General features: G+C 72.5%; 48 protein-coding genes (2 of these 48 cut by a window edge). 17 read left to right on the top strand and 31 right to left on the bottom strand.

Translation table 11 applies throughout. The annotated features are described in order from the left end of the window. The 10 genes from J2S58_RS16945 to iolC form a co-directional block, all read right to left on the bottom strand. Positions 1–443 carry the 5' portion of an ABC transporter permease gene (locus J2S58_RS16945; RefSeq protein WP_205257420.1) on the bottom strand. The gene continues 634 nt to the left of window position 1, outside the view, so 443 of the gene's 1,077 nt are visible here — the first part of the coding sequence; the start codon lies at positions 441–443; its stop codon lies off the left edge, out of view. Positions 444–515: 72 nt separating this feature from the next. Then, on the bottom strand, positions 516–1,526 hold the full coding sequence (locus tag J2S58_RS16940; protein WP_205257419.1) for a substrate-binding domain-containing protein: 1,011 nt from the start codon (positions 1,524–1,526) through the stop codon (positions 516–518). A gap of 570 nt (positions 1,527–2,096) precedes the next feature. After that, on the bottom strand, positions 2,097–2,975 hold the full coding sequence (locus tag J2S58_RS16935; RefSeq protein WP_205257418.1) for a sugar phosphate isomerase/epimerase family protein: 879 nt from the start codon (positions 2,973–2,975) through the stop codon (positions 2,097–2,099). 4 nt (positions 2,976–2,979) lie between these two features. Further along, a complete protein-coding gene (locus tag J2S58_RS16930; protein ID WP_205257417.1) occupies positions 2,980–3,993 on the bottom strand; it encodes a Gfo/Idh/MocA family protein in 1,014 nt (337 codons plus the stop codon). Continuing rightward, positions 3,986–4,969 carry a sugar phosphate isomerase/epimerase family protein gene (locus J2S58_RS16925; RefSeq protein WP_344469942.1) on the bottom strand — a complete coding sequence of 328 codons (984 nt, stop codon included), beginning with the start codon at positions 4,967–4,969 and terminating at the stop codon, positions 3,986–3,988. The genes J2S58_RS16930 and J2S58_RS16925 overlap by 8 nt, the downstream gene beginning before the upstream one ends. 58 nt (positions 4,970–5,027) lie before the next feature. Continuing rightward, positions 5,028–6,581, bottom strand: coding sequence for a CoA-acylating methylmalonate-semialdehyde dehydrogenase (locus tag J2S58_RS16920; RefSeq protein ID WP_205257415.1), 1,554 nt, complete (start codon positions 6,579–6,581; stop codon positions 5,028–5,030). Between the two features lie 127 nt (positions 6,582–6,708). Continuing rightward, entirely contained in the window at positions 6,709–8,610 is a 1,902-nt protein-coding gene (iolD, locus tag J2S58_RS16915; protein WP_205257414.1) for a 3D-(3,5/4)-trihydroxycyclohexane-1,2-dione acylhydrolase (decyclizing), read from the bottom strand. 45 nt (positions 8,611–8,655) lie between these two features. Next, positions 8,656–9,573, bottom strand: coding sequence for a 5-deoxy-glucuronate isomerase (gene iolB / locus J2S58_RS16910; RefSeq protein WP_205257413.1), 918 nt, complete (start codon positions 9,571–9,573; stop codon positions 8,656–8,658). Then, positions 9,570–10,457, bottom strand: coding sequence for a Cgl0159 family (beta/alpha)8-fold protein (locus J2S58_RS16905; protein ID WP_205257412.1), 888 nt, complete (start codon positions 10,455–10,457; stop codon positions 9,570–9,572). Before J2S58_RS16905 ends, iolB begins: the two co-directional genes overlap by 4 nt. Next, complete coding sequence (iolC, locus tag J2S58_RS16900) at positions 10,450–11,403, bottom strand: 5-dehydro-2-deoxygluconokinase (protein ID WP_205257411.1); 954 nt, start codon at positions 11,401–11,403, stop codon at positions 10,450–10,452. The genes J2S58_RS16905 and iolC overlap by 8 nt, the downstream gene beginning before the upstream one ends. Before the next feature lie 255 nt (positions 11,404–11,658). Between iolC and J2S58_RS16895 the strand changes: the two genes are divergently transcribed. The 3 genes from J2S58_RS16895 to pth all read left to right on the top strand — a co-directional run bounded on the left by J2S58_RS16895 (position 11,659) and on the right by pth (position 14,084). Next, the gene (locus J2S58_RS16895; RefSeq protein WP_205257410.1) at positions 11,659–12,396 is read left to right on the top strand and encodes a GntR family transcriptional regulator; all 738 of its coding nucleotides are present in this window, start codon (positions 11,659–11,661) and stop codon (positions 12,394–12,396) included. A 234-nt stretch (positions 12,397–12,630) separates the two neighbouring features. Then, positions 12,631–13,308 carry a 50S ribosomal protein L25/general stress protein Ctc gene (locus J2S58_RS16890; RefSeq protein ID WP_205257409.1) on the top strand — a complete coding sequence of 226 codons (678 nt, stop codon included), beginning with the start codon at positions 12,631–12,633 and terminating at the stop codon, positions 13,306–13,308. 209 nt (positions 13,309–13,517) lie between these two features. Continuing rightward, on the top strand, positions 13,518–14,084 hold the full coding sequence (gene pth, locus J2S58_RS16885) for an aminoacyl-tRNA hydrolase (RefSeq protein WP_205257408.1): 567 nt from the start codon (positions 13,518–13,520) through the stop codon (positions 14,082–14,084). A 33-nt stretch (positions 14,085–14,117) separates the two neighbouring features. Here pth and J2S58_RS16880 read toward each other — a convergent pair whose 3' ends face one another. Next, complete coding sequence (locus J2S58_RS16880; RefSeq protein WP_205257407.1) at positions 14,118–15,779, bottom strand: fatty acyl-AMP ligase; 1,662 nt, start codon at positions 15,777–15,779, stop codon at positions 14,118–14,120. An 89-nt stretch (positions 15,780–15,868) separates the two neighbouring features. Between J2S58_RS16880 and J2S58_RS16875 the strand changes: the two genes are divergently transcribed. After that, positions 15,869–16,765 (top strand): PfkB family carbohydrate kinase, encoded by an 897-nt coding sequence (locus tag J2S58_RS16875; protein ID WP_205257636.1) that lies wholly within the window; start codon positions 15,869–15,871, stop codon positions 16,763–16,765. Positions 16,766–16,890: 125 nt separating this feature from the next. Beyond that, complete coding sequence (locus tag J2S58_RS16870; RefSeq protein WP_205257406.1) at positions 16,891–17,628, top strand: alpha/beta fold hydrolase; 738 nt, start codon at positions 16,891–16,893, stop codon at positions 17,626–17,628. Between the two features lie 44 nt (positions 17,629–17,672). Here the strand turns inward: J2S58_RS16870 and J2S58_RS16865 are convergent, their stop codons facing one another. The 7 genes from J2S58_RS16865 to metG all read right to left on the bottom strand — a co-directional run bounded on the left by J2S58_RS16865 (position 17,673) and on the right by metG (position 27,557). Then, complete coding sequence (locus tag J2S58_RS16865) at positions 17,673–19,544, bottom strand: ABC-F family ATP-binding cassette domain-containing protein (protein ID WP_240189112.1); 1,872 nt, start codon at positions 19,542–19,544, stop codon at positions 17,673–17,675. A gap of 44 nt (positions 19,545–19,588) precedes the next feature. Then, a complete protein-coding gene (locus J2S58_RS16860) occupies positions 19,589–20,500 on the bottom strand; it encodes a 4-(cytidine 5'-diphospho)-2-C-methyl-D-erythritol kinase (RefSeq protein WP_205257634.1) in 912 nt (303 codons plus the stop codon). A gap of 8 nt (positions 20,501–20,508) precedes the next feature. Then, positions 20,509–21,369: a 16S rRNA (adenine(1518)-N(6)/adenine(1519)-N(6))-dimethyltransferase RsmA gene (gene rsmA, locus J2S58_RS16855; protein ID WP_240189135.1), complete on the bottom strand. Its 861-nt coding sequence runs from the start codon at positions 21,367–21,369 to the stop codon at positions 20,509–20,511. Between the two features lie 121 nt (positions 21,370–21,490). After that, a complete protein-coding gene (locus J2S58_RS16850; protein WP_205257404.1) occupies positions 21,491–22,714 on the bottom strand; it encodes a resuscitation-promoting factor in 1,224 nt (407 codons plus the stop codon). 415 nt (positions 22,715–23,129) lie between these two features. Continuing rightward, positions 23,130–24,578, bottom strand: a complete 1,449-nt coding sequence (locus tag J2S58_RS16845) for a resuscitation-promoting factor (RefSeq protein ID WP_205257403.1) — start codon at positions 24,576–24,578, stop codon at positions 23,130–23,132. A gap of 283 nt (positions 24,579–24,861) precedes the next feature. Then, positions 24,862–25,689, bottom strand: coding sequence for a TatD family hydrolase (locus J2S58_RS16840; RefSeq protein WP_205257402.1), 828 nt, complete (start codon positions 25,687–25,689; stop codon positions 24,862–24,864). Between the two features lie 32 nt (positions 25,690–25,721). Beyond that, positions 25,722–27,557 carry a methionine--tRNA ligase gene (gene metG, locus J2S58_RS16835; RefSeq protein ID WP_205257401.1) on the bottom strand — a complete coding sequence of 612 codons (1,836 nt, stop codon included), beginning with the start codon at positions 27,555–27,557 and terminating at the stop codon, positions 25,722–25,724. Between the two features lie 68 nt (positions 27,558–27,625). On the opposite strand from metG, the gene J2S58_RS16830 reads away from it, so the two are divergent. After that, positions 27,626–28,837, top strand: coding sequence for a saccharopine dehydrogenase family protein (locus tag J2S58_RS16830; RefSeq protein WP_205257400.1), 1,212 nt, complete (start codon positions 27,626–27,628; stop codon positions 28,835–28,837). On the opposite strand, the gene J2S58_RS16825 is transcribed toward J2S58_RS16830, so the two are convergent. From J2S58_RS16825 to rsmI, 6 genes are all read right to left on the bottom strand, one after another. Next, positions 28,809–29,726: a CPBP family intramembrane glutamic endopeptidase gene (locus J2S58_RS16825; RefSeq protein WP_205257399.1), complete on the bottom strand. Its 918-nt coding sequence runs from the start codon at positions 29,724–29,726 to the stop codon at positions 28,809–28,811. The two genes, J2S58_RS16830 and J2S58_RS16825, sit on opposite strands and share 29 nt — an antisense overlap. Next, positions 29,723–30,451 (bottom strand): DUF998 domain-containing protein, encoded by a 729-nt coding sequence (locus J2S58_RS16820; protein WP_205257398.1) that lies wholly within the window; start codon positions 30,449–30,451, stop codon positions 29,723–29,725. Before J2S58_RS16820 ends, J2S58_RS16825 begins: the two co-directional genes overlap by 4 nt. A gap of 229 nt (positions 30,452–30,680) precedes the next feature. Next, positions 30,681–31,817, bottom strand: coding sequence for a NosD domain-containing protein (locus J2S58_RS16815; protein ID WP_205257397.1), 1,137 nt, complete (start codon positions 31,815–31,817; stop codon positions 30,681–30,683). A 362-nt stretch (positions 31,818–32,179) separates the two neighbouring features. Beyond that, positions 32,180–33,667 (bottom strand): NADP-dependent phosphogluconate dehydrogenase, encoded by a 1,488-nt coding sequence (gndA, locus tag J2S58_RS16810; RefSeq protein ID WP_306828995.1) that lies wholly within the window; start codon positions 33,665–33,667, stop codon positions 32,180–32,182. Between the two features lie 135 nt (positions 33,668–33,802). Continuing rightward, positions 33,803–34,282, bottom strand: a complete 480-nt coding sequence (locus J2S58_RS16805; RefSeq protein WP_205257395.1) for a GatB/YqeY domain-containing protein — start codon at positions 34,280–34,282, stop codon at positions 33,803–33,805. After that, positions 34,279–35,175 (bottom strand): 16S rRNA (cytidine(1402)-2'-O)-methyltransferase, encoded by an 897-nt coding sequence (gene rsmI, locus J2S58_RS16800; RefSeq protein ID WP_306828993.1) that lies wholly within the window; start codon positions 35,173–35,175, stop codon positions 34,279–34,281. The genes J2S58_RS16805 and rsmI overlap by 4 nt, the downstream gene beginning before the upstream one ends. Before the next feature lie 15 nt (positions 35,176–35,190). Between rsmI and J2S58_RS16795 the strand changes: the two genes are divergently transcribed. Continuing rightward, positions 35,191–36,939, top strand: coding sequence for a dolichyl-phosphate-mannose--protein mannosyltransferase (locus tag J2S58_RS16795; protein ID WP_240189110.1), 1,749 nt, complete (start codon positions 35,191–35,193; stop codon positions 36,937–36,939). A gap of 149 nt (positions 36,940–37,088) precedes the next feature. Continuing rightward, positions 37,089–37,712: a superoxide dismutase gene (locus tag J2S58_RS16790; RefSeq protein ID WP_205257393.1), complete on the top strand. Its 624-nt coding sequence runs from the start codon at positions 37,089–37,091 to the stop codon at positions 37,710–37,712. 60 nt (positions 37,713–37,772) lie between these two features. Here J2S58_RS16790 and J2S58_RS16785 read toward each other — a convergent pair whose 3' ends face one another. The 3 genes from J2S58_RS16785 to J2S58_RS16775 all read right to left on the bottom strand — a co-directional run bounded on the left by J2S58_RS16785 (position 37,773) and on the right by J2S58_RS16775 (position 40,451). After that, positions 37,773–38,624, bottom strand: a complete 852-nt coding sequence (locus tag J2S58_RS16785; RefSeq protein ID WP_205257392.1) for a DUF72 domain-containing protein — start codon at positions 38,622–38,624, stop codon at positions 37,773–37,775. Positions 38,625–38,638: 14 nt separating this feature from the next. Beyond that, entirely contained in the window at positions 38,639–39,358 is a 720-nt protein-coding gene (locus J2S58_RS16780) for a ChaB family protein (RefSeq protein WP_205257391.1), read from the bottom strand. Positions 39,359–39,488: 130 nt separating this feature from the next. Beyond that, positions 39,489–40,451 carry a cation diffusion facilitator family transporter gene (locus J2S58_RS16775; RefSeq protein WP_205257390.1) on the bottom strand — a complete coding sequence of 321 codons (963 nt, stop codon included), beginning with the start codon at positions 40,449–40,451 and terminating at the stop codon, positions 39,489–39,491. A 167-nt stretch (positions 40,452–40,618) separates the two neighbouring features. On the opposite strand from J2S58_RS16775, the gene J2S58_RS16770 reads away from it, so the two are divergent. The 4 genes from J2S58_RS16770 (at position 40,619) to J2S58_RS16755 (ending at position 46,076) form a co-directional block, all read left to right on the top strand. Then, positions 40,619–42,235 (top strand): circularly permuted type 2 ATP-grasp protein, encoded by a 1,617-nt coding sequence (locus J2S58_RS16770; RefSeq protein ID WP_205257389.1) that lies wholly within the window; start codon positions 40,619–40,621, stop codon positions 42,233–42,235. Continuing rightward, positions 42,229–43,197: an alpha-E domain-containing protein gene (locus tag J2S58_RS16765; RefSeq protein ID WP_205257388.1), complete on the top strand. Its 969-nt coding sequence runs from the start codon at positions 42,229–42,231 to the stop codon at positions 43,195–43,197. Before J2S58_RS16770 ends, J2S58_RS16765 begins: the two co-directional genes overlap by 7 nt. Beyond that, positions 43,194–44,084, top strand: coding sequence for a transglutaminase family protein (locus J2S58_RS16760; RefSeq protein WP_205257387.1), 891 nt, complete (start codon positions 43,194–43,196; stop codon positions 44,082–44,084). Before J2S58_RS16765 ends, J2S58_RS16760 begins: the two co-directional genes overlap by 4 nt. Before the next feature lie 192 nt (positions 44,085–44,276). Further along, a complete protein-coding gene (locus J2S58_RS16755; protein WP_205257386.1) occupies positions 44,277–46,076 on the top strand; it encodes an AMP-dependent synthetase/ligase in 1,800 nt (599 codons plus the stop codon). Between the two features lie 116 nt (positions 46,077–46,192). Here J2S58_RS16755 and J2S58_RS16750 read toward each other — a convergent pair whose 3' ends face one another. Then, complete coding sequence (locus J2S58_RS16750) at positions 46,193–47,461, bottom strand: L,D-transpeptidase (RefSeq protein WP_306828984.1); 1,269 nt, start codon at positions 47,459–47,461, stop codon at positions 46,193–46,195. A 413-nt stretch (positions 47,462–47,874) separates the two neighbouring features. Here J2S58_RS16750 and J2S58_RS16745 point away from each other — a divergent pair, with 413 nt between their 5' ends. Continuing rightward, positions 47,875–48,678, top strand: coding sequence for a DUF998 domain-containing protein (locus J2S58_RS16745; protein WP_205257384.1), 804 nt, complete (start codon positions 47,875–47,877; stop codon positions 48,676–48,678). Here J2S58_RS16745 and mmuM read toward each other — a convergent pair. Beyond that, the gene (mmuM, locus tag J2S58_RS16740) at positions 48,675–49,610 is read right to left on the bottom strand and encodes a homocysteine S-methyltransferase (protein WP_205257383.1); all 936 of its coding nucleotides are present in this window, start codon (positions 49,608–49,610) and stop codon (positions 48,675–48,677) included. The two genes, J2S58_RS16745 and mmuM, sit on opposite strands and share 4 nt — an antisense overlap. Before the next feature lie 123 nt (positions 49,611–49,733). Here mmuM and J2S58_RS16735 point away from each other — a divergent pair, with 123 nt between their 5' ends. From J2S58_RS16735 to J2S58_RS16725, 3 genes are all read left to right on the top strand, one after another. Next, positions 49,734–50,564 carry a serine hydrolase domain-containing protein gene (locus J2S58_RS16735; protein WP_205257382.1) on the top strand — a complete coding sequence of 277 codons (831 nt, stop codon included), beginning with the start codon at positions 49,734–49,736 and terminating at the stop codon, positions 50,562–50,564. After that, on the top strand, positions 50,561–51,928 hold the full coding sequence (locus tag J2S58_RS16730) for an MFS transporter (protein WP_205257381.1): 1,368 nt from the start codon (positions 50,561–50,563) through the stop codon (positions 51,926–51,928). Before J2S58_RS16735 ends, J2S58_RS16730 begins: the two co-directional genes overlap by 4 nt. 70 nt (positions 51,929–51,998) lie before the next feature. Further along, positions 51,999–53,441: a glucose-6-phosphate dehydrogenase gene (locus J2S58_RS16725; protein ID WP_205257380.1), complete on the top strand. Its 1,443-nt coding sequence runs from the start codon at positions 51,999–52,001 to the stop codon at positions 53,439–53,441. A gap of 118 nt (positions 53,442–53,559) precedes the next feature. Here the strand turns inward: J2S58_RS16725 and J2S58_RS16720 are convergent, their stop codons facing one another. Then, the gene (locus tag J2S58_RS16720; RefSeq protein WP_205257379.1) at positions 53,560–54,495 is read right to left on the bottom strand and encodes an NADP-dependent oxidoreductase; all 936 of its coding nucleotides are present in this window, start codon (positions 54,493–54,495) and stop codon (positions 53,560–53,562) included. A gap of 190 nt (positions 54,496–54,685) precedes the next feature. Here J2S58_RS16720 and J2S58_RS16715 point away from each other — a divergent pair, with 190 nt between their 5' ends. Further along, complete coding sequence (locus J2S58_RS16715; RefSeq protein WP_205257378.1) at positions 54,686–56,320, top strand: ATP-dependent DNA ligase; 1,635 nt, start codon at positions 54,686–54,688, stop codon at positions 56,318–56,320. Between the two features lie 151 nt (positions 56,321–56,471). Here J2S58_RS16715 and guaD read toward each other — a convergent pair whose 3' ends face one another. Then, positions 56,472–57,671: the 3' portion of a guanine deaminase gene (guaD, locus tag J2S58_RS16710; protein WP_205257377.1), read on the bottom strand. 198 nt of this gene lie beyond the right edge of the window; the window shows 1,200 of its 1,398 coding nt (coding positions 199–1,398); its start codon lies beyond the right edge, outside the window — the gene reads right to left on this strand; its stop codon occupies positions 56,472–56,474.

Here is a 57,671-nt window from a genome sequence, read left to right as displayed (position 1 = left end):
ATGAGGAAGCTGGGTATGCCCGTCTTCACCACCAGATAGCCGTTGACGAATCCGATGCCCAGGGCCAGCACGAGGGCGACCGCCGACCCGAGCCACATGTTGACGCTGAACTGGTAGCTGAAGATGGACGCGGTCAACGCGGCGGTGATGAAGGCGACGCCCGCGGACAGATCGAACTCCCCGCCGATCATCAGCAGACCGACGGCCACGGCGACGATCCCGACCTGCGAGCTGGCGTACAGGATGGTGGCGAACGCGTCGATCGACCGGAACGGCGGGGCGACGATGAAGAAGAAGGCGTAGATGGCGACGGCCGCGATGAGCGCACCAATCTCCGGCCGGGCCATCAGCCTGGCCCCCAGCGACAACGACGCCTTCGGCGACGCAGAGGTCACGGTGGCGGAGGTCGACGACGGCGGCGGAGTCTTGAGGGACGAACTCATGACACTCTCCGAACGAGGGATGGGTGCCCGGGGGACATCACGGGGATGTCCCCCGGGCCTGATTCGCTGGGGTCAGCGGGTGTTGTTCGCCGCGAAGCCGGCGATCGCGGCGATGTTCGTGCTGTCGACGAAGGACGGTCCGGTGAGAACCGCCTTGCCGCCACCGATGTCGTTGCCGTTCGTCTTGTACAGCCACAGCGAGTCGACGGCCAGGTAACCCTGGAGGTACGGCTGCTGGTCGACCGAGAACTCGATCGTGCCGTCCTGGATGGCCTTGGCGACGTCGGCGTTCAGGTCGAAGGTGACGACCTTGGCCTGGCTGCTCGCCTCGGACTTGGACTGCAGGGCGGCCAAGGCGATCGGGGCGCCGAGGGTCACCACGGCGTCGATGGTCGGGTCCTGCTGCAGCTTGGCGGTGATCGTCGAGGTGACCGAGGAGATGTCCGCCCCGTTGACCTGGAGGTTCTCCGTGCCCGGCGCGCTTTTCTTGACACCGGCGCAGCGGGCTTCCAGGGCGACCGACCCCTCGGCCTGGATGACGCACAGCGGGTGCTTCACGCCGGCGGCGGCGAGCCGCTCGCCGGCCGAGGTGCCGGCCAGGTTCTCGTCGGAACCGAAGTACATCAGGGCGCCCAGATCGGCGTACTGGTCGATACCGGAGTTGAAGCCGACCAGCGGGATCCCGGCGGCCTTGGCCGCGGCGACCGGGCCGGCCAGGGCGTCCGGGGTGACCAGCGTGGTCGCGATGGCGTCGACCTTGGAGTCGATCGCGTTCTGGATCAGCGTGGCCTGACCGGCGGCGGTCGGATCGTTGGAGTACTTCAGATCGACGTTGTCCTTGGCCGCGGCGGCCTCGGCTCCGGCGCGGATCTTGTCCCAGAAGGTGTCGCCCGGGGTCTCGTGGGTGATCATCGCGATGGTCAGCCGCGGAGTGGAAGCGGTCTGCCCACCGGACCCGGCGGCGGCGCTCGCCGCGGTGGTCTCGGTGGCCTGGGCGCCACCGGAGCTGCTGCACGCGCTCAGCGTGAGCGCCGCGGTCAGGGCGAGGGCGGTGGCCGCGAGGGCCTTGCTGCGAATCCTCATCGATTCGTTCCTTTCGACCGGGATCGGGATCCCGGGCTCGTCGAGGCTACTGCGGGAGGGGTGTGCGGGCAGCGCGGGATGCGGCAATCGTGCGAACGGAGATCGGGCGGGCGGCGAGGGCGGTGCGGGTGCCTGACGCGCGCCGGCGGTGACCGGCGCGGCGAACCGGCGCGGCGGTGAGGGTGATCTCCGCCGTGCGGGACAGGACACGGGACCGGTGTGCTCGTCCAGCGGACCGGACGGCGGACGGGAGGCGAGCTGTGTCGGACATCCGCGACCCCCTGGTGTGTCGTCCGCCACCGGCGCCGGACTGGAGACAGCGTGGCGCAGCTCCACGATCGTGTCAAGAGTTTGTCCTTACATCTTGACGTGATCGAGCTAGTGATCGAGCCAGTGATGGGGCCGGTGGCGACCCGGAGGATAGGTTCGCCCGGGAACCGGGCGCCCGACTCGGGACGATCGCGCCCCGGAGGCACGACAGGAGCGGCCCCGCCGGGGCCGCTCCTGTCGGGCGTCCGCCCTGGACGCTGGTGCTGGTGCTGGTGCTGGTGCTGGTGCTGGTGCTGGTGCCTACCGGCCCGTACCGGCGACGAGCGCGCGGATGTCGGCCAGCTGCCGGGGCGAGACGTCCATCGTCGTCTCGTCCTCGGCGAAGACGTTGGACACCAGGATGGCGTCCGCACGGTCCAGGAACCCCGATTCGCGCAGGGCCGAGAACAACGCGCCGAAGTCGACGTCGCCGTCCCCGATCGCCAGGTGCTGGTGCACCCGGGCGGCGTTGCCGGGCGGGTTGCTGATGTAGCGCAGCCCGTGCGACCGGCGGTGGTCGAAGGTGTCGGCCAGGTACACCGCACCCAGTCGGTCTCCCAGCTCGGCGATCAGACTGTCCACCCGGTCTCCGTAATGGAAGGTGTGCGACGCGACGTAGACGAACCCGACGGCCGATGAGTTCAGGCCGCGGATGATGCGCCACGCCTCCAACCCGTCCTCGACGAAGTCGTCGGGGTGCGGGTCGATGTTCATCCGGATGCCCGTGCGTTCCAGGATCGGCAGGAGGGTCTCCATGGACCGGTAGAAGCCGGCCTCGGAGTCCTCGCTGCGTTCCGGCCGGCCGCTGAACTCCGTGTTGATCACCGGGACGTCCAGATCGGCGGCCAGCTCGATCACCCGCCGCAGGTTGCGGACCGCCGCCTCCCGCTGGGGCTCCTCGGGCCAGGAGATCCGCTGCACCGGCAGGATCGCCGGGATGGTGATGCCCGCATCGGCGACCCGCTTGCGCAGGGCGGCGACCAGCGCGTCGTCGGCCTTGGGGTACCGGAAGAACGGCGCGAAGTCCGGGTGCGGGGTGAGGTGCAGGTGCTCGAACCCGAGCCGGGCCACCACGTCCGGGAAGTCCAGCAGGGCGTGGTCGTGGTGCAGCGGGGTGGGATCGAAGGCGATCGTCACCATCGCGTCAGGACCGCTTCGCCATGGCGACCTCGACCCGCTGCCCCGTGCGGACCGCCTCCGCGCCGGCCTCGCACACGGCGACCGCGGCGTAGCCGTCCCAGGCTCCCGGGCCGTCGACGGTGCCTCGACGGGCCGCGTCCGCCCAACGCTGGAGTTCGGTGTGGTACGCGCCGTCGAACCGCTGCACGAAGCCCGGCGAGATCTGCCCGCCCCAGCGGCCGTCGGTCCCGGTGCGGATCAGGTTCTGGTCGAGACCGATGGTGGCGGTGCCCTTCTCGCCCACGACCTCGGTGCGGACCTCGTAGGCCACCCCGGTCCGCACGAAGATCTCGTCGGTCGCGATGCGACCGGACTCGGTCTCCAGGATCACGATCATCGGATCGTGGAAGCCGGCCGGGGCCGAGCTCGTGGGCGTCGGCTTGAGCACGCTGACCGCGGTGATCTCCTCGTCCAGGAGGAAGCGGACCGCGTCCACCTCGTGCACCACGGAGTCGCGGATCATCATCTCGGAGTCGAAGTGCGGCGGCACGTCCGGGTTGCGGTGGGTGCAGTGCACGATCAGCGGGTTGCCCAGCCCGCCCGAGGCGATGAGCTCACGCAGCTGCACGTACTCGGCGTCGAACCGACGCATGAAGCCGACCTGGATGAGCGTGCGGCCGGTGGCCAGCTCGTCCTGGACCAGCTGGTACGCCGACGCGATGTCGGTGGTGAGCGGCTTCTCGCAGAGCACCGGGATGCCCCGCTGCAGACAGGCCCGGACCTGGTCCTCGTGGGCCTTGCCGGGGGTGGCGATGACGACCGCGTCCACGTCCTCGGCGTTGATCGCCTCGATCGGGTCGGTGACCACCCGCGCCCCGGGGATGGCGGCGGCGACCTCCTGGGCCTTGGGCTCGAAGAAGTCGTTGATCACCGTGACGGTGACCCCCTTGACCCGGGTGGCCAGCGCCTGTGCGTGGTACGAGCCCATGAGGCCCACCCCGAGGACGGCGACGCGGAGATCGGCGAGCGGCTCAGACATCGATGGTTCCCTTGCTGTTCTCGGTGGTCTCGGCGGTGTCGGTGCTCAGGGGGTGCTGGGTGCCGATCTCCAGCCAGGACGGATCACCGCACGAGGACAGGAAGGTGTGCGTGCGTCGGGCGATCGGGAAGGGCATGTCGACCGGGCAGGGGTACAGGTCCTGCTCGACGATCCCGTAGAGGTCGCGGTCCAGGGCACGGGCCGCGGTGAGCACCTCGTCCAGGTTCGGCTCACCGGCCGGCGGCTCGATCATGATGCCGCGCTTCACGGCCTCGGAGAACGAGATGTCGTTCGCCAGCACCTCCGCGCGCAGCACCGGGTCGACCGCCTTGAGATGCAGGTAGCCGATGCGCTCGGGGTACTTCTGGATGAGACCCACGCTGTCGCCGCCGTAGTAGGCCACGTGGCCGGTGTCCAGGCAGAGGTTCACGTAGTCGGGGTTCGTGGACTCCACGAACCGCTCGATGTCCTTCTGGTACCCGACGTGGGAATCGGCGTGCGAGTGGAACTGCACGTGCAGCCCGTACTCGTCCAGGATGCGGCGGCCGAGCTCGTCGTGGCCGGTGGTGATCCGGGTCCACTGCTCCTCGCTGAACTCGCGGGACTCGATGGCCAGCCCGGTCTTGTCGTCCCGCCACATGAACGGGATGACCACGATGTGCTGCCCGCCGACGGCCTGGGTCAGCGCGGCCACGTCGGTGACCTGCTTCCACACCTCGTCCCAGGAGTTCTCGTGGTGCAGGCGCGAGAACACGGTTCCGGCCGAGACCTTCAGATGGTGGGCGTCGAGCTGGTCCTGCAGCTGCGCCGGGTCGGTGGGCAGGTACCCGTAGGGGCCCAGCTCGATCCACTCGTAGCCGGAGGCACTCACCTCGGCCAGGAAGCGGTCGGCCGGCACCTGCACCGGATCGGACGGGAACCACACTCCCCAGGAGTCGGGGGCGGACCCGATCCTGATCCTGCTGTTGCTCACGATGTCTCCTGCGTCGGGATGTACTGCGCGGCGTGGTGGGTGGGACGGGAGCCGGGCGGGCTCAGACGTTCTGCGGGAAGCCCAGGTTCAGGCCACCGTGGCTCGGGTCCAGCCAGCGGCTGGTGATGACCTTGCCGCGGGTGAAGAAGTGGAAGCCCTCGGTGCCGTGCGCGTGGGTGTCGCCGAACAGCGAGGCCTTCCAGCCGCCGAAGGAGAAGTAGCCCACCGGGACGGGGACCGGCACGTTGATGCCGATCATGCCGACCTCGACCTCGTTCTGGAAGCGCCGGGCGGCGCCGCCGTCGTTGGTGAAGATGGCCGTGCCGTTGCCGTACTGGTTGGCGTTGATCAGCTCCAGGCCCTCGTCGTAGCCGCTGACCCGGACGATCGACAGCACCGGGCCGAAGATCTCGTCGGTGTAGATGCTCATGTCGGTGGTGACCCGGTCGAACAGGGTCGGACCGAGCCAGAAGCCGTCCTTCGCGCCGTCGAACTCCTGATCGCGGCCGTCGACCACGAGCTCGGCACCCGCGTCCACGCCGGCCTGCACGTACCCGGAGACCTTGTCCCGGTGCGCCCCGGTGACCAGCGGGCCCATGTCGCAGCCCCGGCGGCCGTCACCGGTCCGCAGGGTGGCCATCCGCTCGGTGATCTTCGTGATGAGCTGATCGGCGACGGAGTCCACGGCGAGCAGGGCGCTGATGGCCATGCACCGCTCCCCCGCCGAGCCGAAGCCGGCGTTGACGGCCGCGTCGGCGGCCAGGTCGAGATCGGCGTCGGGCAGTACCAGCATGTGGTTCTTCGCCCCGCCCAGGGCCTGCACGCGCTTGCCGTTCTTCGTGCCGGTCTCGTAGACGTAGCGGGCGATCGGGGTGGAGCCGACGAACGAGATCGACCGGACCGACGGGCTCTCCAGCAACGCGTCGACGGCGACCTTGTCGCCGTGCAGCACGTTGAACACGCCGTCGGGCAGACCGGCCTCCTTCCACAGCGCGGCCAGCCAGTTCGCGGTGGACGGGTCCTTCTCGCTGGGCTTGAGCACGACGGTGTTGCCGGCGGCGATGGCGATCGGGAAGAACCACATCGGGACCATGGCCGGGAAGTTGAACGGCGAGATGATGCCGACCACGCCGAGCGGCTGGCGCAGCGAGGAGACGTCGACCTTGGTGGAGGCGTTCTCGGTCATGCTGCCCTTGAGCAGATGGGCCAGCCCGCAGGCGAACTCGACCACTTCCTGGCCGCGGGTGATCTCACCGAGGGCGTCGGAGAGCACCTTGCCGTGCTCGGAGGTGATGAGCTCGGCCGCTTCGCCCTTGCGCTCGTTGAGCAACTCGCGGAAGCGGAACAGGATGCTGGTGCGGCGGGCCAGCGACATGTCCCGCCACTTCGGGAAGGCGGCGGCGGCCGCGGCGATCACCGCGTCGGCGTCCTCCCGGGAGGCCAGCGCGACCTTCTTGGTGACCTGCCCGGTCGCCGGGTCGTACACGTCGGCGCTGCGGTCGCTCTCGCCGGGGAACTCGGCGCCGGCGGACCAGTGCGGCAGCACGCCGAGCGCGCCCGCGGACCCGGAATCGGCGGCGGTGGGATTGGCTTCGGGATCGGTGATGGTCGTCATGACGAACTCCTCGCGGATGGCGGGTGTGTGATCGGTCGGTGGGCATCGGTGGAGCGTGACGTGCTCGGTGGCAGCGGGTCGCGCACCGCTGCGCCGCCCCGCGCCGGGGCGCGGGGTCGACCGGGGACTACAGGTACGGACGCTGGTCGGCCTTGTGCTGCTCGTAGGTGAGCCGCGCCTGTCGGGTGGACTCCAGGGTCGACACCTCGGCCACCGGGACGTCCCACCAGCCGTCGCCCGCGGGCGACTGGAACTCCAGGTCGGTGTCCACGTGGACCAGGCTGACGGTCGGGTGCGCCTTGGCCTTGGCCAGCGCCTCCTGCAGCTCGGGCAGGGTGGACGCGCGGAACACCGTGACGCCCAGACTCTCCGCGTTGGCGGCCAGATCGACCGGCAGCACGCCACCGTCCAGGCGGCCGGACTTCTCGTCGCGGTACCGGTACTTCGTGCCGAACCGCTGCACCCCCAGGGACTCGGCGAGGGAACCGATGGAGGCGTAGCCATGGTTCTGCAGCAGCACCACGATGATCTTGATGCCCTCCTGCACCGCGGTGACCAGTTCGGTCGGCATCATCAGGTACGAGCCGTCCCCGACCGTGACGAAGACGTCCCGGTCCGGGGCGGCCATCCGGACGCCGATGCCGCCGGGGATCTCGTAGCCCATGCAGGAGAAGCCGTACTCGACGTGGTACCCCTTGCGGTCCCGGGTGCGCCACATGCCGTGCAGGTCGCCGGGCAGCGAACCGGCCGCACACACGACCACGTCCCGGGCGTCCATCACCTCGTCCACCGCGCCGAGGACCTCGGCCTGGGCGAGGATCCCGTGCTCGGCGCCGTACCCGCTGTGGAAGGAGTCGACGACCTCGGCGTCCCACCGCACGGCGAGGGTGGTGGCCTCGGTGCGGTAGTCCGTCGAGGTGCCGTACCCGGCGAGTTCGGTGGTCAGCGCCTCCAGGGCGCGGCGGGCATCGGCGACCACCGGCAGCCCGGCGTGCTTCACCGCGTCCAGCGACGCCACGTTGATGTTGACGAACTGCACGTCCGGGTTCTGCCAGATGGTCTTGGACGCGGTGGTGAAGTCCGAGTAGCGGGTGCCGATGCCGATGACGACGTCGGCCCGACGCGAGAACAGGTTGGCCGCCGGGTTTCCGGTGGCGCCGACGGCACCCAGGTTCAGCGGGTGGTCGAACGGCAGCGAGCCCTTGCCGGCCTGGGTCTCGGTACTGGGGATGCCGGTGGCCTCGACGAAGGCCCGCAGGGCGTCGTTGGCCTCGGCGTAGGTGACGCCGCCGCCGGCCACGATCACCGGGGCCTTCGCCCCGCGGATGAGCTCGGCCGCGGCCGCGATCACCTCGGGCTCGGGCACCGGGCGGCCGATCCGCCAGGTCCGCTCGCGGAACAGCTCGACCGGGAAGTCGAACGCCTCGGCCTGCACGTCCTCGGGCAGCGCGATGGTCACCGCCCCGGTCTCGGCCGGGTCGGTGAGCACCCGCATGGCGCCGAGCAGCGCCGCGGCCAGCTGCTCCGGCCGCCACACGCGGTCGAAGAACTTCGACAGCGGTCGGAAGGCGTCGTTGACCGAGACGTCGTACCCGTAGGGCTGTTCCAGCTCCTGCAGCACCGGGGAGGCGATGCGGGTGGCGAAGATGTCGCTGGGCAGCAGCAGCACCGGCAGCCGGTTGATGGTGGCCAGCGCGGCGCCGGTCAGCATGTTGCTGGCGCCCGGCCCGACCGACGCGGTGACGGCGAAGGCCTGCAGCCGATCCTGCTGGCGGGCGTAGCCGACCGCGATGTGCACCATCGCCTGCTCGTTGCGGCCCTGGTGGTAGGGCAGCAGGTCGGGGGTTTCCAGCTCGGCCTGCAGCAGGGCCTGGCCGAGGCCGGCCACGTTGCCGTGCCCGAAGATGCCGAAGCAACCGGCGAAGAACTTGCGCCGCACGCCGTCCCGCTCGGTGTACTGGTTGCCCAGGAACTTCACGACGGCCTGGGCGACGGTCAGCCGTTCGGTGGCGGGGGTGGGGGTGGTCATCGATGATCTCCTTCGAGCACGTTCTTCGGCGGTGGACGGCCGGGGTCAGGACGACGGTGCGACCGTCGGGAACGGGAGCCGGGGGTCGAACGCCTGCTCGGCCCAGGTCTGCCGCACCCAGCCGTGGTGCGGGTCGTCGCTGATGCCCCACGCCCGGCCCGCGCCCGGCCCGGCCATCACGTTCAGGTAGTACATGTGGTGGCTCGGCGAGGCGATGGACGGGCCGTGCCAGCCGTGCGGGATGAGGACGGTGTCCCCGTCACCGACCTCGGCGAGCACCTCGATTTCTCGCTCGTCGGTGCCGTAGACCCGCTGGTACCCCACGCCTCTCGGCGCGGCCCCGCTCGCGTCGACCACGGCGTCGGGGCCGGCGAAGGAGAAGGCGTAGTAGTAGATCTCCTCCAGCTCGGTCTCCTCCCCCACGGCCTCGTCGTGCTTGTGCGGAGGGTAGGACGACCAGTTGGCGGCCGGGGTGATGACCTCGCAGGCCAGCAGCTTGTCGGTCTCGAAGGTCGCGGCCATGGCGAAGTTGTTGACCTGCCGGCTGGCCTGGCCCGAGCCGCGCAGCTCGACCGCGACCCCGTCGGCCGGCCCGTACCGGAAGGGCAGGGCGCGGGTGGCCCGGGCGCCGGGGAGCGCGAAGGTCCCCCCGAGAACGCTGTCCAGTCGGACGTCGGACCCGATGGGCAGGTATGCGAAATCGGTGACCGCGCCGAACAGGTCGGCCCGGCCCGCCACGGCGATGGTCTCGCCGGCCACGGTGACGTCCACGCCGCCGCGCAGCGGCAGCAGGATCATCTCGTCGCCGCCGGTGGCGAACTCGGCGCTGCCGCCGGCGGGCAGGGTGATCACCCGCAGGCTGGAGTAGCCCCAGCCGGCGTCCTCCGGGGTGATGACCAGGTCGAACGGCGCCGTGGCCGTGGTGCCGGCCGGGACCAGACCGGTGAGCCGGGGCGCCGTCATCGGACCAGCGCCGCGGCGGTGTCCACGGCCGTCGCGACGTCGTCGTCACCGGGGTAGAGCAGGGTGCGCCCGACGACGAGTCCGCGGACGGACGGCAGCGCCAGCGCGTGCTGCCAACTCGCGTACGTCTCCTCCGGAGTGGTCTCCGGGTCCCCGCCGAGCAGCAGGGTCGGGAGCACGGTCGAGTCCATCACCCGGTCCATGTCCGGCACGACCGGCAGCTTGAGCCAGGTGTAGGCCGAGGTCCGACCCAGCGCACTGCACACGCCGACGGACTTGATCACCGCGTCGGCGGACAGGTCGTTGACGACCTTGCCACCGGTGCGGGACGACCAGAACGGCTCGACCATGGCGGTCAGTCCCCGGTCGGACAGGTCGTTGATCGCCTCCGCGGTGGCGGTGAGCGTGTTCAGCGTGCCCGGATCGTCGAGCGCGACGCGGGTGAGCGTCTTGCCGCCGTTGAGCCGCATCTCCTCGATGCCGCGGGCGTCGTACCCGGTCATCCGGTCGTCCAGCTCGAAGGTGGCGCCCTGCAGGCCGCCGCGGTTCATCGATCCGAAGACGACCTTGCCCTCGAGCGCACCGAGCAGCAGCAGGTCCTCGATGATGTCGGCGCTGCCGAGCAGCCCGTCGACGCCGGGGCGGGCCAGCGCGGTCTGCAGCCGGTCGAGCAGGTCGACCCGGTTGCCCATGGCCAACGGACGGCCGCCGACGCCGTTGGCGCCCCGGGCCGGGTGGTCGCAGGCGATGATCATCAGCCGACCGTCGGCCGGCACCAGCGGAGCGGTGGTCCGCGCGGCGGCGGCCTCCCGGACGGCGGCGGGGTTGCGCACCCGGGTCTCGGTGATGTCGGCGTACCGCCGGGCGAGCGTGGTGTCAGACATTCGAGACCTCCTGCAGGAGTGCCTGCACCTCGGCGGTGGTGGGCATGGCGGTGGAGCACTCGCGGCGGGTGGCCACGATGGCGCCGGCCGCATTGGCGAAGCGCAGCACGGTTTCCAGGTCCCAGCCCTGCAGCAGGCCGTGGCACACCGCGCCGCCAAAGCCGTCGCCGGCACCCAGGCCGTTGATCACCTGAACGGGCGTCGGGGGGACCTCGACCACGCCGTCGGCCGTCATCCCCAGGACGCCCTTGGGGCCCTGCTTGACGATGGCGATCTCCACCCCGGCGGCCAGCAGCGCCTCGGCGGCGGCACGGGGCTCGGTCTCGCCGACCGCGACCTCGCACTCCTCCTTGTTGCCGATGGCCACGGTGACGTGCGGGAGCGCGGCGCGGACCTGCTCGGTGGCGTCCTGCTTGGCCTTCCAGAACACCGGGCGGTAGTCCAGGTCGAGGATGGTCAGCGGCCGACGGGCGCGGGCCTCCCACGCGGCGTGGTGGGCGGCGCGGGACGGCTCGGCGGACAGCCCGGTCACGGTGGCCCAGAAGACCCCGGCGTCGGCGATCGCGGCCAGGTCGAGCTCCTCGGCCCGGATCATCAGGTCCGGCGCGGTGGGCAGCCGGTAGAACTGCAGTGGGAAGTGGTCCGGCGGGTAGTTCTCGCAGAACGCCAGCGGGGTGAGCAGATCCTCGACCGGGGTGATGAAGCTGTCGTCGACACCCAGCCGCCGCAGCTCCTGGTGGACGAAGCGACCGAAGGCGTCCGGCCCGGTCCGGGTGATGACCGCGCTGCGCAGGCCGTGCTTGGCGGCGGCGATGGCCACGTTGGTGGCGCTGCCCCCGATGGACTTCGAGAACGTCTCCACGTCCTCCAGGCCCACGTTGTCCTGCAGGGGGTAGAGGTCGACCCCGACCCGACCCATGGTCACCACGTCGAAGTGCCGGCTCATGTGCGTCCTTCCCTGGCGGCGCCGGAGAAGGACTCTCGGCTTCCTCGCCTGTTGTGCACCAGACTGGCCCGAGCACCGGGCGCTGTCAAGACTTTGTCCTGACATAGTGTCATGCAGACGTCGGGACGTCGTCACGCCAGGGCGAGTCGATGCCGTGATCTCCGCCCCGGTCGGCATCATGGACCTCGACACCCGGCCCGGACCACCACCGGCCCGCCCCGGCAGGTGGCCCGCACGCGAGGGAGAGGTGACGGCATGGCCCCACTCGTGGTCGACCTCGACCGCTCCAGCCCCGTGCCCCTCTACTTCCAGGTGGCCCAGCAGATCGAACAGGCGATCGCCAGCGGAGCCCTGGTCCCCGGCGACCGCCTGGACAACGAGATCAGCCTGGCCGACCAGTTCGGGCTGTCCCGACCGACCATGCGCCGGGCCATCCAGCAGCTCGTCGCCAAGGGCCTGCTGGTCCGCAAGCGGGGCGTGGGCACCCAGGTCGTGCACGGGCAGGTCACCCGCCCGGTCGAGCTCACCAGCCTGTTCGACGACCTGAACCGCAGCCACCAGGAACCCCGCACGACCGTGCTGGCCAACGAGCTGGTACCCGCCCCGGCCGAGGTCGCCGTCAAGCTCGACGTCGCCCCCGGCACCACCGTGCTGCACCTGCGGAGGCTGCGGTTCGCCGGCGGCGAGCCCCTGGCCATCATGGCCAACTGGCTGCCCGAGGAGCTGGCCGAGGTCGGCCATGCCGATCTGTCCGTGCGCGGCATGTACCAGGTGATGCGGGCGCGGGGGGTGCACATGCGGGTGGCCCGGCAGAAGATCGGGGCCCGGACGGCCACCGCCGAGGAGAGCCGTCTGCTCACCGAGGCACGGCACAGTCCCGTGCTGACCATGGAACGCATCACCCACGACGACTCCGGCAAGGCCGTCGAGTGGGGGCGCCACGCCTACCGCGCCAGCCTGTACTCCTTCGAGGTCACGCTCGTCGATCCCTGACCGGTCCCCGACCGGCTCGGGCCGGGCCACGGCGGTCGGGAGCAGCACCCGGTACCGGGTAGACTTCTCGGGTTGCCTCGGCGAGGGGCCATCGGATCCGCCCCTGCGGTGGTCCGGCGGCCCGTGATCGACGCGGTGGGCGTTGCCCCCGTATGCGTTCGCGTCGTGGTGAGCACCCCACCGCAGTCAGCACCGGCCCGTACCGAACCGCTATCCGCACCAGGAGCTCCTCTCGTGTCCTCTTCCCCGTCCGCCGCTTCCAGCGACTCCTCGCACCTCGTCGCCGAGTTCCGCACCGAGTTCGGCAAGGGCTTCGCCCGCCGCGCCCGCAAGGCCGGCAAGATCCCGGCGGTGCTCTACGGGCACGGCACCGATCCCCGTCACCTGGCCCTGAACGCGCGTGAGTTCGCCCGCGCCATCAAGGCCGGAGCCAACACCGTGCTGCACCTGACCCTCCCGGACGGCGAGGCCCTCGCGCTGCCGAAGTCCGTGGTCAAGCACCCGCTGCGCGACTACGTCGAGCACATCGACCTCATCCTGGTCCGTCGTGGCGAGCGCGTCACCGTCGACGTCCCCGTCATCGTCACCGGCGAGGCCGCTCCGGGTTCCCTGGTCCTCACCGACCTGAACACCCTGTCGCTCGAGGCCGACGCCCTGGAGATCCCCGACTCGGTCGAGGTCTCCGTCGAGGGTCTGGCCGTCGGCACCCAGGTGCTGGCCGGCGCGGTCGTCCTCACCGGCGGCACCACCCTGGTCACCGACCCCGAGGCCCTGGTCGTCGCCGTCCAGGCCGCGCCCACCGCCGACGAGCTGTCCGCCGAGACCGAGGCCGTCGAGGCCGAGCTCGGTGTCGAGCGCGACCTGCCCGAGGACGAGCAGGCTGCCGCCGACGCGGAGAAGTCCGACTCCTGATCTCCCGGTGGCCATGCGGCCACCCGGCTTCAGGACAGCACCACCCTGCAGTGGCTCGACCTCGACGAGGTGCCGGGCCCGGCAGGACGGAACCACGCGGGCCATCGGGTCCGCCCACCAGGAGCCGGCCGGGTCACCCGGCCGGCTCCTGTCGTTCCACCCCCGCCCGGTCATGATCGGGCGGACCCGACGACGAAGGACGGCCGACGATGAGCGACCCCTGGATCGTGGTCGGCCTGGGCAACCCCGGCCCGGCCTACGCCACCCACCGGCACAACGTCGGCGCCATGGTCGCCGGAGTGCTGGCCGACCGGATCGGGTCCCGACTGGGCTCGTCGAAGACGGGTTGTGACGTCGCCGAGGGTCGGCTCGGCGGGCAGCGGCTGGTGGTCGCCGTACCCCGATCGTTCATGAACGTCTCCGGTCCCCCGGTCGCCAAGCTGGTCCGCTTCTACTCGGTCACCCCCGACCGGCTCATCGTCGTGCACGACGAACTGGATCTGGCCGCGGAGACGATCCGGGTCAAGCAGGGCGGCGGCGAGGGCGGCCACAACGGCCTGCGGTCCATCTCGGCCTCGCTGGGCACCAAGGACTACCTGCGGGTGCGCTTCGGCATCGGTCGGCCCCCGGGGCGGATGGACCCGGCCGACTTCGTCCTCCGCGGGTTCGCCTCCACCGAGAAGGCTTCCCTGGCCGTGGATCTCGAGCGCGCGGCCGACGCGGTGGAGATGCTGACCGAACACGGTCTGCTGGAGACGCAGAACCGCCTGCACTGACCCGGCGGTCCGGGGCACCCGGGAAAGGCCGACTCAGGCCGGGGTGATCAGCTCCCGCGCGGCGGCACGGCGCAACTTCCCGGACGGGGTCTTGGGCAGGCTTCCCACCGGGAGCACCGTGACGGTGGCCGGCCGGGCCCCGATGGCGGTGGTGACCGCGGACCGGATGCCGGCGGAGATCCGCTCGACCTCGGCCGGATCGCCGGCCGCACGCGACTCGACCGCCACCGCGAACGACTCACGCCCGCCGGACGCGGTCCACCGCACGGCGACCGCGTTCCCGGCACGCACCCCGTCGACCTGACCGGCGACACGTTCGATGTCGGTCGGATGGATGTTGCGGCCGCCCATGATGATCACGTCCTTGACCCGGCCGCACACCACCACCCGACCGTCGACCAGATACCCGAGATCGCCGGTGTCCAGCCATCCCCGGGCGTCCCGGGTGGCCACCGGTCCGTCGACGGTCAGGTACTCCTCGGTCACCGACTCGCCGCGCAGGTGCAGGGTGCCGACCTCCCGGTCGCCCAGCACCCGGCCCCCCTCCCCGAGCACGGCGACCTCGATGCCGCGCAGCGGCGGGCCGAGCAGGGGGAACGCCCGGGTGGCCGCGTCCTCCGACCGGTCACCGGCCTCGACGGGGACGGCCACCCGGCGCTCCTCCAGATCGGCGGCCAGCACGGTGTCGACGGCCAACGGGGTCCCCCACGGATGGAACGAGACCCCCAGCGTCGCCTCGGCCATGCCGTACGCGCACACCACGGCGGTGGACGGCAGCCCGAACCGCTCCCCCGCGGCCAGGAACGCGCGCACCGCGGTGGCGTCGATCGGCTCCGCCCCGTTCAGCGCGAACCGCAACGAGGACAGGTCGAGACCCTCGGCCCGGGCCAACACCCGCGCGGCCAGCGCGTAGGCGAAGTTCGGTGCGGCGGTGAGGGTCCCGCGGTACCTGTCGATCAGCTCGAGCCACAGCAGCGGCGAGGACAGGAAATCCTGCGGGGTCACCAGGACGACCTCGATCCCGCGGCACTGCGGCAGGGTCAGGAACCCGATCATCCCCATGTCGTGGAACAGCGGCAGCCAGGACACCATCACCTGACCCGGGACGATGGCCGCGCTCTCGCACATCGCATCGATGTTGGCCCAGACGTTGCGGTGGGTGATGCGCACGGCCTTGGGTGTCGCGGTCGACCCCGAGGTGAGCTGCAGCAGGGCCGGCAGCTCCTCGCCGATTCCCCCCGGGCGGTCCGCCGGCAACGGCTCCTCCGGGGCCGGCCCGGAGAGCAGGTCGTCGACGGTGACCGCGTCGATGCCGGCCTCCAGGAGCATCGGCAGCAGGTGGGTGAACGGCGCACCGAGCAGCACCACCCGCGCCCGGACGACCCGCAGGACCGAGGCGGTCTCGACGGCGAACCGGGAGAGGTCGGTGCGGGCGGTGGGCTGGTGCAGCATCGTCACCGACGCACCGGCCAGCCAGGCCGCCTGGGCGGCCGGGGCGACCTGCACCGGGGCGCCGGCCATGACCGCCACCGCGTCCCCCGGCCGGAGCCCGCGGTCACGCAGCGCCCCCGCGCCGACGCGCGCCCGGGCGTGCAGATCGGCGAAGCTGGTCCGGACCGGTTCACGGGGTTCCCCGGTGGTCATCCCGGCGGTACCCCGGGCAACGGCGATCAACGCGTCGGTGAAGGCGCTCATCGGACCACCGTAGGTCACCGTGTCCTGGGATCGGGCCCGTCGGTCCGGCGCCGGCGACGCATGGGCACCGGACGTCCGCAGCAGGCATGATGCCTGCCGTGAGCACCCCTTCGGTCATCGTCCTCGGCAGCATCAGCATCGATCTGACGGCCACCACCCCGCACCTGCCCGCCCCCGGGGAGACCGTCCTCGGGCGGACCCTGACCACCGGAACCGGCGGCAAGGGGCACAACCAGGCCGTGGCCGCCGCCCGCGCCGCCGGCGGCGACACCGCCGTCGAGTTCATCGGCACCGTCGGCACCGACGGGTACACCGACACCCTGGTCGGCGCCCTGGAGCGGGCCGGGGTCGGCACCACCTTCCTGCGGCAGGTGGAGGGGCCCTGCGGCACGGCGCTGATCTGGTTGGACGACACCGCGGAGAACTCCATCGTGGTGGTCCCCGCGGCCAACGCCCTGTTCGGCGACCTGGCCGCCGCCGACCTCGACGCCATCGCCGGTGCCGGCATCCTGGTCGGCCAGCTCGAAGTCCCGATGGAGCTGATGGTGGCCGGAGCCACCCACGCGGCGGCCCACGGGGTACCGGTGCTGCTCAACCCCTCCCCGGTGCAGGAGCTGCCGGCCGAACTGGTCGCCGCGCTGACCGTGCTGGTGGTCAACGAGGGCGAGGCGGCGGCCCTCGGCCCGGCCGTGCTGGACGCCGTCCCCCACCTGGTCACCACCCTGGGCGGTCGCGGTGCCCGCTACCGCGGCCCGGACGGCGGGGTGGTCACCGTGCCCGCACCGAGGGTCACCCCGGTGGACACCACCGGAGCCGGGGACACCTTCGCCGGCGCGCTGGCCGCCGCCTGGACCGCCGGCCGGGAGCCGGCGGACGCCGTCGCCTGGGCCTGTGTGGCCGGGGCGCTGGCCACCACCCTGCCCGGCGCGGGCGACTGCGCGCCGCTGCGTGCGCAGATCGACGAGCTGGCCGCCCGCACGGCCTGACGCCCGGGGCTCACCCCCCGTCGCAGGCGCCACCGGGCACGGCCCGGCGCCGTCGTGACCTGCGCCGGATCACGGAGCGTCCGCGTCCGGGTGCGGGAAACCCACCGGCGGGGCACGATGCCCGGATGGTGTTCAGCGCGATCCACGACCTGCTCATCGACGAGAAGGAAGTCCGGGTCCACTCCAACGGGACCGGCCGGCCGATCCTGATGCTGCACGACCTCGGCTCCTCGGCCGCGTCCTGGGAGCACATGACGGCCGAGGTGGTGGCGGCCGGTCGCGAGGTGGTGGCCATCGACCTGCCCGGCGCCGGTCACAGCGACGCGGTGGAGGGCCTGGCCGAGCAGGTGCACCACCTGCACGAGGTCGTCCTGCACGTGGCGCCCGAACCCACCGACCCAATCGACCTGGTCGGGCACGGGTTCGGCGGATACCTGGCGGTCAGCCTGGCCGCCACCCACCCGGAGCAGGTGAGCGGGCTCGTCCTGGAGGACCCGACCCTGCCGCCCCGCTCCGGCCCCCCGGTGCGCGCCCGGATGCCCCCGGCCATGGCGGTGAGCGGCGCGCTGACCACGCTGCGCCGCGGCCGGCTGCGGGAGAACATCGGTGGCTTCGCCCGGGCCCGGGCCGCGCTGGACCAGCTGGCCCAGGCCGACGCCGCCTGGTGGGGCCGGCTGTCCCGGGTGACCGCACCGACGTTCATCATCGGCACCGGCGTGGCCAAGGCGGGCGACCGCGCCCTGCTCGATCTGCTGGAGACCGCGATCGTCCCGTCCACCCGTACCGACCTGCCCGACGCCCGGCGCGGGCACCTGTCCGACCCGGACTCGTTCGCCGCCATGGTCGTCGGCTTCCTGCGCTGAGCGGCCGGCAGCGGCTCGAGCCGGCACAGGAACACCTGCGCAGGTCAGCTCTCCAGCTGCTCGGCCAGCTCCAACCACTGCTCCTCGACGGTGTCGCGCTCGCTCCCGACCTGACGCAGCTCAGCGTCCAGCGCTGCCGCGGCGGCGAAGTCGCCACCGACGTCGGCCAGCTTGCCGTGCAGCTGCGTCTCCTTGCGCCGCAACGACTCCAGGGACCGTTCGAGCCGCTGCAGGTCCTTGCGCAGCGCGCGGGTCTCGGTGGCCGACGGCCCCGCGGATGCCGCGGCCGCCGGAGCCACGGCGGCAGCCGAGGGGGCGGCTGAGGCGGCAGAGGCCTTGGCGGCCTGCCGGTCCTGCTTGTTCTGGGCGGCCTGGTCGGTGCGTTCGGTCTGCTCGGCCGCGATGGCCGCCTCCCGCCGTTCCAGGTACTCCGGGACGCCACGCACGAGCTGGGAGATGGTGCCGTCGCCGAGCAGCCCGATCACCGTGTCGGTGACCCGCTCGATGAGGTACCGGTCGTGACTGACCACCAGCAGGGTGCCCGGCCAGCTGTCGAGCAGGTCCTCCAGGGCGGCCAGCGTGTCGGTGTCCAGGTCGTTGGTCGGTTCGTCGAGGACGAGCACGTTCGGCTCGGACATGAGCACCCGGAGCAGCTGCAGCCGGCGGCGCTCGCCACCGGACAGGCTCTTGACCTGCGTCCACTGCTGGGCGGCGCTGAAACCGAAGCGTTCGGCCAACTGCCCGGCCGAGACGTCCTTGCCGTCGAGGTTGACCGACGACGCCACCGAGGTGATGGCCTCGATGAGCCGGCCCTCCAGCGGCAGCTCGGTGACCTCCTGCGAGAGGTAGCCCAGCCGCACCGTGGTGCCGAGCTTGGCCTTGCCGCCCTGCGTCTCGCGCATGCCCACCGCGATGCGCAGCATGGTCGACTTGCCGGACCCGTTGACCCCGACGATACCGATACGGTCACCCGGGCCGACCCGCCAGGTCTGCTCGTCCAGCAGCACCTTCTCCCGGCCGTCCGCCGCGGTCACCGTCGCGGTGACGTTCTCCAGATCGATGACGTCGCGACCGAGCCGGCGGCGGGCGAAGGCCTGCAGGGCCACGGTGTCCCGGGCCGGCGGCACGTCGGCGATCAGCGCCTCGGCGGCCTCGATGCGGTACCGCGGCTTGGACGTACGGGCGGGCGGGCCGCGGCGCAGCCAGGCCAGCTCCTTGCGGGCCAGGTTGCGTCGGCGCTCCTCGGCGGCGCGGTCCAGCCGCTGCCGCTCCGCGCGGGCGAAGACCCAGTCGCTGTAGCCGCCCTCGCGGATGAGCACCTGCCCGTCGACGACCTCCCAGGTGGTGGTGGCCACCGCGTCCAGGAACCAGCGATCGTGGGTGACGACCACGCAGGCCCCGGACCGCGACCGCAGGTGCTGGGCGAGCCAGTCGACCGCCTCGATGTCCAGGTGGTTGGTCGGTTCGTCGAGCACCATCAGATCGGCCTCGGTGACCAGCGCGGCGGCCAGCGCCACCCGGCGCTGCTCCCCGCCGGACAGCGAGTCCACCGGGGAGTCCAGCCCCAGTCCGGCCAGGCCGAGCCCGGTGAGCACCGCGCGGACGGAGCTGTCGGAGGCCCAGGAGTGCTCGGCCTCGCCGAACCGGCTGAGCACCGCGTCGCGGACGGTCGCGCCCGTCCCGGTCACCGAGGCCTGCGCGACCACCGCGAACGTGGTGCCGCCGAGCACGGAGACCCGGCCGGTGTCCGGCGGGCGCAGCCCGGCCAGGATGCCGAGCAGGGTCGACTTGCCGGAGCCGTTGAGGCCGAGCACGCCGATCCGGTCGCCGCGTTGCACCCCCAGCGAGACACCGTCGAGCACGGGGCGGACGCCGTGCACGACGGTCACCGCCTCCAGGTTGACCAGGTTGACCATCAGATCCCCACCACTCGCGATTTCACCACTGGGAAGGCCACCATCTAGCGGACCACCACTCGGGCGCCGGGTACGGGCCCGGTCGCCACCTTGACCGCCCGGCAGGTGCCGGATCCCGCCATCTCCGCGGCCACCTGGGCGGCGGCCTCCGGATCCGTGCACAGCAGGGCCACGGTGGGTCCGGACCCGGACACCACCCCACCCAGCGCCCCGGCCTCGAGCCCGCGGCGCAGGGTGCGCCGCAGTTCGGGCTGCAACGAGAACGCCGCCGCCTGCAGGTCGTTGGCCAGGGCCGCGGCGACCGCGGCGGTGTCCCCGGTGGCCAGCGCGGCCAGCATCGGTTCGACCGCGCCGACCCGGGGCGGATCGCCCGCGGCACGCAGCCGGTCCAGCTCGCCGAACACCTGCGGGGTGGACAGCCCGTCCGCGGCCATGGCCAGCACCCAGTGCAGCGTGGCCCGGGACAGCACCGGCACCAGCCGCTCCCCGCGCCCGGTGCCCACCGCGGTGCCACCGGCCAGCGAGAACGGGACGTCGGAGCCCAGCTCGGCCGCGATCTCGGTCAACGCGTCCCGACCCGGCGGCAGACCCCAGAGGGCGGCACAGCCGACCAGGGCGGCGGCTGCGTCCGCGCTGCCGCCGGCCATCCCTCCGGCCACGGGGATGCGCTTGGTGATCTCGATGGCGACCGGGCCGCCCTGCCCGGTCCGCTTGGCCAGCAGCCGCGCGGCCATGCCGGCCAGGTTGCGTGCGCCCGCCGGGACCCCGGCGACCCCGGGGGTGCGGACGGAGTGCTGGGCGGCCGGGCTGACGACGAGCTCGTCCATCAGGTCGACGGCGTGGAACACGGTGACCAGGTCGTGGTAGCCGTCCTCCCGCAGGTCACCGACGGCCAGGTGCAGATTGATCTTCGCCGGGCTGGTCACCCGTACCGGGGCGCCCAACCGGGCGATCACCCGCCCGGTCATTCGGTCTCGACGGACGCGTCGAGGTCGGCCCGGGCCTGGGCGATGCGGGCGTAGTCGTCGACGGTGAGCGTCTCACCGCGGGCGCCGGGATCGACATCGGCCGCGCGCAGGATGCGTTCGGCGGTCGGGGCGGAGCCGGCCCAGACGGACAGGGCGGAGCGCAGGGTCTTGCGTCGCTGGGCGAAGGCCGCGTCGACGACGGCGAAGACCGCGGCCCGATCGTCGGTCCGGCGGTGCGGGTGCACGTCCACCGCGACCAGCGCGGAATCGACCCCGGGGACGGGCCAGAAGATGGCGCGGGGCACCGAACCGGCCCGCTTGGCGGTGCCGTACCAGGCCAGCTTCACGCTGGGCGAGCCGTAGGTGCGGGAACCGGGGCCGGCGGCGAGCCGGTCGGCCACCTCGGCCTGCACCATCACCATGATCGAGCGCAGGGTGGGCAGCTCGGCCAGCAGGTGCAGGATCACCGGCACGGCGATGTTGTACGGGAGGTTGGCCACGAGCGCCGTGGGCTCGGCCGGGGCCGGCAGGTCGTCACCGGTGCGGTGCAGCAGGGCGCCGGTGACCTGCAGGGCGTCGGCCTCGACGACCCGAAGGGCCGCGGCCCGCGTCGGGTGGTGATCGCGCACGGTGGCCGGCAGCAGGCCGGCCAGCCGCGGGTCGATCTCCACCGCGGTGACGGCCGCCGCCGCGTCCAGCAGACCCAGGGTCAACGACCCCAGACCCGGGCCGACCTCGAGCACGTGGTCGGTGGATCGCAGCCCGGCGGCCGCGACGATCCGGCGGACGGTGTTGCCGTCGTGGACGAAGTTCTGGCCGAGCTGCTTGGTCGGCCGCAGATCCAGCTCCGCCGCCATCCGGCGGATGTCGCCGGCGCCCAGCAGGCGTCCCGGGACCAGATCTGTCACCCGTCCATCCTCACATGTCGCGCCCACTCCCCCGTCCCCGTGATCCGCCGGTGTCCCCACCGGTGGCGGATCAGGCGGGCGGGGGCGACGCGGCGGCGTAGCCGCACAGCCACGGCTCGAGCCCGCGCTTCTGGTAGAGCATCTTGGCCCGCATGAGCTGCTCCTCGGGCGAGGCGTCCATCGGGTTGCCGACGCCGTCGACCGACTGCCAGGTCGGCAGGTCGAACTGGAAGAGGCCGAAGGTCGCCGGGTAGCCGGAGGGGTAGAACGTGGCCTTCGGGTTGTTGGTGGACTCGCAGTAGGCGAGCCCGTCCCAGTTGACCCCGAACTCGGTGTCGTTGAAGAAGACCCGGCTGCCCCGCATCTCCAGGGTGGACCTGGTCCCGACGTGGATGACGGTGGCGGTGGGCGCGACGTCGACGGTGCGGCCGACCTCCTGCTCGCCCGTCTGCACGCCGTCGACGACGGTGGCGGCGTAGGTCACCGTCTCGGTGCCGGGCGCCCCGGGGGTGACGACCTGCTCGGTGCCCCGGTTCAGGGCCGGGTCGTCGACCCGCTGGTCGGGCAGCTGGGCGACGGCGACCTGCTCGGTGCGGGTGGTGGTCTGCGTGCGGGTGATGTCGACGGCGGTGCCGTCGGCGAGCACGGTGGTCGCGTCCGGGGTCACGGTGTCCTCCGGGCCCAGCACGATGCCCTGGTCGGTGAGTAGGTCGGCGACGGTACGGGCGGTGGCGCGCACCGTGCGGAGCGGCTCGGCGCCGTCGGTCAGGGTGACCTCGTGCACCTCCTGGGCGGTGAGGGTGATGCCCTCGACCGGGATCTCGCGGGAGCGGTCCGCGGACAGCTGGAGGTCGGCCGGGTTCTGGCCGAGCTGGGTCAACGCCGCCTCGACGGTGGTGGCCGTGGTCCAGACGTCCCGCTCCTGGCCGTCCAGAGTGAGCTGCACGAGCCGGGCGCGCTGCACGGACACCTGGGCACCGTCGGACAGCGCGGTGGCCGGCGCCGGGGCGATGACGTCGTGCTCGCCGACCGTCAGACCGGCCGAGGTCAACGCGCCCTGGACCGACCCCGCGAGGGTGGTCACGGAGCGCTCCTGCCCGTCGACGGTGATGGTGACCGTCTTGGACAGGGCGGCGGCGGAACCGCCACCCACGGCGGCCAGGCCCAGGACGGTGGCCGCGGCGACCAGCACGATGCGGCGGCGGGTGGGCCGGCCGGCGCGGTGGCGTCCCGCATCGGCGGCGGCCCCGTCGTTCCCGGCGGGTTCGTTGATCAGGTCCGTGGTGCTGGGCAAGCTGACGACACTCCGATTCTCGGACGTGCTCCGGGCAGGGGTGTGGGCACCGCACGACCGCAGCCCCCGGGTGACCTCACGGACGACCGGCCGGCAGCAGACACGGAGAAGGGCAGACGATCCGTCCGCCGACCACCGGTCCGACGATCGACCGGTGCTGTCACGAACTCCGTCTGCCCCCACACACCCGAGATCTTCCCCATCCCGGCTGTTATCACGAAACAGTAACGGGGAGATGTTGAGCGCGCAACGTGACGTCGGCCATCGTCCGACCGGTCCGTTCACCCACCCGGACCTCGCATTCCGGGACGTGGTCACCGACTGTGCCACCGCTGGGCGCGACACCACCCCGGGAGAACGACGATGGACCCCGCCCCCTGAGCGGGGTGCGGGGTCCTCCGGTGTCGCGGTCGGCTCAGCCGTTGGCGCCGGCGCACGCCCACGGGGAGAGCCCCCGGGAGGCGTACAGGTTCTCCGCCACGGCGATCTGCTGCTCCCGGGTGGCCAGGTCCGGGCGGGACGCGTACGCGCCACCACCGGCACTCATCCAGGTCGAGATGTCGAACTGCAGGCCGCCGTAGTAGCCGTTGCCGGTGTTGATCGACCAGTTGTTGGTCGACTCGCAGCGCGCGATGGCGTCCCAGTTGACCCCCGAGCTGCCGGAGGAGGCCGGCGCCGGGGCGGCGGAACGGCTGGACGAGGACGACGACGCGGCGGCGGCCGGCGCGGGGGCCTTCTTGGTCCCCTGCTTGGTCACCGTGGCCAGGGCCTCGACGGTGGTGGTGCTGGCGATGTCCTGCGGGGCGCCGGCGACACCGTTGGTGGTGACGACGCGCACGGTGACGTCGACCGACCCCGGCCGACCCTGCTGGGTGACCTTCGTGGTGCCGTCGGCCAGCGAGCTGTCCTTCTCGACGACATCGGCGGGCTGGGCGACCTCGCGGGTCTGCACGGAGTCGGCGACCTGGATGCGGGTGACGACGATCGGCAGGCCGTCGGCGACCGGGGTGGCCGGGTCGGGGGTGACGGTGTCGGTCGGCGACAGGGTCACCCCGGCGCCGGCGAGGACGTCGGCGACGGTGGCCGCGTCGGTCGGGATCGCCGTCAGCGGGTCGGTGCCGACGGTCAGCGCGACCGTGGGCAGGGTGATGACGGAGACGGTCAGACCCTCGCTCACCGGGGTGGCGACATCGGGGGTGACCCGGTCGGCGGCGGCCAGGGTGATGCCCTGCTCGGCGAGCAGGTCGCCGACGGTGGTGGCGGTGGAGGTGACGGCGGCCGCGGCGGCTCCGCGATCGGTGAGGGTGACGGTGTGCAGCGTCTGCGCGTGCACGGCCAGCCCGTCCAGCGGGATCTCGCGGGACCGGTTGGCGGACAACTGAAGTCCGGCCGGATCCTGGCCGAGCTCGACCAGGGCGCGCTCGACGGTGGGAGCGGTGGTCCAGACCTGGCGGGTCTGCCCGTCGATGGTCAGGGTCAGCAGCCGGCCACGGGCGACGGTGATCTGCGAGCCGTCGTAGATGGTGGTCGCGCCGGCGGGGGCGAGCTGATCGTGCTCGCCGAGGGTGAGACCGGCGGAGTCGAGTGCTCCGGCGACCGAGCCGGACAGGGTGGAGACCTGCTGCACCTGGCCGTCGACGCTGATCGCGACGGTCTTCTGCAGCGAGAGGACGGTCCCGCCGGTGGCGGCCAGCACGACGGCGAGGGCGGCGGCGCCGATCAGCAGGGGCTTGCGGAACGAGCGACGGGCGGCGGGGGTGTCCTGCGCCTCGGTGCCGTTCTCCGGAGTCTGCGCGGCCTCGGTGGTGTCGGCGGTCCCGATGATCTCGGCGGCCTCGGGCAGGGCGGGGTCGTGCTGGGTCAAGTCGTCATCCGAACGTCGTCTTGTCCGGGCAGAGGGGGAGGGTGCGCCCGGGCGCCCAGGGCGCGATCGGACCGCCCCGTGGGCGGTCGATGTCGGTTCGGCACGGTCGACCGCGGCCGGGATGAACCGGCGCGGCGGATCGATGCGTGCTGCACCCGGGAGGTCCTCATCCCGGCTTTCGTCACGGAACGATAACGGGATGGCTACGCCGCGGACAACAAGGTGAGACCCACATGACACTCACATGCAGATTCGACCGGATCGGGTGACGGGCGGGGCGTCGTCACGCCGACGGCATGGGCAGTCCGTACGTCGAACGGGCGGTGTCGGCCAGTTCGTCGCACATCTCGGCCAGCTCGAGTCCGCGCAGCGCCGACAGCGCCCGCACCGTCCAGGGCAGCGCGTACGGCTCGTTGCGCCGACCGCGGTGCGGATGCGGGGTCAGGAACGGCGCATCGGTCTCGGCCATCATCAGACCGGCCGGAGTGACGGTGGCGGCGGCAGCCAGATCGGCGGCGTTCCTGAACGTGACCGGCCCGGCGTACGACATCACGAAACCGGCCTGCGCGCAGCGGTGGGCCATGGCCTCGTCGCCGGAGAAACAGTGGAAGACGACCACCGGCGGCGGCCCCTCCTGCTCGAGCACCGCGAACACCGCCTCGTGCGCGTTCCGGTCGTGGATCATCAACGGTTTGCCGACCCGCTTGGCCAGTGCGATGTGCCAGGCGAACGCCTCCCGCTGCACGTCGTGCGGGGCCGCGTCCCAGTAGAAGTCCAGCCCGGTCTCACCGATGGCGACCACCCGGTCCTGCTCCGCCAACGCCGCCAACGCCGCCCTGGTCGGCCCGTCCAACGCGTCGGCCCGGGTGGGGTGCAGACCGACGGCGGCGTACAGGTCCGGATGCCAGGTCGCGGCCCGGGCCGCCCACTGCGCCGAGGCCAGGTCGTCCCCCACGGTGACCACCTGACGCACGCCGACCGCCGCGGCCCGATCCATCGCCGCGGCGACGTCGGCGGCGTCCACGCAGCCGCAGGCGTCCAGGTGGGTGTGCGCGTCCACCACCGGTCGCGGGAGCGGCTCGGGCGCCGGCGCGGCCTTCCGGTCCGCCACGGCGGGGTGGCCGTTGGACGTAGCCCCGGCGCTCACTGGACCGGCGCCCACTCCGGGCCGGTCTCCCCCAGCGCGGGGTCGAGCTTGGCGAACAGCGGGCTGGGCTTGCCCAGCTCGCGGCCGGCCTCGATCGGGACGCGCTTCCAGACGGCCTGCTCGCCGGCGTAGTCGCCGGTCAGCACGGGGTAGGGGCGGGCCGGCGGGACACCGACCCCCTCCACGTCGTCGTCGAAGTCCTCGACCTCCAGGATGTCGGGCTGGGCGGCCCACACGCCGGAGCCGCCGAGGGCCTCGAACACGGCCTGGCTGGAGTGCGGCAGGAACGGCGTCAGCATCGTCTTCGCGTCGTCGACGATCTGCAGGGCGGTGTGCAGCACGGTGGCCTGCCGCTCCGGGTCGGCCTTGAGCTTCCACGGCTCGGCGTCCGACAGGTACTTGTTGGCCAGCGAGACCACCCGCATCGCCTCGCTGGACGCGGCCTTGAACCGACTGCGACCCAACAGGTCCCCCACGGTGGCGAACGCGGCCTCGGAGGCGCGGAGCAGCTCGATGTCCGCGTCGGTGGGCGTCGTCGACGTCGGGATGACGCCGAAGTTCTTGTGCGCCATGGAGATCGACCGGTTGACCAGGTTGCCCCACTCGTTGGCCAGCTCGAAGTTGGTGCGCCGGACGAATTCGTCCCAGGTGAAATCGGCGTCCTGGTTCTCCGGGCCGGCCACCGAGATGAAGTAGCGCAGGGCATCCGGGCCGAACTCGCGGAGGAAGTCGCGCACGTAGATCACCGTGTTGCGGGAGGTGGAGAACTTCGACCCGCGCATGGTCAGGAACTCGCTGGAGACCACCTCGGTGGGCAGCCGCAGCTCGCCGAGCCCGCCGGGCGCGCCGCCCCGCGCGCCCGCGCCGTTGTACGCGAGCAGCTCGGCCGGCCAGATCTGCGAGTGGAAGGTGATGTTGTCCTTGCCCATGAAGTAGAACTGCCGGGCGCCGTTCGCCCCCGCACTGTCCGGGCCCTGCCACCACCGCTGCCACTCGTCCGGCGAGGTGCCGAAGCGCCGGGCCCACTCGATGCTGGCCGACAGGTAACCGATGACCGCGTCGAACCACACGTAGAGCTTCTTGTCCGGCCGGTCGCGCCAGCCGTCCAGCGGCACCGGGATGCCCCAGTCGATGTCCCGGGTCATCGCCCGCGGGCGGATGTCGTCCAACAGGTTCAGGGAGAACTTGAGGACGTTCGGGCGCCAGTCGGAGCGGCCGCGCAGCCAGGTCCCCAGCGCCTCGGCCAGGGCGGGCAGGTCGAGGAAGAAGTGCTCGGACTCGACGAACTTCGGCGTCTCGCCGTTGATCCGCGAGCGCGGGTTGATCAGGTCGGCCGGGTCCAGCTGGTTTCCGCAGTTGTCGCACTGGTCGCCGCGGGCACCGTCGTAGCCGCAGATGGGGCAGGTGCCCTCGATGTAGCGGTCGGGCAGGGTGCGCCCGGTGGACGGCGAGATCGCCGACATCGTGGTCTGCGCGACGAAGTACCCGTTGCGGTGCACCGTGCGGAACATCTCCTGCACCACGGCGTAGTGGTTGCGGGTGGTCGTCCGGGTGAACAGGTCGTAGGACAGACCCAGGCCGGCCAGATCCTCGACGATCACCCGGTTGTAGCGGTCGGCCAGCTCGCGGGCGGTGACGCCCTCCTGGTCGGCCTGCACCAGGATCGGTGTTCCGTGCTCGTCGGTCCCGGAGACCATCAGCACGTCGGCCCCGGCCATCCGCTGGTAGCGGGAGAACACGTCGGCCGGCACACCGAACCCGGAGACGTGGCCGATGTGACGGGGACCGTTCGCGTAGGGCCAGGCGACCGCGGTCAGCACGGGGGAATTCATGGCGCTCAGGTTAGTCGGCGCGGCTCGCGCCCCCGGACGCCGCGAGCCCGCCTCGTAGTGTCGGACCGATGAGCGATCGCGAGTACGACCTGGTGCTGTTCGGGGCGAGCGGGTTCGTCGGGAAGCTGGTGGCCCGGCGGTTGGCCGAGGCCCGCACCGACCTGCGGATCGCCCTGGCCGGGCGCTCGGAATCGCGGCTGACCGCGGTGCGCGACGAGCTGGGCGTCCACTGGCCGGTGGTCGTGGCCGACTCCGGTGACCCGGCCGCCCTGGCCGACCTGGCCCGCTCCACCCGCGTGGTGCTGTCGACGGTCGGCCCGTACGCTCGGCACGGCCTGCCGCTGGTGCTGGCCTGCGCCCGGGCCGGCACGTCGTATGCCGATCTGACCGGCGAGGCGCTCTTCGTCCGGGAGAGCATCGACCTCGCGGACGGGCTCGCCCGGGACAGCGGCGCCCGCATCGTGCACGCCTGCGGCTTCGACTCCGTGCCCTCCGACCTCGGCGTGCAGGTGCTGGCCGAGCAGGTGGCCGCGGACGACGCCGGTGAGCTGACCGCGGTGCTGTTGCTGGTCGTGGCGGCCAAGGGCGGTTTCAGCGGCGGGACCGTCGACTCGCTGCGCGGGCAGGTGGACGCGGTGCGTGCCGATCCCGCCCTGGCCCGCCGACTGGCCGACCCCTACCTGCTCAGCCCCGATCGGGAGGCCGAGCCCGATCTCGGTCCGCAGCCGGACACGTTCCTGACCCACCGCCTCGACGACGGGACCTGGACGGCGCCGTTCGTCATGGCCCCGTTCAACACCCGGATCGTGCGACGGTCCAACGCGCTGCTCGGCCACGCGTACGGGCGGGGCCTGCGGTACGCCGAGGCGGTGCGCACCGGCCGGTCGCCGCTGTCCCCCCTCATCGCCGGCGGGGTCGCGATCGGCAGCGCGGCGGCGGCCCTCGGGCTGCGCACCCCCCTGGTCCGCCCGCTGCTCGACCGGCTGCTGCCCGACCCCGGCCAGGGGCCGAGCGAGAAGGCGCAGCGGGAGGGCTCGTTCCGGCTCGAACTGCGGGCGGCCACCACGTCCGGTCGGCGGTACGTCGGGGCGGTCGCCGCCGCCGGCGACCCGGGTTACGCGGCCACCTCGGTGATGCTCGCCCAGGCCGGCCTATCGCTCGCCCAGGACGACCTGCCCGAGCGCGCCGGCGTGCTGACCCCAGCCGTGGCCATGGGTGAGGCGCTCGCCGACCGCCTGCGCGCCGCGGGGTTCACCCTGTCCGCGCAGGCGCTGGACTGAGCGGGACGTCCCGGCCGGACCGCCGCCGCCACGGTACGGATCGCAGCGAGCCGCGCCGGTGGGCCGCGATCAGCATGAGCGTGGTGGGCACCAGGCTGAGCAGGACGGTGACGACGGACGCCTCCAGACCGAAGCCACCGCCGGTCAGCAGATCCGATCCGTGCACGGTCGTCGTCCATAGCCCGGGCATGCTCCCGCCGGACACGGGGATGCCGAGCAGTGCCTCGGTGGCGTTCCAGGCCAGGTGGATGCCGATGACGAACCGCAGGTCCCGGCGCCAGAGGAAGGCGGCGCCGAGGAGGAGCCCGGCCTCCACGGAGATGGTCAGGGCCGCGAGCAGGGTCGCGCCGTCGTTCATCAGATGCATCGCCCCGAAGATCAGGGCGGTCACGGCCAGGGCGACCCCGCTCCCGCCGATGCGCTCCAGCGCCTGCAGGACGAAACCCCGGAACATCAACTCCTCCAGCACGCCGGCGGCCGCGCCGAGCATGACGGCCTCCAGGAGTGCAGCACCGACATCTCGACCGGCCCAGGCGATGTCGTAGCCGCCCAGGAGGGCGACGACGCCGGCGACGCCCGCCACGAAGGACGTCCCCAGGGCGATACCCAGGACGAGTTCGCGACCCCCGCCGGTGCCGGTGAGTTCCGGCGTCCGCCGCCCGGCCACTCCGCGCATGATGACCACGTAGAGGGCCGCGACGAGCACGGTGCCCACCACGGTGAGCCACGGGCGCCACGCGGGTGGGAGATCGGCGGACACCACACCCAGTCCGAGGGATGTCGTGAAGAGCAGGACCGCCCCCAGCGGACCCCAGACGAACGGAGATCGGATGATCCGCCCGACCCCGGGCTGCGGATGCGCGACGCGGGATGTCCGGGGGGCGGTCACCGTGAGCTCCGGACCACGCGGTGGCCGGCACCGGACTCGACCGGGGAGGACGACCCCCGGCCCGCCCGACCGGCCGACCGCCACAGGCGGATCGCGGCGGCGGCCGGCAGGACCACACCCCAGACCAGGACGCTGTAGACGGCCAGCCGCTCCCAGACCCCGTCCGGGAAGAGGAGCGAGGACCCCGTGGCCAGGTTCAGGCTGACCATGACCAGCCCGGTGACACCGAGGACGCCCAGGGCGGTACTCACCCGGCCGAGGGGGCGGAGACGGCCGTCGGCGCGCCAGATCCGCCCCACCAGCAGCAGCACGGCGTTGCCGCCGAGAATGGCCATGCCCGCGCCCAGGAAGTGGATCACGATGGTGTTGTCCCGCTCCGCAGCCGGGCTGCCATGGATGCACCCGACCAGGACGACGCCGACGGCATGGACGGCGGCGAGTCCCAGCAGCATGCGTCGGTCACGGATCGGGACCCAGGCCGCCACCGCGAAGCACGCCGCAGCGAGGAACAGCAACCCCTCCAGGATGAACCCCAGATTCATCACCGCGGCCAACGGCGAGGTCGCCGCCACGCCGTGCAGGGCCTCCGCCCGCGGGATGCCGAGATCGCTGACGTAGTTCGTCAGGTAGCTGTAGCGCCGCATGGCGTCGGCCGTGACCGCCTCGGTCGTGAACGACCAGAGCCCGGCGATGGCCCAGAGCGCCGCCGCGGCCCAGGCGGCCACCAACGCCCCGGCGGACGGAACGGGACCCTCACCCGCCGGGGCCGGTCCTGATCCGGCGGCCGTCGACACGGATCTGGTCCGGTGGATCATCGGCATGCGACTGTCCCTTCCTCCGCGGCCGGGCCGGCCGATGGAGGAAGTCTGTCGACGGGCGGGCCGGCCGGCGTCTGCCCGGTGGCCGGCTCGAGCCGGTCGGCCGTAGACCGTCCGGCCTACCGCGGGCGGCGGGTCAGCGCCGCCCGGCGCAGATCAACCCGACGCAGTCGCCGAGCGTGTTGCCGTACGCCCGGTTGCCACCCAGGTCGTGGGCGTTCGGGGCGTAGATACCGTACCGACCGTTGTTCGTCGCGGTGTTCGCGCCCACGGTCAGGCCGTCGGCCAGCGTCCGGATGCCACTGGAGGTGTTGCGGGAGAACGTGTTCCCGGTGATCGTGACCGTCTCGGGCCGTTCGGCGAGGACGCCGGTGGTGTTGGCCACGAAGGTGTTGCCCGTGACGGTCATGCTCGAGGAGTGCAGGGCGATCCCGTTGCCGCGGAACGTGTTCCCGTCGACGACCGCGTTCCCGGGGCCGTCCTCCATCCCCGCCTCGGTCATCACCCCGTTGCGGTTGTCGGTGAAGGTGTTGCCCTGCAACGAGACCGAGCACCCCAGCGGCGAGATCGGGCGGACGTAGTTCCGCACCGTGCTGGCCCTGACGAGGATGTCGGACTCCCAGCAGGTGGTGGGCGGACCGTCGTACCCCGAGCCGTCCAGGGTGGAGGACTCGATGGACACCGACCACCCGTCGCTCTGTTCCACGCCACCGCCGCGGATCGTGGACCCGCTCACCGCCACCGACGCCCCGTACCCCTTCACCGTGGACCGGGTCAGGGTGGAGTCCTGCACGACCAGATGGCCCTGGAACTGGATCACCGGTGAGTCGGTCAGCCGCACCCCGGTCAGCGTGGGACTGCTGTTCGTGAAGGACAGCCGGGCCTTGTCGAAGCGCACCCCGCGGATGGACGACGGGACGACCTGGGAATCGACGTCCTCGGTCACCCCGTCCTGCCAGCCGCGGACGGTGCCGTTGATCAGGGCCGACCCGCCGGCCCCGCTGAACACGACACCGGTGCCGGACGACCCCGGACCGGTCAGGGTGCGGCCACCCAGATCCAGGGTGACCCCGGCCCCCAGCGTCAACCCGTTGCCCGAGGGACAGGTCAGATTCCTGGTCAGCACGGTGTTCGTGGTCAGGGTGGCGCCGCACGTCACCCCCGGTGCCGAACCCCGGACCGGGGCCGCCGCCCCCGCCGATGCCACCGTCCCCCCGGTGAGCAGCACGACGACCGCTCCCGCCGTGGTCAGCCGTCGCGTCAGTGCACGCATCGATGCGTTCATGTCGATTCCGTTCCCCCTGGAGCGGCACCCCACCGCTTCCCCCGAAAGGAGTATCGCCGGATCTCTGGGTACAGGCAAGGGGGAGTCGTACACCCATTGGGACCACTCTGGGCGTGGCAAATGATCTTCACACCCCGCTCGGGCGTCCGTCGATGACACTCCGTGGATCTCTCGCCGACGGGGCGCCGGCGGTCGGAGCGCCGAAGTCGGAGCGCCGAGGGCGGGGCGCCGGACCGCGCCCCGGGAACGCCGAACGGGGCGCCGATCCGCAGGATCGACGCCCCGTTCGGGCAGTGCTCCGGCCGCATCACGCCGCGGCCGAGTACGCACTCAGGAGGACCCAGGGGGCCTCAGTGGCCGCTCTCGACCGGGGCGTTGACCCCGGCGGTCTGGCCGTCCTCCTGGATCTCGGTGCGGTCGCCCGACCACAACGTGTGGAAGGTGCCCTCGGTGTCCACCCGCTTGTAGGTGTGCGCCCCGAAGAAGTCGCGCTGGCCCTGGATGAGGGCCGCGGGCAGCCGCTCGCTGCGCAGCCCGTCGTAGTAGGACAGCGAGGAGGCGAACCCGGGGGTGGGGATACCGGCCAGGGCCGCGCGGGAGACCACCCGGCGCCAGGAGTCCTGGCCGGCCGAGACGACCTCGGTGAAGAACGGCGCGAACAGCAGCGAGGCCAGCGTCGGATCCTCGGCGTAGGCCTCGGTGATCCGGTTGAGGAAGCGGGCCCGGATGATGCAGCCACCCCGCCAGATCTTGGCCACCGCACCCCGGTCGATGTCCCAGTCGAACTCGGCGGCACCGGCCACGATCTCGTCGAAACCCTGCGCGTAGGCGACGATCTTGGACGCGTACAGCGCGAGCCGCACGTCCTCGATGAACGCCGCCCTGTCGTCGAGCTCCAGCTGGCCGGACGGGCCGGGCAGATCCTTGGCCGCGGCACGCTGGGCCGTCGCGGAGGACAGTCCACGCGCGAACACCGACTCGGCGATCCCGGTGACCGGGACACCGAGGGTGAGCGCGGTCTGCACCGTCCAGGTGCCGGTGCCCTTCATGCCGGCCGCGTCCACGACGACGTCGACGAACGGCTTGCCGGTCTTCGCGTCGACCTGCTTGAGCACCTCGGCGGTGATCTCGATGAGGAAGGAGTCCAGGTCACCGGCGTTCCAGTCGGCGAACACCTCGGCGATCTCGGCGGGCTCGAGGCCGGCGCCACGGCGCAGCAGGTCGTAGGCCTCGGCGATGAGCTGCATGTCGGCGTACTCGATGCCGTTGTGCACCATCTTCACGAAGTGGCCGGCGCCGTCGGTGCCGATGTGCGTGCAGCAGGGGGCGCCGTCGACGTGCGCGGATATCTTCTCCAGGATCGGCCCGAGGGACCCGTAGGCCTCCTTCGATCCACCCGGCATGATCGACGGGCCCTTGAGGGCGCCCTCCTCGCCGCCGGAGATGCCGCAGCCGACGAAGTGGATGCCCTTCTCCCGGGCCGCCTTCTCGCGCCGGATGGTGTCCTGGAACAGGGAGTTCCCGCCGTCGATGAGGATGTCGCCCGGTTCGAGCAGCTCGGACAGCTCGTCGATGACGGCGTCGGTCGGCCCGCCCGCCTTGACCATGATGATGATCTTGCGCGGGACGGCCAGCGAGGCGACGAACTCCTCGGGGGTGTTCGACGGGACGAAGTCACCGTCGGAGCCGTGCTCGGCGATGAGCGCGTCGGTCTTGCTGCTGGTGCGGTTGTGCACCGCGGTGACGAAGCCCTTGCTCGCGAAGTTGCGGGCGAGGTTGGAGCCCATGACGGCGAGACCGGTGACACCGATCTCGGCGCGGGCGGTGGAATCGGGCACGGGAACCTCCGGGTCACGGTCGAGCTGGTCCCCTACACACTCCCGCACGAGGGCCCGCGGCGGCGAACCGGGGGGCGTTCTCACCGACGCTCCGCACATGGGTCACCGGTGACGCACGCCAGCGACCGCCGACCGTCAGGCCAGGGCCGCGCGCACCGCCGCGGCGATCCGGCCGCCCTCGGCGCGTCCTGCGGCCCGGGCCTGGACGGCCTTGACCACCACACCCATCTGCCGCGGGGTGACCGGGGCGCCGGTGTCCTGCGCGACCTGCTCGACCGCCTCGGCGACCCAGCCGGCCAGTTCCTCGTCATCGAGCTGGGCGGGCAGGTAGGCGGTGAGCACGGCGGACTCGGCCCGTTCCTTGTCGGCCAGCTCGGCGCGGCCGGCCCCGGCGAAGGCGTCGGCCGCCTCCTTGCGCTTGCGCACCTCCTTGCCGAGGACGGCCAGCACCTCGGCGTCGGACAGCTCACGGGCGGTGTCGCCCGCGACCTCGGCCACGCCGACCGCGGCCAGTGCCATCCGCAGGGTGCCGGTGGTCAGGGCGTCGCGCGCCTTCATCGACGCGGTCAGATCGGTCCGCAGGCGGGCCTTGAGGGTGGGCGTGCTGTCGGTCATCGGGTCCTCCGGGTGCTGCGTGGATCGGTGGCGGTGGGTGGTGCGGGGCGGGTGGCCGCGGCGTAGACGGTGCGGCGGGGCAGGCCGACGCGACCGGCGACCACGTCGACGGCGTCCCGGCGGCTGGCCCCGGCGGCGACGAGCTCGGCCACGGCCGCGGCCAGGTCGGACTCGTCCACGGCCACGGTCCCGGCCGGTGCGCCGGCCACGACCAGGGTGACCTCACCGCGGACCGTCTCGGCCCCGGCGACGAGCTCGGCCAGCGTGCCGCGGCGGACCTCCTCGTAGGTCTTGGTCAGCTCCCGGCACAGGGCGGCGGGGCGGTCGGCACCGAACGCCTCGGCCATGGCCTGCAGGCACTCGCCGAGTCGGTGCACCGACTCGAAGAACACCATCGTCCGGGTCTCGGTGGCCAGCTGGGTGAAGGCCCGGGCCCGCTCCCCGGGTTTGCGCGGCGGGAACCCCTCGAAGCAGAACCGGTCGGACGGCAGCCCGGACAGGGCCAGCGCGGTGATCACCGCGGACGGCCCCGGCACCGAGGTGATGTCGATGCCGGCCTCCGCGGCCGCGGCCACCAGCCGGTACCCGGGATCGGACACCGACGGCATCCCCGCGTCGGTGACGAGCACGACCGTCGCACCCTCCCGCATCCGCTCCAGCAACCGGGGGATGCGCGACTGCTCGACCGACTCGTAGTACGACACGACCGACCCGGTGGGGTGGATGCCCAGATCGGTGGTGAGCCGGTGCAGGCGGCGGGTGTCCTCGGCGGCGATGACGTCGGCGGTGGCCAGGGCGTCCCCCAGACCCGGCGAGGCGTCGCTCACCCGACCCAGCGGGGTGCCGGCGAGCACGAGACGGCCGGTCGGGAACGAGGTGCTCACCAGGGTCACCTTACGATCGTCGGCATGTCCGCTCCCCCCACCGTCGGCCCCGGCCCGACCGCGCAGCAGGCGGTCGGTGGCGATGCCGGGACGGATGCGGACGGACCGCTCGCCGCACCGGCACCGTGGTGGCGTCGGATCCCCGCCGTCGCATCCCTGCCCGACACCGACGACCGGGACCCGGCCCTGGCCCGTCCCGACCCGGCGACGTCGGTGATGCCGATCGGTGGCACGCCGGCGCTGACCGCTCCCGTGCGCACCGGGCGCCCCACCCTGCCGCCGCCGCCCACCGACCGGGTCCGCGGCTGGGTCGTCACCCTGACCCTGACCCTGGTGGCCGCGGTCGTCCGGCTGTGGGACATCGGCCTGCGCACCGACGGCGGCACCCCGCTCTTCGACGAGAAGTACTACGCGCTGCAGGCCGCCGAGGTGATCCGCAACGGCGGCGTCGAGGACAACCAGGCGTTCGGCGTGGTCGTCCACCCACCGCTGGGCAAGCAGATCATCGCGCTCGGCGAGCTGGTGGCCGGGTACACCCCGACCGGCTGGCGGCTGGCCCCGGCGGTCGCCGGCATCATCTGCGTGCTGGTGATGGTGCGGGTGGTCCGCCGGATGACCCGCTCCACCCTGCTCGGCGGCATCGCCGGCGTGCTGATCATCTGCGACGGCGTGAGCCACGTGCAGTCCCGCTCGGCCCTGCTGGACATCCTGCAGACCGTCTTCGTGCTCGCCGCATTCAGCTGTGTCATCGCCGACCGCGACCAGGTCCGGGCCCGCCTCGCCGCCTCCGTCCGGGACGACGGCGAGCCGGGTCGGTTCGGGGTCGTCCTGGGCGCGCGCTGGTGGCGGTTCGCCGCGGGGGTGCTGCTCGGGCTGGCCATCGCCATCAAGTGGTCCGGCGTGTACTGGGTGGCGGCGTTCGGGGTCATGGTCGTCGTCTGGGACATCACCGCCCGTCGCGATTCCGGCGTGACCCGCCCCGTGCAGGCCGTGGTCCGCCGGGATCTCGTGCCGTCCCTCTGGTCGCTGGCCGTCATCCCGGTGGCGACGTACGTCGCGACCTGGTGGGCCTGGTTCGCCTCGGCGAACGCCTGGCCCCGCAGCACCCTGGTCGCCACCCCGGAGTTCCGGTCGGACTGGAAGTCCGGTCTGCTCTACCAGCTGGGCTCGTTCTGGGACAACGCCCTGTGGCAGTGGACGTGGAAGATGCTCGACTTCCACTCCCATCTGCTCACCCCCACCGACCCGGCCAAGCGCCACCCGTGGGAGTCCAAGCCCTGGACGTGGCCGCTCGGCACCCGGCCGGTGAACTACTACTCCCCCGGCGCCGGCACGGGCTGCGGGGACGGGCGGACCGACTGCGTGCAGCGCATCCTGCTCATCGGCACCCCCGCCCTGTGGTGGATCTCGCTGTTCGTGGCGGGCTGGGCGTTGTGGAAGGCGATCGGCCGGCTGGACTGGCGCTACGCCGCCGTCCTCGTCGGGTACGGCGCGGGCTACCTGCCCTGGTTCACCAACCTGGACCGCCAGATGTACTTCTTCTACGCCACCCCACTGGCCCCGTTCCTGATCATCGGCATCACCCTGGTGCTCGGCGACATCCTCGGCCGCTCCCGGGTGGGGGTGGAACGGCGCTACCTGGCCGTCACGATCGTGGCGATCTACGTGGGTCTGGTGGTGGCCAACTTCGCCTACCTCTGGCCCATCCTCAACGGCGTGCCGATCACCCCCGACGGCCTGCAGATGCGGACCTGGCTGCCGTCCTGGGGCTGAGCCCACACGACCCCGGCCGGCTCGCGCCGCTGCCCCGGACCGCCCCGGGGGCCCGATCGGGGGCGGGTATATGGTCGGAACCGGCTGCGATGCGGCGCCATCGCAGCGCACATCCGCGCACCGCACACCCGCAATCGCGAGGAGGCCCCATGGCCCAGTACACCCTTCCCGAACTCCCGTACGACTACAGCGCGCTCGAGCCGCACATCTCCGGCGAGATCATGCAGCTGCACCACGACAAGCACCACGCCACGTACGTCAAGGGCGCGAACGACACCATCGACCAGCTCGCCGAGGCCCGCGACAAGAGCTCCTTCGGGGCCGTCGGCGGCCTGGAGAAGAGCCTGGCGTTCAACCTGGGTGGGCACATCAACCACTCGATCTTCTGGCCGAACCTGTCCCCGGACGGCGGCGACAAGCCGGTCGGCGAGCTGGCCGCGGCCATCGACGAGTTCTTCGGCTCGTTCGACGGCTTCAAGGCCCAGTTCACCGCCAGCGCCAGCACCATCCAGGGCTCCGGCTGGTCCATCCTGGCCTGGGACACCCTCGGCCAGCGGCTGAACATCTTCCAGCTGTACGACCAGCAGGGGAACCTGCCGGCCGCGCAGGTGCCGATCGCCCTGGTCGACATGTGGGAGCACGCGTTCTACCTGCAGTACAAGAACGTGAAGCCGGACTACATCGCCGCCTGGTGGAACGTCGTCAACTGGGCGGACGCCGCCGCGCGCTTCGACGCCGCCAAGGCGAAGACCGCCGGGCTGATCGTCCTGTAGGTCCTGCACCAGCACTCCGGGCCCCTGCCGTTCACGGCGGGGGCCCGTTCTGTGTCCGGCTCAGCCGAGCCGCTGCACCAATCGGGCGGCGTCCTGCGGGGCGTGGGCGTACCCGTCGTTGTCGAAGTAGACGCAGACCCGTCGCACCCCCGGGGTCCGGGCCCACCCCCGGATGCGGTCGGCCCACCGGTCCAGACCCTGGTCGCTGTACTGCGACAGGTAGAGCTCGGCGTCGCCGTGCAGGCGGACGTAGACCAGGTCGGCAGTGACCTCGTCCACCCAGGGGAAGCGTCCCGCGGTGTCCGCGACGACCAGCGCGATGCCGGATTCGCGGCACTGGGCGGCGAACTCCCCGGTGGCGAAGCTGGGGTGCCTGACCTCGACGGCGTGCTGGATCGCGCCCGGGACCGCCGCCCGGACCACCGGCTCCTGGGACCACCGTTCGAACAGCCGTGGCTCGTACCCGGCGGCCAGCCGGGCCGCGTCGTCGGTGGTCATCGGCAGCCGGGCGAAGAACGCGGCCATCCGCTCCGGGTGGTAGGCCAGACCGGGTGGCAACTGCCACAGGATCGGGCCGAGCCGCTCCCCCAGATCGAGCAGTCCCGAGGCGAAGAAGGTGGCCAACGGCTGATCGACGTTCGCCAGCTTCTTCTGGTGGGTGATGAACCGGCCACCCTTGACCGCGAACAGGAAGTCACCAGGAGTGGCGTCCCGCCAGGCGCGGTAGCTCGACGGGCGCTGCAGGGAGTAGAACGACCCGTTGATCTCCAGGGTGGAGAACGCCCGGGAGGCGAACTCCAGCTCGCGCCGCTGAGCCAGTCCCGCCGGGTAGAACGCCTTCCGCCAGTGCGGGTAGGTCCATCCGGACAGTCCGATGCGGACGTCCGCACCGCCACCGGAGAGAACACCCACCACCCCGGTCCCGCCTACCGCCGAGCCTTCGCGCTGGCCGCGTCGTTCGCCTTCTGCAGGGCCTCGATGAGCTGGTCCTTGCTCATCCGGGAGCGGCCCGCGATGTCCAGGCGCTGGGCGAGCAGGTACAGGTGCGCGCGGGTGGCGCTGGTGTCGACGCCGCCGGCGGAGGTACCGGAACGCCCGCGGGGCGAGGCCGCCTGCGAGTCGGACGGGCCCTTCTCGTCCTTGGGCTCCCAGTGGTCGCCGACCTTCTCGTAGCTGTGCTTGACCGCGGCCAGGGCCGTGCGAGTCGCCCGCTCGCCCTTCCCGTACTGCTCGACCGCCGAGTCGTGCGTCTCCACGAAGGTGCGTGCGGCCTTCGGGTCGGGCGAGCGCTCCAGCGTGCTGGGGATCTCCGGGGTGTTCTTCGTGGGCTTCGCCTTCGGGCCGGCGGCCTTCTTGCTGGCGGCCTTCTTGCTGGCGGCCTTCTTGCTGGCGGCCTTCTTGCTGGCGGCCTTCTTGGTGTCCGCCTTCTTGCTGTCGGCCTTCTGGGTGTCCGCCTTCTTGGCGGGGGCCTTCTTCGCGTCGGCCTTCTTGCTGTCCGCCTTCTTCGCCGGGGCCTTCTTGGCGGAGGCCTTCTTCGCGCCGGCCTTCTTGCTGCCGGCCTTCGTCCCCGCTGTCAGCTCGTCGTCGGCCTTCCTGCCCGCCTTGGTGCTCGACTTCGCTGCGGCCTTGCCGGTGGACTTCGCCATGGTTGCTCCCTGTCGTCCTGCCCGGGCCGCCGTCGTGCGCCCGTCCTGCCGTCCATCCTGTCCGCCGCGGTGGGATTACGCCCGCAGGCGCCCCGCCCGCCGGCCGACCGACTGCGGCCGGGGAGTGCGGTCAGTGGGGCGCGTCGACCGCGGCGGAGCCGGGACCCGCGCCGTTCCCGGCCGGGCCGGCGTCGATGTCCGGCTCGATGTACAGCACCCGGGCGGCCGGCACGGCGGCCCGGACACGGCTCTCCACGGCGTTGATCGCCGCGGCGACCTCGGCGGCGGAGTCCGTCGGGGTGACGGCGACCTTCATGGCGACCAGCATCTCGTCGGGGCCCAGGTACAGCGTCTTCATGTGCAGGATCCGCTCGACCTCGTGGCCGCTCTCGGCCGCGGCGCGGATGCGCTCGGCGTCCTGCGGGGTGGCGCCCTCGCCGATGAGCAGACTCTTCACCTCGATGCCCAGCACGATCGCCACCACGATGAGCAGGATGCCGATGGCCACGGTCCCGATGCCGTCCCAGATGCCGTCGCCGGTGATCACCGACAGGCTGACACCGACCAGGGCCAGCACCAGGCCGATGAGCGCGGCGATGTCCTCGAGCAGCACGACGGGCAGCTCGGGGGACTTGGACCGGCGGACGAACTGCAGCACCGAGATGCCGGTGCGCTGCGTCGCCGATTCCTTCAGCGCGGTGCGCAGCGAGAACGACTCCAGCCCGATGGCCACGAGCAGGACGGCGATGGGCAGCCAGGGCACCTCGATGGCCTCGGGGTGCTGGACCTTGTGCACACCTTCGTAGATGGAGAACATCCCGCCGACGGTGAACAGGATGATCGCGACCATGAACGCGTAGACGTACCGCTCCCGCCCGAAGCCGAACGGATGGTCCGGGGTGGCCGCCCGCTTCGACCGTTTCCCACCGACCAGCAGCAGCACCTGGTTCCCGGAGTCGGCCAGCGAGTGCACCGACTCGGCCAGCATGGAACTGGACCCCGAGATCAGGAACGCGACGAACTTGGTGATCGCGATCCCCAGGTTCGCCGCCATCGCCGCGACGATGGCCTTGGTACCGCCCTCTGTGCTCATTCCGGTGAGTGTGACGGGTGGGACCGCCCGCCGGACAGGGGGCCCGTCGCGCCCGCCCGCCCGGGATGGGACAGCATGGGCCGGACACCGCACCTGAAGCCGATCGTCGAACCGCAGCGAAGGGGCCCGACATGATCCCGCAACACGCCGGTCCTACCGTCCCCCCCATGGCCGATCTGTTCCAGGACTACCCCGCCGGTGCGGCGTGGGACGAGATGTTCTCCGGGCCGGGCGAGGTCCGGCCCGCGTACGAGCAGGTGCACGCCGTCCTGCGGACGATCAACGGGGCCGACCTGTCCGCCCGCGCGGAGATCATGGGCCGGGCGTTCCTCGACCAGGGCGTCACCTTCGCCCTCGGCGGCGTCGAGCGACCGTTCCCGCTGGACCTGGTGCCGCGGGTGGTCACCGCCCAGGAGTGGGTCACCGTCGAACGCGGTGTGCCGCAACGGGTCCGCGCACTGGAGGCCTTCCTGGCCGATGCCTACGGACAGGGCCGGATCTTCGCCGACGGGGTCATCCCGCGCCGGTTGGTCACCACCTCGCCGCACTTCCACCGGCAGGTCGCCGGCATGGGTCACCAGGACGGCGCCCGCATCGTCATCTCCGGGGTCGATCTCATCCGCGACGAACACGGCACCTTCCGGGTGCTGGAGGACAACGTCCGGGTGCCGTCCGGGGTGTCCTACGTCCTGGAGAACCGGCAGGCGGTCACCCAGGTGCTCACCGAGGCCGGCGGCGACCAGGTCGTCCGGCCGGTGTCGGAGTACCCAGGCCGGCTGCTGGCCGCCCTGCGGGCCGTCGCGCCGTGGAACGTCACCGATCCGACCGTGGTCGTGCTGACCCCGGGCGTCTACAACTCCGCGTACTTCGAGCACACCCTGCTGGCCCGCGAGATGGGTGTGGAGCTCGTCGAGGGCCGGGACCTGATCTGCCGCAACAACCGCGTCTACCTGCGCACCACGGCCAGCGAGATGCCCGTGCACGTGATCTACCGACGGGTCGACGACGAGTTCCTGGACCCGGTGCAGTTCCGGATGGACTCGCTGCTGGGCAGCCCCGGGCTGGTCAACGCCGCCCGCGCCGGCAACCTGACGATCGCCAACGCGGTCGGCAACGGCATCGCCGACGACAAGCTGATCTACACCTACGTGCCGGACATCATCCGGTACTACCTGGGCGAGGACCCGATCCTGCCGAACGTGGACACGTACCGGATGGAGGAGCCCGAGCACCGCGAGTACGCGCTCGAGCACCTGCACCAGCTGGTGCTCAAGCCGGTGGACGGTTCCGGCGGCAAGGGCATCGTCATCGGTTCCCGGGCCGACCGGGCCACGCTGAGCAAGGCGCGGGCCACCATCCTGGACAACCCGCGCGGCTGGATCGCCCAGAACGAGATCCAGCTGTCGACCGTGCCGACGCTGATCGGTGACCGGCTGCGCCCCCGGCACGTCGACCTCCGGCCGTTCGCGGTCAACGACGGCAACGCGGTCTGGGTGCTGCCGGGCGGGTTGACCCGGGTCGCGTTGCCCGAGGGCGAGCTGATCGTGAACTCCTCGCAGGGCGGCGGGTCCAAGGACACGTGGGTGCTGGCCGGGCCGGTGCCCGAGCCCGAACCGGTGCGCCCCGCCCCGGCGGACGCGACGGTGATGATGCCGGCGATCACCGCCGACATGTTCGACCCGCCCGTCACCCCCGATGACGACGGGCACGCCATGCGCACCCAGCAGGGCCAGCAGCAGCAGCAACAGCCGGCCGGACCGGCAGGAGGGACCGACGCATGCTGAGCCGGATCGCCGAGTCGCTGTACTGGCTCGGCCGCCACGTGGAGCGGGCCGACTGCACGGCCCGCATCCTGGACACCTATCTGCACCTGCTGCCCGCCGGGTCCTGGCAGGGCGACAACCAGGTCATCCGGTCCCTGCTCGACTCGATGGGTCTGGTCGACGGTGAGGGCGGCGATACCCCGGGCGACGCCGGTCAGCTGGTGCGCACCCTGGTCTTCGACCGGGAGCGTGCGTCCTCGGTCGCCGGGGCGCTGGTCGCGGCCCGCGAGAACGCCCGCGGCGTGCGGGACGCGATCCCGATGAACGTCTGGGAGTGCCTGAACGTGACGTGGCACGGCCTGCGCACCCGGGAGGCGGCGGGCTCGGGCCCGCACACGTTCCTGCGCTGGGTCGGCGAACGCTGCGCCATCGCCGCCGGCCTGGTCGACGAGGTGATGAGCCACGACGAGGGCTGGCACTTCCTCGTCGTCGGCCGCTCCCTGGAACGCGCGGACATGACGATCCGGCTGCTGGCTGCCGCGGACTCCGAGACCGGGGCTGTGCCGCCGTGGCGGGCCCTGGTCAGCGCGTGCGGCGGCTGGGAGCCCTACGTCCGGTACGCGGGCGGCTCGATCGGCCAGCGCAGTGCGACCGAGTTCGTGCTGCTCGACCGCTACTTCCCCCGCTCGGTGGTGCGGGCGCTGACCGCGGCGGAGACCTCGCTGGCCGAGCTGGAGGCGGCCGGGGCGCGGCAGTTCCGCGACCCCCGGCGCGACCCGTCCTCGGCCCGGCGGATCGTCGGACGCACCCGGACGAGCCTGGAGTACCGGACCGGCCGGGAGATCGTGGACGACCGGGCCCACCTGCTGTCGTCCCTGCAGCGCACCGTGACCAGCGCGCACACCGCGGTGACCAGCTCCTTCTTCCGCCGCGAGGACGCGGTGGCCTGGGCCAACATCGGCGCCGACGGAGGTGTGGCATGACCCCGACCGCTCCCGCGATGGCGGCCCCGGCCGAGATCTGGCGGCTGCTCATCGTGCACCGCACCGTGCTCAGCTACCCGGACACGGTGACCACCTCGTACAACGAGGTCCGCATGCAGCCGGCCGACGAGCCCGGCCAGGCCGTGCTGTCCGCGCGACTGGAGCTCGACCCGTTCGAGGGCGTCGTGGGGTACCAGGACTACTTCGGCAACCGGGTCGCGTCCTTCGACGTGCACCGTCCGCACCGGCAGCTCGCGGTCACCGCGACGACGACGGTGGAGACGTTCGCCCCGGTCGGCGACGGCACCGCCGGGCCCACCTGCGCCTGGGAGGACCTCGCCACCCCCGGCGTGCTCGACCGCTGGGACGAGTTCCTGGCGGCCACTCCGCTCACCGAGGTCGACGACGAGCTCGCCGGGATCGCCGCGCAGATCCGCGCCGAGTCGGCGACCCCCCGGGACGCCGGCATGGCCGTGTGCCGGTGGGTGCACAGCACGCTGAACTACGAGCCGGGGTCGACCGGCGTGCACACCTCGGCCCTGGAGGCCTACGCCGCCCGGCGCGGGGTCTGCCAGGACCTCTCCCACCTGGCCATCGGGCTGCTGCGGTCGATGGGGGTCCCCACGCGGTACGTCTCGGGCTACCTGCACCCGGACCCGACCGCGGCCATCGGCCGGACGGTGGTCGGCGAGTCGCACGCCTGGGTGGAGTGGTTCGACGGGTCGTGGACGCGGTACGACCCGACCAACTCCAAGGCGCCGACCCAGGCGCACGTGGTGGTGGGGCGCGGCCGGGACTACGGCGACGTCCCGCCGGTCAAGGGTGTCTACGCCGGGCCGGACGCCACGGGCAACGAGGTCACCGTGCGGGTCACCCGGCTGCGCTGAGTCGGTCCCCGGCCGGTCTCCCCGTCCGGCAGGCGCTCCCCGTCTCCGGGCGGACCACCCGTCGGGGCCGGTGGCGGGGTGTGGAGGAACGGCCCGGGCGTGGCCCCGACCCCGTAGGGTCGGGTGGACCCTGGACCCGGCGCCCCGGCCTGTCGGCCGGCGTGGCCGGGTGCCCCCGTCGAGGAGGACGAGATGACCCCGCCCCAGTCTTCGCGAACGCCGTCGTTCGCCCACCTGCTCACCGATCGGGTGGCGGCCACACCGGACGCGGAGGCCTTCCGCTTCCGGGTCGGTACGCGCTGGACGTCGCTGACCTGGCGGCAGGCCCGCGACCGGGCGTTCGACCTGGCCGCCGGTCTCGTGGACCTGGGGGTGGGCCCGGAGGACCGGGTGGCCATCGCCGCCGGCACCCGGGTCGACTGGATCCTGGCCGACCTGGCGATCATGTGCGCGGGTGGCGCCACCACCGCGGTGTACCCGTCGACCACGGCCGAGGAGGTCGCCTACATCCTCGGCGACTCCGGCTCGGTGGTGGCCTTCGCCGAGGACGCGAACCAGGTCGCCAAGATCGCCGACGCCGACCTGCCGGACCTGCGCACCCTGGTCGTCTTCGACGGCCCCGGTGACGGGGAGCGGGTGCTCACCCTGGATCAGCTCGCCGAGCGGGGGCGCGCTCTGCTGGCCCGCGAGCCGCTGGCCGTGCAGGCCCGGATCGACGATCTGGGCCCCGAGCGACTGGCCACCCTGATCTACACGTCCGGGACGACGGGCCGCCCCAAGGGCGTGCGGCTGGTCCACGACAACTGGACGTACGAGGCGCGCGCGGTCGAGGAGCTCGACATCCTGCGCCCCGACGACGTGCAGTACCTGTGGCTGCCGTTGTCGCACGTGTTCGGCAAGGTGCTGCTGGCCATCCAGCTGCGGATCGGCTTCGCGACCGCGGTGGACGGCGACCTGGACCGTCTGGTGGCCAACCTGGCCGACGTGAAGCCCACGTTCATGGCCGGTGCCCCCCGCATCTTCGAGAAGGTGCGGGCCCGGGCCACGATGACCGCGCAGAGCGCCGGCGGAGCCAAGGCGAAGATATTCGACTGGGCGTTCCGGGTCGGCATCGCCGCGTCCCGGGCCCGGCAACGCGGCGATGCCCCGGGCGTGGCCCTGCGTCTGCAGACCACCGTGGCCGACAAGTTGGTGTACGCCAAGATCCGGCACATCGTCGGTGGGCGGGTGCGCTTCTTCGTCTCCGGCTCGGCGAAGCTGTCGATGGACGTCGCCGAGTGGTTCGACGCCGCCGGCATGAAGGTGCTCGAGGGGTACGGGCTCACCGAGTCCAGCGCGGCGACCTGCGTCAACCTCCCGGGCGATCTGCGGCTGGGCACGGTCGGCCCCCCGCTCCCCGGGACGGAGGTGGTGATCGCCGCCGACGGCGAGATCCTGTTCCGGGGGCCCGGTGTCATGCGCGGGTACCACAACCGCCCGGACGCGACCGAGGAGGTGCTCACCGCGGACGGTTGGTTCCACACCGGCGACATCGGCGAGCTGCGCGACGGCTACGTGGCCGTCACCGACCGCAAGAAGGACCTCATCAAGACCTCCGGCGGCAAGTACGTGGCGCCGCAGAAGATCGAGACCCTGGTCAAGTCGACCAGCCCGTACGCCTCGCAGGTCATCGTGCACGGCGACGGGCGCAAGTTCGTCTCCGCGCTGATCACCCTGGACCCCGACGCGATCCAGGACTGGGCCGGCCGCAACGGTCTCGGCGAGCTCAGCCTGGAGGACCTGGCCGACTCACCCCAGGTGCGCGAGCTGCTGGACGGCCAGATCACCGAGGTGAACAGTCATCTCGAGCGCTGGGAGACGGTGAAGAAGTTCGTCATCCTCCCGCGGGACCTCTCCGTCGAGGAGGGCGAGCTGACCCCGTCCATGAAGGTCCGCCGGCGCTCGGTGGAGAAGCGCTACAGCGCCGAGCTCGACAAGCTGTACGTCGACTGACCCGACCCCCGGCCCGACCGCACGACCTGCCGGCCGGCACGACAGGACCCGACCGCCGGTGAGCGGTCGGGCTCCCGTCGTGCGAGCTGGTTCGTGCGGCCGGCGGGTCGAGGGCGTCAGGCCGCGGAGTACTCCTCGAACGGGATCTGCCAGTCGCCGTAGCCGTCCCAGGACTCCAGGGCCGGTCCGACGGTGTTCCTGATGATCACCGGGTCGCCGGGCAGGACGGTGTCGTAGAACCAGCGGGCGTTCTCGGTGGAGAGATTCACACAGCCGTGCGACACGTTGGTGAACCCCTGCTGCTCGACCGACCACGGCGCGGCGTGCACGAACTCCCCGGAGTTCGAGATCCGCGTCGCCCACTGCACTTCCGTGCGGTAGGCGCCCGTTCCGGTCAGCCCCCACGTGCTGGAGTCCATGATCTTCATCTCGTACTTCTCGGCCACCACGTGCACCCCGTTGTACGTCGGGTACTTGTCCCGGCCCAGGGAGACCGGCATGGTCCGGACGACCTGGCCGTCCTGGGTGACCGTCATCTGCTTGGTGGTGTCGTCGACCTCGCTGATCAGCGAGCGGCCGATGGTGAAGGAGCTGTGCAGATCCTCCTGGCCGTACATCCCGCCGCCCAGTGCACGTCCGTAGATGAGCCCGTCGACCTGGACCGTCGTCCCGGCCTGCCAGAACTCGGCCGGCCGCCAGCGCAGCTCGGTGTCCGACACCCAGCGGAAGGCGCCCGCCTGGGCCGGGGTGGTGGTGACGGTGATGGCCTGCTGGGCGGCGACCCGGTCGACGATGGGCTCGTCGAACACGATGACCAGCGGCTGCCCCACCCCGACCTGCATGCCGTCGCTCGGGTACGTCGAGGCCGCGGTCCGCTCGTCCGGGGTCAGCGTGGTGAACGAGGTGGTCGTGGTGGTCGGTGCGCCCTGGGCGTTCACCGCGGTGGCCGTGACGGTGTACGTCTTGCCGTAGCCGAGCTCGGGGACGACCGACCAACCGGATCCGTCGGCGGCCAGGGCACCCTGGATGTCGACGCCGGACGCGTTGGTCAGGGTGACGGTCTGCAGGATGCCGCCGACCGGGGTCACCGTGATCGGGTCCAGCGGCCCGACCCCCTGCGCGGCGTCGGCCGGGACGACGGTGACACCGGCGGGCGGGGCCGGCGGCGGCGGGGTGGGAGATCCGGACGTCGGTGCGGCCGGCGTGCTGCTGCCGGCTGTCGTGGTGGGCGCCGCAGGGGTCACGGCGGACGCGGCGCTGCTGGGCCCGGCCGTCGGCGCCTCCGCCGACGCACTCGCCGGACCGGCGCCGGCGCTCCCCGCTCCGCCCGCACCGGACAGGGTGCCGGGTGAGGTGCAGCCGGCCAGCAGGACGGCGGCCGCCACCCCGACCACCACGGCCCTGCCCCGATCCCGTGCCTGTCCCCGTGCCCGTCGTGGTGCCTGTCCCTGCATGACGACTCCCCCGTGCGGTCCGCCCGGCGCACGCCGGTGCGGCCTTCCCCGTCGGCGCTGCGACCAGCGCCGGTGCCCACCCAGTGTGCGGGCCGACACCCCTCCCCCGACCGGATGCGACACGCCCAGTGTCAAGTCGTGTCGTATCCGTGACAGTCGACCGGCGTTCCGGTCCGCTCGGGATGCCCTTCCCGCACGTTTCCCCGGTCCGGCGGACAGAGCGCGGGCGACCCCGTCCGTACCGTGGAGGAGGGGGCGACCACGCTCCATGATCCGTCCCGTCGTGCGGTGACCGCCGGCTGACGACGACGAACGCCGCACGCGGCCACAACGGGAGTCGCCGGATGACCCAGGATTCGATGCTGTCGGCAGGCTCCCGGACGTCCCCCGGCCCGGACACCGCCCCCACCGACGCAGCCGGGGCCGCCACCACCTCGGTGGTCGTCGGCGGCCTGGCCCGGGGCATGGCCGCTGCCGGTCTGGCCCTCGTCGCGGTCACCCTGCTCGCCGTCGGATACCTGCACCTCGCCGGCCCCACCGCCGGCATCTCCTGGGCCCGCCGGACCATCAGCGAGTACGCCCTGACCGACAGCGCATGGCTGTTCAACCTGGGCGTCGTCGCCCTGGCCGCCGGTTCCGTGTGCATCCTGGCCGCGTTGGTCACCCAGCGCCTGGCCCGCCCGGGCAGCGCCGGGGTGCTGCTGGGTCTGGTCTGGTCGGCGGCCCTGTTGGCCCTGGTGGTGTTCCCCAAGCACAACTGGGCGGTGGGCCCGAGCACCGACGGACAGATCCACCGCGTCGCCAGCCTGGTCGCGTTCCTCGCCCTCCCCGTCGCGGTGATGCTGCTGACCCGGCGGGGCCGCGGAGGCCGACGCGTGCACCGCCCCGGCTGGGCCCGGGCCGGGTTCTGGCTCGGCGTCGCCTCGCTCGTCTGGTTCAGCCCGCTGGCCGGGTCGTTCCTGCTCGCCCCGGTCACCGGTGTGCCCTGGTACCGGGCCATCCCGCTCGGCACCGTCGAGCGGGGCCTGGCGCTGACCGAGGTGCTGGCCGTGCTGGCCGTCGGCCTCTGGGCGATGCGCGTCGCACGGGTGGGTGTTCCCGGGCACACCCGCCCGGTCCCGCCCCCGCCCGCCGGGGCCGACCGCTAGACCCGGTCGGCCCGGCGCACCCGCTCGGCCAGCGGTCGCAGCTCGTCCGGTCCCACCTCGCAGCACCCGCCGACCAGCCGGGCACCGGCGGTGATCCAACCGTCGGCCCGATCGGCCAGGGCGGTCGGCGACCCGGTCCACTCCCTGGCCGCGCCGTCCCATCGGCGTCCGCCGTTGGGGTAGACCACCACGGGCTTGCCCGAGGCCTGCGCGGCCAGGGCGATCAGGGTGTCGGCCTCGGCCGGGTCCACGCAGTTGACCCCCACGGCCACCACCTCCGGCACCTCGCGGGCCAGGGCGAATGCCTCCTCGGCGGGGACACCGTCCCGGGTCCGGCCCCGGGCGCACGTCAGCGAGAGCCAGGCGGGACGTCCGGTGCCGGCCACCTCGGCGAGCAGCGCCTCCGCCTCCCGTGCGGACGGGACCGTCTCCAGGGCCAGCACGTCGGCCCCCGCCTCCATCAACACCTGCAACCGTGCCCGGTGCCAGGCGCGCAACTGGGCCACGGTCAGCCCGTCGTCACCCCGGTACTCCGATCCGTCGGCCTGCGCCGCCCCGTAGGGCCCGACGGACGCGGCCACCCACCGCGGCCCCTCTCCGGACTCGCTGTCCTGGGCAGCCCGGCGGGCCAACGCGACGCTCTCGCGCAGGGCCGCCTCCGTGCGCTCGTCGTCGAGCCCGGCAGCGGCGAAGCCGGAATAGGAGACCTGGTAGGAGGCGGTGATGGCGACCTGCGCCCCGGCCCGGAAGAAGTCGCCGTGCACCGCGCCGATCGCGCCCGGGTCCTCGAGGAGCTGCAGGGCCGTCCACAACGGCGTGCGCAGGTCGTGGCCGCGTCGTTCCAACCCGGTGGACAGGCCACCGTCCAGGACGAGCGGGCCGGCGGCCAGCGCATCGACGAAGGAGGCGGGGGCGGGGCTCGGGGTGGTCACCCGGCGATGCTATTTCCCCGCTCGCCGGCCCCCGGCGACGCGGAGCGGGAGGTGGCCGCCGTCGGCTGCAAGACTGCACGGCGGGCCCGGCGGACATCGGGCACGGGGAACCAGGAGGCGGACGTGGACCTGCGGCAGCAGCTCGAGCATTGGCCGGTGGGCTCGGCGGCGGTCGCGGTGGTCGGCCCCGGCGGCGTGCTGGCTTCGGTGACCGTCGGCACCCCGACGGCCCGGTTCCGGTGGGCGTCGGTGACCAAGGTGCTCACCGCGCTCACCGTGCTGGACGCGGCCCTGGACGGCACGGTGTCCCTGGACGATCCCGCGGGCCCGCCCGGGGCCACCCTGGCCCATCTGCTGTCCCACTGCTCCGGGGTGTCGATGGACAGCGACCGGGTGCTCGCCGCCCCCGGGACGCGCCGGGTGTACTCCAACCGGGGCATCGAACTGGCTGCCGAGCACCTGACCGCCCGGACCGGGACGGACTTCGCCGCCGAGCTGCACGATCGCGTGCTCGACCCGCTGGGCATGGCGGAGACCGAGCTGGCCGGGTCACCGGCGCACGGCGCGGAGAGCTCCATCGACGATCTGGCCCGGCTCGCCGCCGAGCTGCTGCACTCCACCCACCTGCTGCCGGGGGTGGTGGCGGCCGCGTCGACGACGGCGTTCCCCGGCCTGTCGGGGGTGCTGCCGGGGTACGGCCGCCAGGAGCACAACGACTGGGGCCTGGGCTGCGAGATCCGCGACCACAAGTCCCCGCACTGGACCTCCGCGGACAACTCCCCCGCCACCTTCGGCCACTTCGGACAGTCCGGCAGTTTCCTGTGGGTCGACCCGGAGGCCGACCTGGCCTGCGTCTCCCTGTGCGACACCGCCTTCGGACCGTGGGCCGTCCAGGCCTGGCCGCCGCTGGCCACTGCGGTGCTGGCCGCGCACCGCGACGGGACCCCGGCGTGAGCGCCCCGCCCGTCGGCCGCACCCGGACCGAACGGCTCGATGCGCTGCCGTTCACTCCCCAGCACCGCAAGCTGCTCGTCGGGTCCGGCGTGGGTTGGGCCCTGGACGCGATGGACGTCGGGCTCATCTCCTTCGTGCTCGCCCAGCTCGCCGTGGTCTGGGGCGCCTCGTCCGGCCAGCTGTCCTGGGTCGCCTCGGCCGGGTTCATCGGCATGGCCATCGGCGCGGGGCTGGGCGGGCTGTTGGCCGACCGGATCGGCCGACGCCAGGTCTTCGCCGTCACCCTGCTCGTGTACGGCCTGGCCACCGGCCTGTCCGCACTCTCCTGGTCGGTCGGGGCACTCATCGCCCTGCGGGTGCTCGTCGGCCTGGGCCTGGGGGCCGAACTGCCGGTGGCCTCCACCCTGGTCAGCGAGTTCGCCCCGCCACGCATCCGTGGCCGGGTCATCGTGCTGCTGGAGGCCTTCTGGGCGGTGGGCTGGACGCTGGCCGCGCTCATCGGGTTCTTCGTGGTGCCGCTCGGGGACGACGGCTGGCGCTGGGCGCTCGCGCTCGGGGCGATCCCGGCGCTGTACTCCGTGGTCGTCCGGCTCGGCCTGCCGGAATCCGTCCGCTTCCTGGAGGGACGGGGCCGGCACTCCGAGGCCGAGGCCACCGTCCGCCGCTTCGAGACCTCGGCCGGCGTCACCGATCCCGCGACCGCCCCGGCCGCGGCCACCCCGGAACCGACCGCGGACGCCGCGGCGGGAGTGCCCGCCGAGAAGGGAGCCGGAGGGGTCGCTGCGCTCTGGTCGGCGGCCCTGCGCCGCCGCACGGCCGCCCTGTGGCTGGTCTGGTTCTGCGTCAACTTCTCGTACTACGGCGCCTTCATCTGGCTGCCCACGGTGCTGGTCGCCGACGGGTTCTCCCTGGTCAAGTCGTTCGGGTACACCCTGCTGATCACCCTGGCCCAGCTGCCCGGGTACGCCGCGTCGGCCATCGCGGTGGAACGCATCGGGCGCCGGCGGACCCTGGCGATCTTCCTCACCGGTTCGGCGGTGGCCGCCGGGCTGTTCGGGCTGGCCTCCGGCGACGGGTGGATCATCGCCACCGGCATGCTGCTGTCGTTCTTCAACCTCGGCGCCTGGGGTGCCCTCTACGCGGTGACCCCGGAGGTCTACCCGACGCGGCTGCGCGCGACCGGGGCCGGCTGGGCGGCCGGGTTCGGCCGGATCGCCTCCGTCCTCGCCCCGCTCGCCGTGCCGCTGCTGCGCGAGGCCGGCGGCACCGTCGCCCTGTTCTCGGTGTTCGGTGCGGTGTTCGTGGTGGCCGCGGTGGGGGCACTGTTCCTGCCCGAGCGACGCGGCCAGGTCCTCCAGGAGTGACCGTTCGACCGCCGCGCGCGGGGGCCGGCGGTGGTGACCGGACGGCCGCCCCGGCCTTACCGTCGTACCCATGACCGAGCCCTCCCCCGCGTCCTCCCCCGAACCGACCGGTGCGCCGGCGGATCTGCCGCCCACCGTTTTCCTCATGTACGGGGCATCGGGTGATCTGGGACGGCGGCTGGTGCTGCCGGCGTTCTTCCAGCTCGCCCTGCAGGGCCTGCTGCCCGAGCGGTGGGCGCTGATCGGCAGCGGCCGCGGCGACATGACCGACGCCTCCTTCCGCGACCACGTGCATGACGCCCTCGTCGAGTTCGGCCCGCACCCGGACGAGGGGCCGTGGGACGAGTTCGCGCGGCATCTGCGTTTCGCGGGGGGCGGGTTCACGGCCGAGGACGCCGGCGAGGTGCCGGACGTGCTGACGCAGGTGCGCGCGGACCTCGGGGAGGACGCGCAGCTGGTGCACTACCTGGCCATCCCACCCAAGGCGTTCCTGCCGACCACCCGGGCGATCGACGCACACGACCTGGTGCAGGGCTGCCGGATCGTCTACGAGAAGCCCTACGGCACCTCGCTGGCGTCCTTCACCGAGCTCGACGACGCCGTGCAGGAGGTCTTCACCGAGGAACAGGTGTACCGGATCGACCACTTCCTGGCCTTCGAGGCCGTGCAGGACGTGCTGCACGCCCGGCTGGCCACCCCGTGGCTGGCCGCCCTGTGGAGCCGGGAGCACGTCGCCCAGGTGCAGATCGACATCGCCGAGACCCTCGACGTCGCCCAGCGCGCCGAGTTCTACGACGCCACCGGCGCCTTCCTGGACATGATCGTCACCCACCTGTTCCAGATCGCCGCCACCGTCGCCATGGACGCCCCGGCCGATCTGCGGCCCGAGACCGTCCAGGCCGCCCGGGACGCCGCCGTGCAGCGCTTCCGGCCGCTGGACCCCGCCGAGGTCGTCCTCGGCCGGTTCGACGGGTACCTGGACATCGACGGTGTCCCGGCCGACTCGACCACCGACACCCTGGCCGCCGTCCGGCTGTGGGTCGACGACGACCGCTGGCGCGACGTGCCCTTCCTGCTGCGGTCGGGCAAGAAGATGGCCGCCGACGAACAGCGCATCACCCTGGTCCTGCGGCCGGCCGTCGACGGCCCGTACGCCGGCGACCCGCCGGCCGACCCCGCCGTCATCAGCTTCTCGCTGCTCGACGGGGCCGCCCTGGACATCGGCGTCACCCTGCGCGCACCCGGGGTGCAGGGCGGCGCGGTGACCGGCACGGCCACGCTGCAGCGCACCGATCTGCCCGGCGAGCCCGCCCTGCCCTACACCCACCTGATCCACCACGTGCTGCACGGCGACCGGTCGCTGTTCACCGGAGTGGACGGACTGCGTGCCGCCTGGGAGGCCGTCCAGCCCCTGGCCGCGGACCGACCTGCCGTCCAGGACTACGCACCGGGCAGCTGGGGTCCGGCGGACGTCGACCGGCTCGCGGAGCCCGGGGTGTGGTTCCTGCGCTGAGCGCAGGCTCCCGGGTCTGCAGACGCAGTAGGGCGGTGGCCGGATCGGCCACCGCCCTGCTGCTGTCCGCATCGGGTCCGCGGGAGAGTCGCGTCCTGTCCGGGCGCGGGGCCCGGCGTCAGGAGACCGTGATGACGATCTTGCCGCGGGAGTGGCCGCCCTCGACCCCGGCGAGGGCCTCGGCGGCCTGGTCGAGGGTGAAGGTGTCCTCCACGTGCGGATCGAGCTTCCCGTCGGCGACGAGCTGGGCCAACGCGGTGTAGACCTCGGTGGTCTGCTGCCGCTCGACGGAGGTGCCGCCCACTTCGGCGGCCGTCTGCGGGTCGGCCGAACTGACGATGCGCGGGACGTCCCCGCCGTCGAAGGGCGAGAGCAGCCCGGCCACGTCCCGGAGCGCGTCCCCGCCGACCACGTCCAGCACCGCGTCGACCCCGTCCGGGAACAGCTGCCGCACCTGGCCGGCAACGTCCTGGTGGTAGTCGATCAGAGTGGCGCCGAGGGACTCGACCAGGGCGCGCTTGCTCTCGCTGCCGGTGCCGAGCACGAAGACGCCGGCGTCCCGGGCCAGCTGCGCGGCGGCCACGCCGACTCCCCCGCCGATTCCGGTGATCAGCAGGGTCTGGCCCTCGATCAGCTCCAGCTGCTGCAGGGCGTCGTGGGCGGTGCCGGCGGCCACCGAGAGGGTGGCGGCATCGGTGAACGAGACGTGCACCGGCTTCTTGGCCGCGGAGGTGGCGGTGACCAGCGCGAACTCGGCGTAACCGCCGGATCCGGGGGCCACCGGCCCGAACACCTCGTCGCCGACGGCGAACCCGGCCACGTCCTTGCCGACGCCGCGGACCACCCCGGACACCTCGCGGCCGAGCACCGCGGGGAAGGTCACCGGCATGAATGCCTGCAGGTGGCCGGCGCGGATCTTCCAGTCGATCGGGTTCACCCCGGCCGCTCGCACCTGCACCAGCAGCTCGCTGGGGCCGGGGGTCGGCTCCGGCAGATCGACGAAGTCCTGGGTGTCGACCCCGCCGTACTCGGTGAACGCGTAAGCGCGTGGCATCGCCTGCTCCTCTGTTCGGTCCTCGCTCGATGTCGGCCCGGTTCCCGGTTCCCGGTCTCCCGGGTGGTCCCGTGCCTCCCCCGGAGCAACACCCGCCGGCCGACCGGTGTTCCGGGGGTGTCGGGGCGTCCGGGTCGGTGGGTGACCGGGCATCCCGGCGGATGTCGGGGTCACAGGACACCATGGGGGCATGCTCCTCGCCCGGCTCGCCGACGCCTCGGCCGCCCTCGCCGCCACCCGGTCCCGGCTCGCCAAGCGGGCGGTGATCGCCGAGGTGGTGTCGGCGGCGGACCCGACCGAGATGGCCGTGGTGGTGAGCCATCTGTCCGGGGCGCTGCGCCAACGACGGACGGGCGTGGGGTGGGCGGCCCTGGGGTCACTGCCCGACCCGGCCGCGGAACCGGGCCTGACGGTGGCCGAGGTGGACGACACCTTCGAACGGATCGCCGCACTGGCCGGCCCCGGCTCGGCGGGCCGTCGCGCGGACCAGGTCCGGGAGGTGTTCGCCCGGGCCACCGCGGCCGAGCAGCCCTTCCTGCGGGCCCTGGTCTTCGGTGAGGTCCGGCAGGGCGCGCTGGACGCCGTCGTCCAGGACGGCGTGGCGCAGGCCTTCGGGGTTCCGGTGGCGGCGGTCCGGCGCGCCTCGATGCTGCTCGGCTCGACGCCCGCGGTCGCGGCGATGCTGGCCGCCCACCGGGGCGACCCGGACGCGGGCCTGGCCGACCTGGCCGCGCTGACCATCCGGCTCGGCCTCCCGGTGCGTCCGATGCTGGCCGCCAGTGCCCCGGACGCGGTGGGCGCGGTGGCGAAGTCCGGGCTGCCGGCCGTGGTGGACACCAAACTGGACGGCATCCGCGTGCAGGTGCACCACGGGCCGGACGGCACGGCGCTGTTCACCCGGAGCCTGGACGAGATCACCGACCGGCTGCCGGAGATCGTCGAGGCGGTGCAGGCATTGCCCGCGGTGTCGCTGGTGCTCGACGGCGAGGTCGTCGGGGTGGGCGGGGACGGACGCCCGTTGCCGTTCCAGGTCATCGCGTCCCGCACGGGCAGCAGCCTGGACCCGGCGGCCGGTCGGCGGCAGACCCCGCTGCGGCTCTTCTGCTTCGACGTGCTCCACCTGGACGGCGAGGACCTCATCGACCGCCCGCTGTCCGAGCGGGATGCGCTGCTGCGCAGGCTGATCCCGGCCGACCTGCTGGTGCCCCGCACGGTGGCCGACACCGTCGAGCAGGTGCAGGAGGCGTTCGACGCCGCAGTGGCCGGAGGCTACGAGGGCGCGGTGGTCAAGGATCCGGCGGCGCCGTACGCGGCCGGGCGCCGCGACTCCGGCTGGGTCAAGGTGAAACCCCGGCACACCCTGGATCTCGCGGTGATCGGGGCCGAGTGGGGGTACGGGCGCCGACAGGGCAAGCTCTCCAACCTGCACCTGGCCGCCCGCGGCGCCGACGGCGAACTGGTCATGCTGGGCAAGACCTTCAAGGGCCTCACCGACGCACTGCTGGCCTGGCAGACGGAGGAGTTCCCGGCCCGGGAGTCACGGCGGACGAAGGCGGCGGTCTTCATCGACCCGCCGCTGGTCGCCGAGATCGCGGTCGACGGCGTGCAGCGCTCGACCCGCTATCCGGGCGGGGTCGCGTTGCGGTTCGCCCGGGTGCTGCGCTACCGGGAGGACAAGACACCCGACGAGATCGACACCCTGGCGACGGTTCTCGCCCTGCATCCGGTCACCGACGAGGGCACGGACGAGGGCACCGACGAAGGCACCGACGAGGGCGCGGCGGGAACGGACGGGGACGCGACGGACCGACCGCCGGCCGGGTGACGGCCGGCACCCTGCGATCGGGTGCCGACCGTCGATCCCTACCTCGTGGCCGACGAACTCGTCGAACCGCGACTCGGCCGCGAAGGTCTGGCGCTGCCAGGCCAGGAACTCGGTCTCCAGATCGTGGTCAGATCCTGGGTCTGCCCCGGGGTCAGGCCTTCTTGTAGGCGCGCTGCCCCATCAGCCAGGTCTCGTCCACGGCGCGCTCGTCACCGACCATCATGATCCCGAAGAGCAGTTCGGCCGCGTCCTGCACGGTGGTGGGCCCGCCGTCCGGAGCGAGCAGGCTCATGTGCCAGGCCGTCGCGGGCGGTCCGCCGTTCCAGTCCAGCGCGACGAAGTCGGCCTCCTTGCCGAGGTCGAAGTTGCCGACCCGGTCGTCGATGTAGAGGCCCTGGGCGCCGCCGAGGGTGATCGAGTAGAACGCGCGCAGCGGGGAGAGCTTGTTGCGCTCGGACTCGGCGAGATCCTGATCGCTGGGCACGATGCTGCCGTCGAGCATGCAGTTGTTCAGCATGCCGACCTTGTAGGCGTCCTCCAGCACGTTGAGCATGCTGAACCGGTTGCCGCCACCCACGTCGGTCCCGAAGGTCATCCGCACGCGGTGCTCGGGGTCGGTGGCCCGGCCGAGGCGGAACAACCCGCTGCCCAGGTACAGGTTGGAGCAGGGGCAGAAAGTCACCGCCGCACCGCTGTCGGACATGCGGCGGAACTCGCCATTGCTGAGCCAGACGCCGTGTCCGCCGGTGAACTTCGGGCCGACCAGGCCGTACTTCTCGTACACGCCCAGGTAGTCGGTGCAGTCCGCGTGCAGGTCCAGCACCCCGCGGATCTCGGCCGGGTTCTCCGAGATGTGCGTGTGGACCCACACATCGGGGTTCTCCTCCTTGAGCCGGCGACACGTCTCGAGCAGTTCCTCGGTGGCGCCGAAGGCGAACCGGGGCGTGATGGCGTAGAGGTTGCGGCCCTTGCCGTGGTACTCCGCGATCTGCTCGGTGGCGGCGGCGTAGAAGTCCGCCGGCGAGATCTGGAACCAGTCCGGGGCGTTCTGGTCGATGGCCGTGATGCCGGCGATGGCCCGCATGTTGCGCCGGGCTGCCTCGTCGAACAGCACCTCCGTGCACACCGGGGCACTGGAGGTGAAGGCCTGGAACGTGGTGGTGCCGGAGGCCAGCAGGGTGTCGAAGAAGTGCCGGGCACCCTCCTGGGCGTATTCGCGGTCGGCATATCGACGCTCCTCGGGGAAGACCGTCTTCTGCAGCCAGGGGAGCAGCTGTTCCCCGTACCCGCCGAGCACCCGGGTCTGCGGGAAGTGGATGTGTCCGTCGACGAATCCGGGCACGATCAGCCG

This window comes from Nakamurella flavida, assembly GCF_030811475.1.
Taxonomy (GTDB): domain Bacteria; phylum Actinomycetota; class Actinomycetes; order Mycobacteriales; family Nakamurellaceae; genus Nakamurella; species Nakamurella flavida.
Note: the sequence above shows the minus strand (reverse complement) of the source record. Positions and strands in the feature narration are given on the sequence as shown.

Excerpts from the sequence above, each read along its gene's own strand:
- J2S58_RS16715 (WP_205257378.1), top strand. The coding sequence starts at position 54,686 with ATGCTCCTCGCCCGGCTCGCCGACGCCTCGGCCGCCCTCGCCGCCACC.
- iolD (WP_205257414.1), bottom strand. The coding sequence starts at position 8,610 with ATGACCACCCCCACCCCCGCCACCGAACGGCTGACCGTCGCCCAGGCC.
- iolB (WP_205257413.1), bottom strand. The coding sequence starts at position 9,573 with ATGACGGCGCCCCGGCTCACCGGTCTGGTCCCGGCCGGCACCACGGCC.
- J2S58_RS16805 (WP_205257395.1), bottom strand. The coding sequence starts at position 34,282 with ATGACCGACAGCACGCCCACCCTCAAGGCCCGCCTGCGGACCGATCTG.
- J2S58_RS16870 (WP_205257406.1), top strand. The coding sequence starts at position 16,891 with ATGGTGTTCAGCGCGATCCACGACCTGCTCATCGACGAGAAGGAAGTC.
- J2S58_RS16875 (WP_205257636.1), top strand. The coding sequence starts at position 15,869 with ATGCCTGCCGTGAGCACCCCTTCGGTCATCGTCCTCGGCAGCATCAGC.
- J2S58_RS16765 (WP_205257388.1), top strand. The coding sequence starts at position 42,229 with ATGCTGAGCCGGATCGCCGAGTCGCTGTACTGGCTCGGCCGCCACGTG.
- rsmA (WP_240189135.1), bottom strand. The coding sequence starts at position 21,369 with ATGGCGGCGGAGCTGGATCTGCGGCCGACCAAGCAGCTCGGCCAGAAC.
- J2S58_RS16940 (WP_205257419.1), bottom strand. The coding sequence starts at position 1,526 with ATGAGGATTCGCAGCAAGGCCCTCGCGGCCACCGCCCTCGCCCTGACC.
- J2S58_RS16920 (WP_205257415.1), bottom strand. The coding sequence starts at position 6,581 with ATGACGACCATCACCGATCCCGAAGCCAATCCCACCGCCGCCGATTCC.
- J2S58_RS16930 (WP_205257417.1), bottom strand. The coding sequence starts at position 3,993 with ATGTCTGAGCCGCTCGCCGATCTCCGCGTCGCCGTCCTCGGGGTGGGC.
- J2S58_RS16865 (WP_240189112.1), bottom strand. The coding sequence starts at position 19,544 with ATGGTCAACCTGGTCAACCTGGAGGCGGTGACCGTCGTGCACGGCGTC.
- iolC (WP_205257411.1), bottom strand. The coding sequence starts at position 11,403 with ATGAGCCGGCACTTCGACGTGGTGACCATGGGTCGGGTCGGGGTCGAC.
- J2S58_RS16755 (WP_205257386.1), top strand. The coding sequence starts at position 44,277 with ATGACCCCGCCCCAGTCTTCGCGAACGCCGTCGTTCGCCCACCTGCTC.
- J2S58_RS16895 (WP_205257410.1), top strand. The coding sequence starts at position 11,659 with ATGGCCCCACTCGTGGTCGACCTCGACCGCTCCAGCCCCGTGCCCCTC.
- J2S58_RS16720 (WP_205257379.1), bottom strand. The coding sequence starts at position 54,495 with ATGCCACGCGCTTACGCGTTCACCGAGTACGGCGGGGTCGACACCCAG.
- J2S58_RS16905 (WP_205257412.1), bottom strand. The coding sequence starts at position 10,457 with ATGTCTGACACCACGCTCGCCCGGCGGTACGCCGACATCACCGAGACC.
- J2S58_RS16795 (WP_240189110.1), top strand. The coding sequence starts at position 35,191 with ATGTCCGCTCCCCCCACCGTCGGCCCCGGCCCGACCGCGCAGCAGGCG.
- metG (WP_205257401.1), bottom strand. The coding sequence starts at position 27,557 with ATGAATTCCCCCGTGCTGACCGCGGTCGCCTGGCCCTACGCGAACGGT.
- J2S58_RS16830 (WP_205257400.1), top strand. The coding sequence starts at position 27,626 with ATGAGCGATCGCGAGTACGACCTGGTGCTGTTCGGGGCGAGCGGGTTC.
- J2S58_RS16770 (WP_205257389.1), top strand. The coding sequence starts at position 40,619 with ATGGCCGATCTGTTCCAGGACTACCCCGCCGGTGCGGCGTGGGACGAG.
- J2S58_RS16790 (WP_205257393.1), top strand. The coding sequence starts at position 37,089 with ATGGCCCAGTACACCCTTCCCGAACTCCCGTACGACTACAGCGCGCTC.
- J2S58_RS16775 (WP_205257390.1), bottom strand. The coding sequence starts at position 40,451 with ATGAGCACAGAGGGCGGTACCAAGGCCATCGTCGCGGCGATGGCGGCG.
- J2S58_RS16725 (WP_205257380.1), top strand. The coding sequence starts at position 51,999 with ATGACCGAGCCCTCCCCCGCGTCCTCCCCCGAACCGACCGGTGCGCCG.
- J2S58_RS16780 (WP_205257391.1), bottom strand. The coding sequence starts at position 39,358 with ATGGCGAAGTCCACCGGCAAGGCCGCAGCGAAGTCGAGCACCAAGGCG.
- J2S58_RS16935 (WP_205257418.1), bottom strand. The coding sequence starts at position 2,975 with ATGGTGACGATCGCCTTCGATCCCACCCCGCTGCACCACGACCACGCC.
- J2S58_RS16815 (WP_205257397.1), bottom strand. The coding sequence starts at position 31,817 with ATGCGTGCACTGACGCGACGGCTGACCACGGCGGGAGCGGTCGTCGTG.
- pth (WP_205257408.1), top strand. The coding sequence starts at position 13,518 with ATGAGCGACCCCTGGATCGTGGTCGGCCTGGGCAACCCCGGCCCGGCC.
- J2S58_RS16760 (WP_205257387.1), top strand. The coding sequence starts at position 43,194 with ATGACCCCGACCGCTCCCGCGATGGCGGCCCCGGCCGAGATCTGGCGG.
- J2S58_RS16880 (WP_205257407.1), bottom strand. The coding sequence starts at position 15,779 with ATGAGCGCCTTCACCGACGCGTTGATCGCCGTTGCCCGGGGTACCGCC.
- J2S58_RS16745 (WP_205257384.1), top strand. The coding sequence starts at position 47,875 with ATGACCCAGGATTCGATGCTGTCGGCAGGCTCCCGGACGTCCCCCGGC.